This window comes from Actinomadura luteofluorescens, from assembly GCF_013409365.1.
In the GTDB taxonomy this organism is placed as follows: domain Bacteria; phylum Actinomycetota; class Actinomycetes; order Streptosporangiales; family Streptosporangiaceae; genus Spirillospora; species Spirillospora luteofluorescens.
Genome location: NZ_JACCBA010000001.1, coordinates 3,404,035 through 3,458,263 on the forward strand (window position 1 = coordinate 3,404,035; position 54,229 = coordinate 3,458,263).

Sequence of the window (54,229 nt, forward strand, 5' to 3'; positions counted from 1 at the left end):
ATACGGCGGTAGCGGATGTGGGTGGCAAGCGGGGAGTGAAGCACCTCGACGGGCTCGAAGTCGAAGTCGACTCCGTCGAAGATCCGCTCGCCCGAACCGAGCAGAACGGGCGCGATGTCGAGAGTGAGCTCGTCGATCACCCCGGCTGCCAGCGCCTGCCGGACGGTCGAGGCGCCGCCGGCGATGTCCACGCCCTTGTCGCCTGCGGCCTGGCACGCCGCGGAGTAAGCCGCGTCGAAGCCGTCGGTGACGAAGTAGAACGTCGTTCCCCCGGCCATCGGGATCGGATCATGGCGGTGGTGGGTCAGTACGAACACCGGCGCGTGGTAAGGCGGTTCGGAGCCCCACCAGCCCGACCAGTCCTCATCCCAGTCCCCGCGGATGGGGCCGAACATGTTGCGGCCCATGACGTATGCGCCCCTCGGGCGCATCAGCCACCCGTTCGCGATCCTGTCCGCATCGTTGGCCCGAGGGTCGCCGATGTGCCAGCCGTGCAGCTCTCGTCCCCGGTTTCCCAGGGGGCTTTCTCGGCTCTGGTCAGGTCCGGCGACGAAGCCGTCCAGTGAGATCGACATATGGCAGGTGGTATCCGACATCATGAACTCCATCTAGTGATTGCGATTGTGAAACCGATCGTGTGGACGCCGGTCAGGTTCGACCGCCGCTTCACCCGGTCATCGTTGGCTACCAGCCGGGCTCGCCCCAGGCTGAGGTCCCACGCGTCGACCCCGAAGCAGGATCGTTCTCACTGCTGACTTTCCTCGCCCTCAAGCACCTTCCCGACCGTCAGCCCTCCGTTCCCTTCCGAAGAATCTCGGTGACGTAGCCGGCCAGGTTGCTCAGGGTCTGCTGGCCGCCCTCGACCGCGTGGTACTTCTCGGCCGCCTCGTCGCGCAGTTCCTTGGTCGGGAACACCGTGCGCATCTCGATCCGGGTCGCGGGGCCGTCGGGCTCGAACGTCAGGACCGACTCGAAGGCGTTCGGGTCGTTGCGGGACTCACCGTGCAGCAGCGCGATCCGCTCCGGCGGGGCGATCTCGGTCCAGGAGATCCACTCCTGGTAGTCCGTCCCGTCCGGTCCGTGCATCACGAACTCCCACTCACCGCCGACTCGGAATTCGAACGCTCGCGTGGTGGTGGTGAACCCTTCCGGTCCCCACCATTGCGACAGGTGCCGCACCTCGGTGAACGCCTCGAACACCAACTCCGGTCGGGCGTCGATGACGTGGGTGATGACGATTTCGCGGTCGGCCGTCGCGGACCGCGCCGACGCTCCCCGTCCCGTCGCGCTCATCGGCTACTCCTCTTCCTGCTTTGTCTGCTTCAGGTCCTGCACGTAAGCGTCCAGCCGGCCGAAGCTCTCGTTCCAGAACCGCTCGAACCCGCCGGCCCACTCATGGATCGGCCGCAGCCCCCGGGCGTCCAGGCCGTAGAGACGCTGCTTTCCCGCCTTGCGGTCACGCACCAGCCCGACCTCCCGCAGCACGCGCAGGTGCTTGGACGCCCCCGGCTGGGTCATCCCCAACTCCCGGGCCAACTCGGTCACCGACCGCTCCCCCTCCCGCAACAGCACCAGGATCTCCCGGCGCTGCGGCTCGGCGATCGCGTTGAACACGTCCGACGTCGTCGCTGCCCGTGCCATGACCTCATCATATGCCGATATCGGCATGCAACAACCCCGAAGATTCAGACGTGCCTCCTCAGATGACGATCGCCACCCTCGCCACCGACACCCCCAAGCCGGCCACCAAACCACCGGAAGCTCACGATCAAGTCGTCGACGACGCCCCCGGCAAGCGCTTCAAGGCCGACCGAGAGGTCGAACACCGCCACCCAAAGGACCGAGGCGGCTTCCACGGCACGCGGCGCCGTTTCGATCATCCAGGCAGGCAAGGCGATCGGCACGCCACCGAAGGCCAGCCCCAGCGCCGCCAGGACCCGCGGCCCCGGGTCGTAGCGCGCACCCGGAGTCGCGGGCACCACCCGCACGCAGCGCGCTTGGAGGTTCCGACGACCATCACCTCGACCGGGCGGCCAGCCCGCACGCCGCGGCCGTCAAGGACCCGCGGGGGCAGATCCGCAGCGAGGCCCGCAAGGACCCGGCCGCCTACGTCAGGATCCGCGAAGTCGAGCCCGCGCCGGCCGTGAACCAAGTCGATGTCGCCGCCACCGTGCACGCCGCGGGCGGTCGGCTCTTCGTGAAAGCGGCTCGGAAGGTCTCGCCGGACACCGACGCGCGTGGCTCGGTCGCTGCGCGATGAGGCCCGGATCGTCCCGCACGTTCCCGAGTTCGCTCCCCGGCTCCGCTGGTCACTCGGCGGTGAGCTGAATTTCGGCGAGGTGGAGGATGAGATCCTTAGGCCGGTATCCGCTCCGCGGTGGCCGACGGCTCAAACGCCAGTAATTCGACTGATACCGACGTAGCGGACCGGCCTCTAGCCTCATCAACATGGGAAAGGCCCTCAACCACGATCGAATCGCCACCGACGGCTCTTCGACGCGCCCACGTCAGGGGAGTGGCTGGAGCTTGGCGCCGCCGGCGGCCCCGCACAGGCGGTTCCGGCCGGCGCGCCAACGACGGCATCTCACTGTCCATGGCGTGGTGCTTACTCGCGAAGGCACCGATCGCATGACATCGACGAAGCACCTGGAGGTGCAGCGATGAACACATCCGCGTATCTGAAGGCAGTCGTCGAACAGACGAACACGCTCGCCGGCTGGGTGGACGGCCGGGACGCGATCGCCCCGGTGCCGACCTGTCCGAAATGGACACTGGCCGATCTCGTCGACCATGTCGGCTCGGTACAGCGCATGGTGACCATGCTGGTGGGCGAGCGGATGACCGAGCCGAGCAGGGCGTACGCCGGCTACGTACCGGGGCCGACCGATCCGACTCAGTGGCGCGCCTGGCTGACCGACGGCGCGGCCGAGGCGGAGCAGGCGTTCGCCTCGGTCTCCGATGACACGCCGGTGTGGGATCCGTCCGGCGCCGGCGCGGGTGTCCCGTTCTGGTCGCGTCGGCTGTTCGGCGAGGCCTGCGTACATCGCGCGGACGCGGCCGCCGCTCTCGGCACGCGGTACGAACTCGAACCGGAGCCCGCCGTCGCGGCCGTCGAGGACTGGCTGGACACGATGACTTCTCGCGGCTACTGGGAGAACAGGCCGGACTTCGCCGATGCGATGCGCGGCAGCGGCCAGACCCTGCACTTCCACGCCACCGACGCGTCCGGCGAGTGGCTGGCCCGCCGGGAGGCCGACAGGGTCGTCCTGGAGCACACCCACACCGAGGCGGACGTCGTAGTAAGCGGCCCGGCCAGCGAGCTACTGCTCGTGCTCAGCAGGCGTCGCCCACTCAGGAAGGCCCCGACGCTGAACGTCCAAGGAGATCGAGCACTGCTCGACCTTTGGATCGAGCACATGGACTGGGTCACCGACGGCTGATCCACGACCGCATCGGGCACGACGCTTACGGCGGGGCTGGCCCCGACGCCGCCGACCGTCACCTTCCGCGACACGGGCGCGCGTGCGACGACCGGACATGGGGCGGGCGTCCCCGTTCAGGAACCCGTCCGGATGTCGTGGGTCGGGCTGTCGCGCGGTTCGCGCCAAGACCGGCGGGACGGTACGAGACAGACCCGAAATCGTTGCCCAATCGCCGCTGGATGACCGGCCGAGCACGCCTCGACGTGGGCTGATCTGCGACACCCACGCAGATCAGGGAGTACCGCCGGGGGCCAGCCGTGAGCGCGGCGCCTCCCACCGAGGCGGACCCGACAAAGGCGCTCGCCGGGGCGCGGATGAGGCGACGAAGGTGACGGCGGTGAGCCGAGCGCCCTGCGCACCGCCGGCGGTGCGCAGGGATGCCACTCGGTCGGATGGCGACCGTGGGAAGGCTCAGCCTCAGGTCGAGCCGCCCTGGGGCATGCTCGGTGCGGCGGCCTCGGGGGAAATACCGGCGACCTGGAACTTGCGACGATCGCGACCGCCTACGACCCCGGCAAGGCCTTTACACCCCTCTCATGGCGGCCGCTTGACGACTTAACCAAACGTCAACAATCCACCACACGCGAAGAACGCCCCGCTCCCGCACCGCCGAAGCGGCCGGGAGAGCGGGGCGCTCGTGCCCTCCGCGAGGACGGGTCGCCGCTGGCCGCCGGGCTGGGTGAGTCGGGAGTGGATCTGGGTGCACCGGGGTGCGGGTGTGCCGGTGATCCGGCTGCACGAGGCGCGGCACACGGCGGCGACGCTCGCGCTGGAAGCCGGCCTGGCGGTGTAGGTCGTCAGCGACAAACTCGGGCACTCCAAACCAGGATCACCGAGGACCTCCATACCCATGCCCGCCTGGCGTCCAGACGGGGCTGCAGAACAGCTCCTGACGGTGCCGCCCGAGTCGGCCGCGAAGAGGGCAGGGAAAGCAAGATCGTGACGAGGCGGACAGGTTTTGGACAGGTAGGCGCCGAAACGAAACTCGAAAGGCCCCCATTCCAAGATCGGAACAGGGGCCTGACCTGCACGAGCCGGCGAGGGGACTGAACCCCTAACCTTCTGTTTACAAGGGAGATCGGCGACGTCCACGCGCATCCAGATCTGTCCGCTGACCTGCTAGGTAATCCTCTTCTGGACTCCTCGGTTCCACCCATGTCCAATGTCATCCAGGGCCGTTGTTAGCACCCGCGTTAGCAAGCCGCACGCGGCGACCGGCGTGTGTCCGCTTCGCCAAGCCCGCAACGACTCCCTCGAAAGTTCTGACGGAGCATCCGGTCACCCCACGCCTGTCTCGCCGGAGGCTAGCCGCCCACCCCGCAGCGGCGTGAGCCTCAACGATGATCACCATTCCAGGCCAGTTGACCACTGGAACCCAGCCCACAGAGTCAGTGCGGAGAGACTCACCAGCGCGACCTCCTCGTCCCGAACTATCGGCTGCGCCGGTCTGCCTATGCAGGCCGCGCCGGGTGGTAATCCGGTTGTCCGGTCGGCCGGTAGACGTGCACGCCGACGCCTTTTGCGTCGGTGTGGGAGCTGATGACCTCGAGTGCGGCGTCGGGTCCATCGTCTGGAAACAGCCGCATGCCCTGTCCGAGAAGGATGGGAACCACCAGCAGCGTCAGTTCGTCGACAAGGCCGGCGGCCAGTAGCGAGCGGATCAGGGTCGCGCTCCCGTGCACCTGGATCTCGCCCGATGACGATTTCTTCAGTTCCCTGATCGCCGCGGTCGCGTCCCCGGACAGCAGCGTGACGGGTCCCCACGACGCCTGCTGGAGACTGTTCGATGCGACGTACTTGTCCGCCCCGTTGAGTGCGACCCCGATGGGGTGCGCCTGCATCTCCGGCCGGGTGCCCCAGGTCTCGGCGAACATCTCGTAGGTGCGCCGCCCAAACAGGAACGCGTCCGCCCGCTGATAGGTCTTGGTGATCATCTCGCCGGTGTCATCGGCGAATGCCCCGAGCGCCCAGCCGTCCCGTGTGAACCCGCTCGCCAACTCCTCTGGGGTCGCGTGACCGTTGCCCTGCATCACACCGTCCACGGTGATCTGTGTCATCGTCGTCAGCTTCATGGCGCCCATCGTGGGCGCACCGGCCGTGCTGTGGCAACCATGCGTGCCGAATGGGCACAGCGCGCGCCACTGGCCGACAGGTCTTCTCCGGACGGCATGGAGAGAGTTAGGTTCGGGCTGAGCAAGCCGTGGAAGCCAGTGCAGTGTCGTTCCTCCTGGCTGCGGAAGCTCATGACCGGGCGGCCTCCCTCTTCGAGAGCCAAGCCGCACGTGGTCAGGGCGATGTCGTTCTACACCGGACCCAAGCAGAGCGGCATCGCTATGCAGCCGAGGACGATCGACGAGCTGGAGCGGCTGCCAGCCGGTCAGTCGACCCTTGACCGATGGTGGCTTGCTCTCGTCCCTTGGGTGCCTGCGAGATTGCTGGGGGCGGCCGTGACCGGGCTGCGAGACGGGACCGGACGGCACAGGCCGCATGCCCGGCTCGCAGAGCCGGGCACGGCCGCCCCGGCGCCCGCTTGCGGGCGCCCTTGAAGACGTAGAGAAAGTCCTCATCCGGCGGGCGGGACCTCTGTGTCCTTCCTCGGTTGATGCTTGACACTCCGGCATCGGTTGATGCTTGACGCCCTGTCGGCTGGCTTGGCTTTCGCGTGATCGTTGGATCGGTCGCGGGGAGGTCGGGTTGGCGCTGGTGGAGCTGAGCGTCGTGGAGCAGCGGTATCGCGCTGTGCTGGAAGTAGAGGCAGGATGCCCGGTGACCGAGGTCGCCGAGCGGTACGGAGTGTCGCGGCAGAGTGTGCACGCCTGGTTGGGCCGGTATCGGTCCGGTGGGCTGGCGGCGTTGGCGGACCGGTCGCACCGGCCGGCGAGTTGCCCGCATCGCACGGCGGCCGAGGTGGAGGCGCTGGTGTGTGAACTGCGCAGGGCCCATCCGCGGTGGGGGCCGGCCCGGCTGGCGCATGAGCTGGCCCGCCGGGGCGTGGATCCGGTGCCCTCAACGGCGACGTTGTCGCGGATCCTCGCCCGCAACGGCCTGGTCGTCCCCCGTGGGCGGCGCCGTCCTCGCTCGTCGTATCAGCGGTGGGAACGCGACGCACCCATGCAGCTGTGGCAGATCGACATCATGGGCGGGGTCATGCTCACCGACGGCCGCGAGGTCAAGCTGGTCAGCGGCATCGACGACCACTCCCGGTTCATCGTCATCGCCCGCCTGGTGTCGCGGGCCTCGGCCCGCGCGGTCTGCGCCGCGTTCGCCGCCGCCCTGGCCGAGCACGGGGCGCCCGAGGAGGTGCTGACCGACAACGGCAAGCAGTTCACCGGCCGGTTCACCCGCCCCCGCCCGGTCGAGGTGCTGTTCGAACGGATCTGCCGCGACAACGGCATCACCGCCCGACACACCAAGATCCGCTCACCCACCACCACCGGCAAGGTCGAACGCTGGCACCGCACCGTCCGCGAGGAGTTCCTGGCCGTCCACGCCCCGTTCCCCAGCCTGCACCACGCCCAGCACGCCCTGGACGCATGGGTCGCCGACTACAACACTGCCCGCCCCCACCAGGCCCTGGACATGGCCACCCCCGCCGCCCGCTTCACCACCCGGCCCGGCACCGGGCAGAACATGTCGGCGTCGTTGCCGTTGCGGCTGCCCGCCGACCTGGCGCCGGTGCCCACCACCCCCGGCCCGCCCACCGCAGGTCCGCCCACGGCCCCCGCCCTGTCGGCAGCGGTCCCGGCAGCGGTGGAGTTCGACCGCACCGTCCCGGCCAGCGGGAACATGACCGCCGCCGGACGACAGATCTGGCTCGGCCCCACCCTGGCCGGTCGGCAGGTGACGGTCTGGGTCAGCACCACCACCCTGCACGTCTTCCACCACGGCAAGCTCATCAAAACCCACCCGGTCACCCTCACCAGCGACGACCTCCGCCGACTCCACGCCCGCGGCGCACGCCCCGGCCGCCCGTCGCCGGCCACCGCGCTGCCCGCCGGTGACCTGCCCGCCGATGCCGTGGTCGAGGCCGACCGCACCGTCAACACCGCCGGACTGGTCTCCCTGGCCGGAAAACAGATCAGCGTCGGCCTCCCCCTCGCAGGCCGACGCCTCACCCTGCGCATCGGCCCCCACCTGATCCACGTCCTGGACGACGGCGCACTGGCCTGCACCCGGCCCAGCCCCCTGACCGGCGACCAACGCGCCCGCCTGCAAGGCGCCCGCGCCGCCGACCCCGCCCCCCTCGCCGAAACCGGCCCCGCCGCAGTTCAGCGGGTCGTCTCCAGCCAGGGCACGCTGATGGTCGCCGGCTGCAAACTCCACCTCGGACAAACCCACCGCGGCAAAGTCGTCACCGTGATCTGCGAAGACACCCAGTTCCGCATCCTGCACGCAGGCCAGGAACTGGCCATCCACCCCCGCACCCTGATCAAGGAGGTCAACCGCCGCCGAGCAAGCGGCCACATCACCTACGAAACCTAGGACCGGCGTCAACCATCACCCGAACACAAAACGTCAACCATCAACCGAGCTTGCACACGGGGGCGGGACCTCTGGTGATCTTGGTTTCCGGACATGCTTCGGCCCCCGGGTTGCCTGGTCAGGGGCCTTGCGGCGGCAACACAGGGGCCGTGTGCGGATCTAGATCAGGTTGGTATGGCCGACGTCGAAGCCTGTGGCGGTGAGGGCCTGGTGGACCTCTGCGAGGCTGCGGCGGCCGATGTTGCGGACTTCGGTCAGTTGGTCGGTTCGGATCATGTGGAGTAGGGCGCCGATGGTCCGCGGTGGGGTGTCGGCGTACTTGAGGGCGTTGATGACTCTGACGGACAGGTGAAGGCAGGACAGGGGGGCAGCTCCCCGTGTGCCGGGCGCGGCCAGCGTGGGTGGCGTCTGGGGAAGCCGTGCGAGCGGCTGTGATGAGGAGGGTGACCAGGTCGCCGACTGTGTGGACGCCGAGACAGGTTGTCGGGCATCGCGTGGCGATGCCTGGGTGGTGCGGGGAGTGGTCGGGGGTGTTCACCTCTGACGCCATGGCCACGCCTTCGTAAGGGTGATCTGCTCGCGCAGCTGGTGGACGTCGGGGGCCGACAGTAGGCGGTCCCCGGTCGGTAGCGAGATCATCGCCCACCACTCCCCTGTCGCTTCGCCGTACCAGGCTTGGACTCCGGGGAACATCTCCGCGAGGACTCGGGCTGCCCGCCTGGTCTCAGCGTTGCCGCTCATGGTGACGGGCCTTCCGGGGGCTCGACTGGTGAAGCCGGCCCCACAGGATGCGCTCGACCTCGGTGACCGCCTGGTCCAGGTCGGCGCAGGGGATGGGTTGGGGGTTGCTGCGGGTGAGGTAGACCCATCGGCCGAAGTGGGTGGCGCTGAGTTCCTCCGTGGCTGGCGCGTGCTTGGTGGGGCCGACGCGCAGGGTTGCCGGGGAGACGTGGAAGCGTCGTCTTGTGCGCCATCCCTGGGCGGCGAGTGCTTCGGCGAGGCGGTCTAGGTGCCACATGGCCTTGCGGTCCTGGCGGTCTCTGGTGCCGAACCAGCGGACGAAGCGGCGGGCTCGGCGTCCCCATAGCCGCAGGGTCATGGCGGACTCGTCGATCATGCGTCGCTCTCCTTGGTGAGGGCGAGGACGCGTCCGATGCGGTCGGCGGCCAGTTCGGTCTCCCACAGCGGGCACAGAGGTTCAAGCTCCGGCTCGGATCCGCGGGTCGGACCGGACCAGACCCAGTGCCACCACAGCTCGCGGTCGGGGTTGTGGGGGTGGCACCTGACCTCTTGGCGCAGGCCGGGGCTCAGCGCCTGGCCCAGGGCGTTGTCGGGTGCCGGCTCCCCTGCGAGGTTCACGGCCATCACCGCGGCGTGTCCCCATGGCTTGGCTGTTAAGCCGCGCTGATCCAGGGCGGCTATCAAGGCGAGTGCTGCGTCTCGCCATTCGCGTGGGTTGCCGCCCGGTGGACGTGGATGGGTGTCTGTCGCGTCCGGCGTCGGGGCGTCTGGGGGAACGGGCATAAGGGTTCCTTCGGACGGTCTTCTGCGAGGTTGATCGGCCAGCTCATCGCGGTGATCTTGCTGGTCAGAGCCCACCAACTTGGATTGGTATTCAAAGTACGGGTACAGTACTTCAAGTACAAGCCACTTCGCGTACTTGCGCCGCACAATAAGTACTGATCTCGTAGAGGCGACGAAGGAGGGTGCCGATGTTCGGCTTGATGGTCCGGTTCACCTGCAAGGACGAAGAGAGCGCCGGTAAGTTCGACCAGCTGGTCTCCGAGACGATCGGCAAGATCGAAACGGAAGAGCCGGGCACGCTGATCTACGCGGTGCACAAGGTCGACGGGCAGCCGCTGCAGAGGATCTTCTATGAGCTGTACCGGGACCGGGCGGCCTTCGACGCGCACGAGGAGCAGGACCACGTCCGGCGCTTTCTCGGTGCCCGTGATGACCTGCTCGCCTCGGTGGAGGTCGACTGGTTGGGCCTCCAGGTAGGCAAGGGAACGACAGGGTGAGCACTGAGTATCAACGGGCGCTCGGACGGCGGATCGCACAGGAGCGGAAGCGGCGCGGGCTTTCTCAGCCTGAACTGGCGCGGCTGATCGATCGGTCCGTTGCCTGGGTCTCCCAGGTGGAGCGCGGCGTGCGCAAGGTCGACCGCATGTCGGTCTTGGAGAAGGTCGCCGAGGTGCTGGAGCTTCCGCTCTCGGAGTTGGCGGCCGAGGCTCCGGTTGTCGCCGCGTCGAGCGAGGAGATGCCGGGGTCGGCCGAGCTACGGCTGGTGCTGTCGGGCGCTCACTCGCTTCGGGCGATGCTGCACTCGGCTCCAGTCCCGCCGACGGCGGAGATCAAGCCGCGGGTGGACCGGGCTTGGGAACTGGCGCATGAGAGCCACTATGTAGAGCTGGCTGACTTGCTCCGGGGCTTGGTGCCAGCGCTGGAAACCGCGGTGCGATCGGCGCCGGAGGAGCGGCGGGCAGAACTGTTCAACCTGCTGGCGGCGACCTATCAAGCCTGCTCGGCGGCCCTGTCCAAGCTCAACGAACCGGAAGCCTCGTGGATTGCCGCTGACCGCGCCATCGTCGCGGCCGAGCGTGCGGGTGATCCGCTGATGATGGCCGCCGGCGCCTTCCGGCTCGGGTTCGTCTTCCTGGGAGCGCGGCACTTCGACCAGGCCGAGGAGAACGCCCGGACGGCTACTGACGCGCTGTGGTTCCTTGTCGACCAGGGCAAGCCGGAAGCCATGTCCCTGTGGGGTGGGCTGACGTTGCAGCGGGCTATGGCTGCGGCTCGGCTCAATCAGGCGGACGTAGCGTATGAGCATTTGGCGCGGGCTCGTGAGGTCGCTGAACGGCTCGGGAGCGGTCGCAACGACTACAACACCGAGTTCGGCCCGGCGAACGTCGTCCTGCATGAGGTCACCGTGGCGGTAGAGCTGGGCGACGCCGGCCACGCTCTTCGGGCCGGGAGCGAAGTCGATACCTCGACGCTGTCCCGTGAGCGTGGGGCAAGGCTGCAAGTCGACCTCGCGCGTGCGCACGCCCAGCGGCGGCAGGTCGATGGTGCTGTTGCGGCCCTGCTGGAGGCGGAGTCGATCACGCCGGAGCAGGTACGGAACCATCGGGCCGTGCGTCAGGTCGTGTCCGATCTGCTGACTATGCAGGATCCGCCCTCGTCCGACCTGCGAGAACTCGCGGAGAGGGTGGGCGCGTAGAAAAAGTACGTCTTCTAGTACTCCAAGTACTAGAAGAACCTCTGAGTACCGGGTAGCGTTCGTGTTGACGCTGAAGCACTCCTGATGGAGGTGAAGGCCCAACACGAACGCTCTTCGTGTTTCAGGGGCGGGAAGGCCGCTCTTGGACGGCGAAACAGGCCACTAATGAAAGTGGCCTGAGCGGGAGACCCGCCCAGGCCGGATGCGGTTAGCACCCTAGTTGGCGCTTCGATGCTACCTCGTTCGTCCTGACGGCGTGTGCTCCCTTCGGTCCGTAACGCCTGCTCAGCAGGCGGACGAGAGGTGTACTCAGCATGCGCAACATTCCTGTCGACGTCTCCGCCCTCATCTTCGTGTGCGTCTCCGCGCCGCGTCCCAAGGTGCTCAACCAGGAGACGGGCGAGGTCAAGGTCGACCGCGACGGACACACGGTGATCACGGTCGGCCTGTCGGCCGCCGACGCGATGGGGCGGGTGGATCTGCTCCAGGTGGCGGTAACTGGAGCCTCGATCCACATCAAGGGGTCGGTGGGGTTCGTCGCCGGCGAGCGCATCGAGGGGACGACCAAGAGCGGCCGGTCCCGGGTCGTGAGCCTCGACCCCGGCACGGTCGACGTCCTCAAGGCCCATCGGAAGCGCCAGCTCGCCGACAAGCTCAAGGCCGGTGAGTTCTGGAAGGGCGCAGAGGACGGCCACGTGTTCGCCACGGGATGGGGTGAGCCGGTGCACCCGGACACGGTCTCGTCCCTTATGGCCACGCTGATCAAAGAGCACAACGCAGCGGACGGCGTAACGCCTCTCCCCCACGCGAGGCTTCACGACCTCCGCCACGTCCACGCGACGACTCTGCTCCTGGCGGGCGTTCCCGTTCACGTCGTCGCGGCCCGGCTCGGGCACGCTGACCCCGCCATCACGCTTCGGGTCTACGCGCACGTCGTCAACGAGCAGCTCGCCGAAGCGGCCACGATCTTCGCCGAGAGGATCGACGGCGCGGCGTAGTCGGCTGTTAGCAAACCCGTTAGCAAAAGCCCCCTTCCAACAGCCGGAAGGGGGCTTTGAGCTGGGAGCCGGCGAGGGGACTTGAACCCCTAACCTTCTGTTTACAAGACAGATGCTCTGCCAATTGAGCTACGCCGGCGGGCTCGTCCCGCATCGTAGTCGACTTGGGGGCTCGGGGGGATACGGGGAGTTCTTCTGGGGTGGGTGTCGATCTGGTGGGGGCCCGTTCGTCTGGGGGTGGGGTGCGCACGGGTGGGCATCGCGGGGAAGGAGAGGGGCAGGGGTTCGTGGAGGAGGAGAGATGAAGTCCTACGTGCTCAACATCATCCAGCCGGTGGGGGAGGTGCCGCCGCCGGAGGTGTTGGAGCCGATCATGGCGCGGCTCGCCGAGGTCCGGCGGGATCTGGAGCGGCAGGAGTGCTGGGTGTTCGGGCGGGGGCTGGAGCAGCCGGAGGCGAGCACCGTGGTGTCCATGCGGGGGGACGAGGTGATCGCGACGGACGGGCCGTGGACGGAGGGCAAGGAGCACATCGGCGGCCTCGCCGTCATCAGGGTGGCGGACCTGGACGCGGCGCTCAAGGTGGCGGCCAGGTTCACGCAGGTGACCGGGTTGCCGATCGAGGTGCGGCCGTTCCAGGGCGAGGGGTGATCGAGCGGGTCTTCCGGGAGGAGCACGGGCGCGCGGTGGCCGTGCTGGTCCGGGTGTTCGGCGATGTGGACGTCGCCGAGGAGGCGGTGCAGGAGGCGTTCGCGGAGGCGGTGCGCCGGTGGCCGGACGAGGGGACGCCGGCCAGTCCGGCGGGCTGGATCATCACGACGGCGCGGAACAAGGCGATCGACCGGCTGCGGCGGGAGGCCGCGCGGGCCGGGAAGTACGCGCAGGCCGTGCTGGTCAACGCGGCGGAGCCGGTCGAGGCGTCCGTCGTGGAGGACGATCGGCTGCGGCTCATCTTCACGTGCTGCCATCCGGCGCTGCGGATGGAGGCGCGGGTCGCCCTGACGCTGCGGCTGCTCGGAGGGCTGTCGACCGCGGAGATCGCGCGGGCCTTCCTGGTGCCGGAGAAGACGATGGCGCAGCGGCTGGTGCGGGCGAAGGCGAAGATCCGGGACGCCGGGATTCCGTACCGGGTGCCCGAGAAGGAGGAGCTGCCCGGACGCCTCGCCGGTGTGCTGGCGGTCGTCTACCTGGTGTTCAACCAGGGGTACGGGGGGCGCGAGGAGTCGGGGGCCGAGGCGATCCGGCTGGGGCGGGTGCTGCGGGAGCTGATGCCGGACGAGCCCGAGGTGCTGGGGTTGCTGGCGCTGATGCTGCTCGTCGAGTCCCGCAAGGACGCCCGGCGGCGGGACGGGGAGCTGGTACTGCTGGCCGAGCAGGATCGCGGGCTCTGGGATCGGGAGCTCGTGGAGGAGGGGCAGGCGCTCGTCCGGCGGTGCCTCCGGATCGGACGGCCGGGGCCGTACCAGATCCAGGCGGCCGTCAACGCGGTGCACGGTGATGCGGCGAACGCCGAGGACACTCGGTGGGATCAGGTTCTCCAGCTGTACGACCAGTTGATGGTCGTGGCGCCGAGTCCTGTGGTGGCGCTCAATCGGGCTGTGGCGGTCGGTGAGGTTCAGGGGGCCGGGGCCGCACTGGAGCTGGTCGAGCGGCTCAAGCTGGGCCGGTACTACCTGTTCCACGCGGTGCGTGCTGATCTGCTGCGGCGGCTGGGGCGGGACGCGGAGGCGGCCGGGGCCTACGGCGAGGCGATGAGGCGTACGGAGGACGAGGCCGAGCTCGCGTTCCTCAGGAGGCGGCGGGCTTCGGTCTCCGGTTGAGGGTCTGGCCGGCGACGAGGGCGCCCAGGGCGATGGTGAAGCCGGCGACCTGCCACGGGGTGAGGGTCTGGCCGAGGATCGCGAGGCCCGCGAGGGTGGCGACCATCGGGTTGGTGAGGCCGAGGAGCGAGACGGACGTCGGGGGCAGGCGGTCGATGCCGCGGAACCACAGGGCGTAGGCGATCGCGGTGCCGACGATGCCGAGGTAGGTGAAGCCCAGGAGGTTCTCGCCGGTCAGGGAGGACGGGGCGCCTTCGAGCACCAGGGTGAGCGGCAGGAGGACGATGCCGCCGACGGTGAGCTGCCAGCCGGTCATGACCAGGGGCGATTCGGGGCGTCCCCACTTCTTCGCCAGGACGATCGCGGTGGCCATGAGGGACGTCGCGGTGAGCATGGCGGCGATGCCGAGGGGGTCGAGCCGGGCGTCGGCGCCGAGGGTCAGCAGCGCGACGCCGCCGGTGCCGGCGAGGGCCGAGTACAGGACGGCGCGGGCCGGGCGGATCCGCAGGACGCCGATCGACAGCAGCGCCACGACCAGGGGCTGGACGGAGCCGATCGTCGCGGCGACGCCGCCGGGGAGGCGGTAGGCGGCGAAGAAGATCAGCGGGAAGAAGGCGCCGAAGTTCAGCAGGCCGAGGACGATCGACTTCCACCACCAGTCGCCGCGCGGGAGGCGGCGGGTGGCGGCGAGCAGCACCAGCCCGGCGGGCAGGGCCCGCATCGTGGCGGCGAGCAGGGGGCGGCCGTCGGGCAGGAGGGTGGTGGTGACCACGTAGGTGGTGCCCCAGCTCGCGGGGGCGAGGGCGGCGAGGACGAGGTCGGAGGCGTAGCGGGTGCGCAGGGCCGGTGCCGGGAGGGCTGTCGTCTGGTTCACCTCAACGTCAATTATCTGAACGTTGAGATTATTTCCGATCTCAGGCGCGCAGGCGGCTGATCTCGTACAGGGCGATGCCCGCGGCGACTCCGGCGTTCAGCGACTCGGCCCTGCCCGGCATCGGGATCGTGACGAGCATGTCGCAGGTGTCGGCGACGAGACGTCCGAGACCCTTGCCCTCCGAGCCCACGACCAGCACGAACGGCCCCGAAGCAAGTTCCAGGTCGGCGACGGTCACGCCGCCGGCGGCGTCCAGGCCGGCGACGAAGCAGCCGGCCTTCTGGTAGGCCTTGAGCTGGCGGGAGAGGTTCGTGGCCTGCGCGACCGGGATGTTCGCGAGGGTGCCGGCGGACGACTTCCAGGCGCCGGCCGTGACCCCCGCCGCGCGACGCTCCGGGACGACCACGCCGGTCGCGCCGAACGCGGAGGCGGACCGCACGATCGCGCCGAGGTTGCGCGGGTCGGTGATGCCGTCCACCGCGACGACCAGGGGGGCCTTGCCCTTGAGCAGGTCGTCCGGGTGCGCGTACCGGTAGGGCTTGACCTGGAGCGCGATGCCCTGGTGGACGGAGCCGTCGGTCAGCCGGTCCAGCTCGTTCTTGCCGGTCTCCAGCAGCGGGATGCGGCGGTCGGCGGCGATCTGGATCGCCTCGCGCACCCGCTCGTCGTTGCCGGACATGACGTACAGGGCCGTGCCGGGGACGCCCGCGCGCAGCGCCTCGACGACCGGGTTGCGGCCCGTGACCAGCTCGGGGACCTCGCCGGTCGCGCGGCGCGCGCCCGCGGGACGCCCGGCCGGACGGTTCTCGGCCTGGCTCTGGGCGCGCGCGCCCGGCCCCAGCGTGGGGGTGCCGGTGCGCTTGGAGCTCTTGACGGCGCGGGCCTTCTGGCGCTTGCCGTGCCAGTGCCGGTCCTCGGCCTTGGGGGTGGGACCCTTGCCCTTGTTCTTGGCCATTGTCGGTTACGCCCCTCGCGACGATTGCGTGCTCGCCCCTGCCGGGCGGCTCAAGATCTCAGCGGACGGCGACGAACCCCCGCGAACGCTCGATTTTATCCGCCGCGCGGGGTGCGCCATGCACGGTCAGCCGCGCTTCAGCTCCCAGCGGGGGCCCTGCGGGGTGTCCTCGACGAGGACGCCGGCCTCCGACAGGCCGTCGCGGATCGCGTCGGCCGCCGGGTAGTCCTTGCGGGCGCGAGCCGCCTGCCGCTGCTCCAGCGCCACCTTGACCAGGGCGTCCACGACGGGGCGCAGGTCGTCCTCGCCCGAGGTCCGCCACTGCGGCGAGAGCGGGTCGATGCCGAGGGCGTCCGCCATCGCTCGGACGGCCGCCAGGCGCTCCCGCACCGCGTCGCGGTCGCCGGACGCCAGGGCGCTGTTGCCCTCCCGGACGTTCTCGTGGAGCGTCGCGAGCGCCTGAGGGACGCCCAGGTCGTCGTTCATCGCGGAAGCGAACGCCGCCGGGACGGAGGCCGGCGACCCGGCCCCCACCAGCTCCGATGCCCGCGTCACGAAGCCCTCGATGCGCTGGTAGGCGGAGACCGCCTCGGCGAGGGCGTCGTCGGTGTAGTCCATCAGCGACCGGTAGTGCGCCGAGGCGAGGTAGTAGCGCACCTCGACCGGACGGGCCTTGCCCAGCAGGTCGGGCAGCAGGACGACGTTGCCCACCGACTTGCTCATCTTCTCGCCGTCCACGGTGAGCAGGCCGTTGTGCAGCCAGTAGCGCGCGAAGCCGTCGCCCGCGGCGCGGGACTGCGCGATCTCGTTCTCGTGGTGCGGGAAGATCAGGTCGACGCCGCCGCCGTGGATGTCGAACACCGGGCCGAGGTAGCGGGTCGCCATCGCCGAGCACTCCAGGTGCCAGCCGGGGCGCCCGTCCCCCCAGGGCGTCTCCCAGGACGGCTCCCCCGGCTTCGCGCCCTTCCAGAGCGCGAAGTCGCGCGGGTCGCGTTTGAGGTCCTCGTTGGGGGTGTCGCCGGCGGAGCGCATGTTCTCCAGCCGCTGGTTCGACAGCGCGCCGTACTCGTCCGCCCAGGACTTGACGTCGAAGTACACGTCGCCGCCCGCGGCGTACGCGTGGCCCTTGTCGATCAGCCGGCGCATCAGGACGATCATCTCCGGGACGTGCCCGGTGGCGCGCGGCTCGATCGTCGGCGGCAGGCAGCCGAGCAGGTCGTAACCCTGGGTGAAGGTGCGCTGGTTGCCCTCGGCGACCGCGAACCACGGCACGCCCCGCTCCGCCGACACCGCGATGATCTTGTCGTCGACGTCGGTGACGTTGCGCGCGAACGTCACCTCGTAGCCGGACGCGCGCAGCCAGCGCAGCAGGACGTCGTAGATGACGCCCGAGCGCAGGTGCCCGATGTGGGGGGCCGCCTGCGGGGTCGCACCGCACACGTACATCCCCACGCGGCCCTCTTCCAGGGGCTCGAACGTGCGGACGCTACGGGTACCGGTGTCGTAAAGGCGCAGGCTCACGGGTTCAGGTTATTGGATCGGCGTCCGGCTACGTGGCGCATCGCACAGGCCGGACTCTGCCATCCGGCCGTCCCGCGGGGTCATTCCACCGGGAACGTCTCCGCCAGCCGGGCGGCGAACTCGGCGGCGTGCGGGCCGAAGCCGCCGTGGTCGCCGGGATAGATCTCGGCGGACGTTCCGAGCCGCTCCGCCAGCTCCAGCGCGGCCCGGTGAGGCGGCTCGCCCACGGAATCCGCCCCCGCCGCCGGGACGATCCGCACGGGCGACCCGCGCAGCGCCTCCACATCGGGCTCGTACCGCCCGAAGCCGGGCACCTCGTACCCGACGAAGAAGTCGGTGTTCTTCTCGAAGCGGGCGAACATCGCCTGCATCTCCGGGCTCGGCGGTTCCTGCTCCGCGGGCCCCTCCTCCTCGCCGCCGCCCATGCGGGACGCGTCGTCCGCGTGCGTCTCTACGCGCTGCCGCTCCGGCGGCCCGTCGATCGGGCTGCGCGAGTTGCCGCGCCGGTCGTACGTCACGACCGTGTACCGGTCGGCGAGCGGCCCGGAGAGACCGGCGAAGCCCGCCGCGTCGTCGATGCCGCCGCAGATCAGCAGCAGGACGGCCCGGAGCCGCGCACCTCGTAGTAGAGGGTCGCGCCGGGGACCTCAAGCTTTCCCATCGCTGTCTCCTTCGTTGAGCCGGGCGGCGCGGGACTCGAGGTAGCGCCGCTCGGGCAGGCTCGTGGTGCCGCGGGCGGCGTCCCGGTACGCCTCCCGCGCGGCCGGCGCGTCGCCGGCGGCCTCCAGCAGATGGGCCCGGACGGCCGCCAGCCGGTGATGTCCCTCCATCCGGGTGTCGCCGTCCAGCGCGCGCAGCAGGTCGAGGCCGGCGGACGGCCCGTCCACCATGGCCAGCGCGACGGCCTCGTTCAGCGTGACCATCGGGTTCGGCGCCAGGTGGGCCAGCACCCGGTACAGCGCGAGGATCTGCGGCCAGTCGGTGTCCTGCGGCCGGGCGGCCTCGGCGTGCACGGCGGCGATCGCTGCCTGCACCTGGTACGGGCCGGGCGGCGACCAGGTGAGCGCGTCGGTGATCAGCTCGGCGCCCTCCCGGATCTGCTCGGGGTCCCAGAGCGTCCGGTCCTGCTCGGTGAGCGGGACCAGGAGCCCGCCGCCCGCCGTGCGGGCCGCGCGGCGGGCGTCGGTGAGCAGCATCAGCGCGAGCAGCCCGGTCGCCTCCCCGTCGCCGGGCAGCAGCCGGTGCAGCGCCCGGGCGAGCCTGATCGCCTCGGCGGTGAGGTCCGCGCGCCGCAGGTCGGGCCCGCTGGACGCGGTGTACCCCTCGTTGAAGATCAGGTACAGCGTGTGCAGGACGGCCCGCAGCCGCTCGTCCCGCTCGTCCGGCGGCGGGGCCGCGAACCGCGCCCCCGCCGCCTTGATCTTCTGCTTCGCGCGGCTGATCCGCTGCGCCATCGTCGCCTCCGGGACGAGGAACGCGCGGGCGACCTGCGCCGTCGTCAGGCCGCCGACGGCCCGCAGCGTCAGCGCGACCTGCGAGGACGGCGACAGCGCCGGATGGCAGCACAGGAACAGCAGCGTCAGCGTGTCGTCGCGGTCGGCCGCACGGTGTTCATCCGGGCCGGGCTCGGCGGGCTCGTCCGCGGCCACGGCCGCCTCGCGGTCGCGGCGGGCCCGCTCGCTGCGCCACTGGTCGGTGAGCCGCCGGGTCGCGACGGTCAGCAGCCAGCCGCGCGGGTTCTCCGGAACGCCTTCCCCCGGCCACTGGACGGCGGCGGCGAGCAGCGCCTCCTGGACGGCGTCCTCGCACGCGTCGAAGGCGCCGTGCCGCCGCACGAGCGTGCCGAGCACCTGCGGCGCGAGGTCGCGCAGCAGGTCCTCGACGGCCGGGGGCGTCCTCACATCTCCGTCCCGGAGTCCTGCATGATCGCCCGGACCTCCAGGTAGCCGCCGTACTTGACGTCCGGCCAGCGGGCGGCGATCTCCAGGGCCCGCTCCTCGGTCTCGCAGTCCACGCTGACGTAGCCGGCGAAGTGCTCCTTGGCCTCCAGGAACGGGCCGTCCGTCACGGCCGGCCGCCCGTCCCTGACCGCCACGGTCCTGGTCAGGGACGGGTCGGCCAGCGCCGCCCCGCCGACCAGCTCGCCCGACTCCGACAGCTCGGTCATGATCGCCTCGACCTCGCCGAACAGCGCGGTCCGCTCCTGCTCGCTCAGCTCCTCCAGGAAGCCGGGACGGTTGTAGATCAGCAGCATGTACTTCACGGTGGTCTCCTCGTCGTCGTGCGGCCCGTCTCCGGGCCCGTTCGCAGGACGATCGGAGCGGCCGGCCGGTTCTCGACATCCCCGCCGAAAAAATCTTCAGAAATCTTCGACCAGGTCTCTGACCTGGTGACACAGGACGTTGAACGCTAGCGCGTCCGGCATCCGGGAGGCGACCGTCGCCAGATCCGCCCGGCCCGGGCGGGCGCGCACGGTCACCATCCCGCTCCCGATCACCACGTCCCGGACGGCGCTCCACGGCAGCCGCTCGCCGTCCTTCTCGACGCCGTCCAGGTCGACGGCGAAGGGGCCGATCCGGACGGACTCCCCCGCCTCCACCGACGTCAGGAGGCGCGGGACGATCCGGGCGGTCACCTCCTGGGCGACGGCCACGCCGAGCGTCCGGACGTCGGGGATGTCGTCGCCGAGCCGCAGCACGCTCCCGTCGTCGGCGACGACCGTGAAGCACCACCGGACGCGCCCGCCGGGCCCGCCCGGAACGCCGGCGACCGTCACCGAGACGAACTCGTCCCACGTGCGGGCCCCGCCGCCCTGCCCGGTGACCGCCAGGCCCCCGGTGTGGAGGGCGGCGACGCGGCCCCGGAAGCGCGGACGGTCGCGTCCCGCGATCCATCCGGCGGCGGCCGCGTAGCCCATCGACAGGAGCAGCGCCGGGACGCCCACCCACCACACGCGGGCGTGCAGGTACACGACGGCCGCCGGGACGAGCGCCGCGGCGGCCAGGCACAGCAGGGCCAGCCACGCCCAGGTCCGGCGGGCGGCGGCCCGCCCGTCGAAGATCCGGACCGGTTCGCCGAGCCGGTCCCGAGGGGACGCCACGACGCCGCTACCCGGCCGCGCGGGCCCGCGTGACACGCACGAACCTGCCGCACGCCATCACTGCCTCCCTTGCCCTGTCATCACCAATACCGTACGTCTCCCCACTTATAGTGCGCAGCGTCACAGTGATCACGAAGAACTTGCGGTTCGGCGGCGTCCCGGCTCGTTAATCTCGGCGGAGGACCCCTCCCATCCGGAACGAGAGACATGCCGACTGATCCGACCCGGCCCTCCTACACGCCCGTGCAGCGGCGGCTGCTCACCGCCGTCGCCGGTCTCGTCGTCGCCGCGCTCGCGGGCGGCGCGTTCGCGCTGACCTACGACGTGCTGCGCGAGCTCGCCGTCGCCGGCGGGGTGAGCCGCCGGTGGGCGCCGCTGTACCCGGCGATGGCCGACACCCTCACCGCCGTGACGATCCTGTCGCTCGTCGTCACCCGCAACGCCCGCTGGTGGACGCGGCTGCCGCGCTGGACGCTGCTGGTCCTGCTGCTCGCCGGGGGCGCCGCGGTCTCCGTCCAGCACTCGGTCCGCGGGTTCGGCCCGCTGCCGGACGACGCGGTCCGCACGGGCGTGGCGGTGGCGCCGCACGCCATGCTCGTGATCGCCGTCTGGCTGTGGCTGACGATGGTCAAGCAGATCCGGGTGGCGCGGCCCGCCGCCGGGGACGAGGCGCCGGTCGAGGCGCAGCGCGGCCACGTCAAGGTCCTCGGGCCCGCGGCGCCGCCGCTCGCGCTGGAGGCGCCCGCCGAGCCGGAACCAGAGCCGGAACCAGAGCCGGAACCGGAGCCGGTGAGCGAGCCCGAGCCCGAAATGCGGCGCGGGCCGATCCTGCCGTTCAAGGACGAGCCCGAGTGGCCCGCCGCCGAGAAGCCCGCGCCCGCGCCGGAGGAGTTCGCCCCCTTCGCCGCCGACGAGAGCCTGTCGTCGGAGCCGGCGCCGCCGCTGGACCCGCTGCCGCAGCCGCGCCCCCCGCTGGACGCGGTACCGGACCTGCTGCCGACGGACGTCGAACTCGTCCGGGGCCGCGACCGCGCCGCCGAGGAGCCCCCTGCCACCGCGACCACCCGCCCCGACCTCGTGATGCCCCCGCCCCAGGACGCCGGCGAGGACGCCGACGAGGACGATCACGACGGCCCGCCCGCCGACCGCGCCGAAGACCCCGACGCCGGAGACTCCGGCGCGGACGACCGTGCGGCCAGGGATGACTGGAACCCGCCGCCGTCGGGCAACTTCCGCAGCGGCCCCGTCCCACCCGCCGACTAGGGCTGTGTTTCAAAAGTCCCGGCCCACTTCGCTCGCCTGGCGGCTCGCTACGTGACCGGGCCTGGGCGAACGCGGCATCGCTTCGCGATCTGCCCGGCTCCGCTCGCCTCCGGCTTCGCTCCACCGGCCAGGTCACGCGTTCGCGTGCGTGGCCGAGGCCACCGCCCGCCTCCGGCCTCGCTCCACCGGCCAGGTCACGCGTTCGCGTGCGTGGCCGAGGCCACCGCCCGCCTCCGGCTCCGCTCCACCGGCCAGGTCACGCGTTCGCGTGCGTGGCCGAGGCCACCGCCCGCCTCCGGCTTCGCTCCACTGGGCAGGTCACGCGTTCGCGTGCAACCGAGGCCACGCCGAGACCGCCCCTCTAGGGAGCCCGGCACGGCCTCCGGGGCCTTTGCACTGATCTGGAAGTCTCCTTTTCCTTCCGCCGGGGCTGATCAGGCCGCACCGGGTGAAAGGGAGGCGGCGGGGGAAGGTATGGGTTCATGACGACCGTTTCGTGGGTCGAGAGCGGCCAGGGCGGCGGCTTCGGCATCGAGAACCTGCCGTACGGGGTCTTCTCGCGCCCGGGGGAACTGCCGCGCGTCGGCGTGGCCATCGGCGACCGCGTCCTCGACCTGGCGGAGATGTCGGCCGCGGGGCTGGTGGAGGACCGGCGGTACTTCGCCTCCGGGTCGCTGAACGCCTTCATGGTCGCGGGACGTGCCGCCTGGCAGGCGAACCGGGAGCGGGTGACGGAGCTCCTCACCGACGAGGCGTACCGCGGCCGGGTCGAGCCGCACCTGATCCCGGTCGCGGACGTGGAGATGCAGAGGCCGTTCGAGGTGGCCGACTACGTCGACTTCTACTCCTCGGAGCACCACGCGACGAACGCGGGACGGATCCTGCGGCCCAAGGGCGAGCCGCTGCCGCCGAACTGGAAGCACATGCCGGTCGCCTACCACGGCCGCTCCGGGACCGTGTACCCGACGGGAACGCCGATCATCCGGCCGTCCGGGCAGCGGCGGGCCGCAGACGCCCCGGAGCCGGCCTACGGCCCGTCGCGGCGCCTGGACTTCGAGGCGGAGGTCGGCTTCGTCGTCGGCGTCCCCTCCCCCGCCGGGCGCGGCGTCCCGGCCTCCGCGTTCCGCGACCACGTGTTCGGGTTCGTGCTGGTGAACGACTGGAGCGCGCGCGACCTGCAGATGTGGGAGTCGCAGCCGCTCGGCCCGTTCCTAGGCAAGTCGTTCGCGACGTCGGTCTCGTCGTGGGTCGTGCCGGTCGCGGCGCTGGAGCCCGCGCGCGTCCCGCCGCCCGTCCAGGACCCGGCGCCGCTGCCCTACCTGCGCTGCGACGAGCCGTGGGGCCTCGACCTGCACCTGGAGGTCCTGATCAACGGCCGGACGGCGGCGCGGCCGAAGTTCGCGTCGATGTACTGGACGCCGCCGCAGCAGCTCGCGCACGCCACGGTGAACGGCGCCCCGCTCCGCACGGGCGACCTGTTCGCGTCGGGCACGGTCTCGGGCCCCGAGCGCGGGGAGCGCGGCTGCATGCTGGAGCTCAGCTGGAACGGCCAGGAGCCCCTGCTGCTGGACGACGGTACGGAGCGCACGTTCCTGGAGGACGGCGACACCGTGACGCTCCGAGCGCAGGCTCCGGGCGCCTCCGGTTCCCGCATCGCCCTGGGCGAGGTGACGGGCACCGTCCTCCCGGCCCTGGCGTAGGCGCCCGTTACGGGGGAGGGAGAACGAGAGCGTTGGCGATGGCGGCGAGGCCCTCGCCCCGCCCCGTCAGGCCCAGGCCGTCGGTGGTGGTGGCGGAGACGGTCACCGGGGCGCCGGACAGGGCCTCGGTGAGGGTCTTCTCCGCCTCGGCGCGCCGTTTGCCGATCTTGGGACGGTTGCCGATGACCTGGACGGAGACGTTGCCGATGGTGAAGCCCGCCTCGTCGGCGAGGCGGGCGACCTCGCGCAGGAGGACGACGCCGGAGGCGCCGGACCAGCGCGGGTCGGAGGTGCCGAAGACGGCGCCGAGGTCACCGAGACCGCAGGCCGACAGGAGCGCGTCACAGGCGGCGTGCGCGGCGACGTCGCCGTCGGAGTGCCCGGCGAGACCGTGGCCCTCACCGGGCCATTCGAGCCCGGCGACCCACAGGGGCCGGGGCTCGGACGAGAACGGGTGGACGTCGGTACCGACGCCCACCCGAGGGAGCCGTTGGTTCAACGCGGTCGGCCGCTCAGCTGGCCAGGACCTCGTCGAGCAGGGCCTCTGCCTTGTCCTCGTTGGTCTTCTCGGCGAGCGCGAGCTCGCTGACCAGGATCTGGCGCGCCTTGGCGAGCATCCGCTTCTCACCCGCGGACAGCCCGCGCTCCTTGTCGCGCCGCCAGAGGTCGCGAACGACCTCCGCGACCTTGTTGACATCGCCGGAGGCGAGCTTCTCAAGATTCGCCTTGTACCGGCGGGACCAGTTGGTGGGCTCCTCGGTGTAGGGTGCGCGAAGCACCTCGAACACCTTCTCCAGCCCGTCCTGGCCGACGACGTCCCGGACGCCCACGTCCTCGACGTTCTCGACCGGGACCCGTACCGTCAGGTCACCCTTGTCAACCTTCAGGACCAGGTAGGTCCTGTCCTCACCCTTGATGGTGCGAGTCTCGATGGCCTCGATCCGAGCAGCCCCATGGTGGGGGTAGACGACGGTGTCGCCGACCTGGAAAGTCATGTGACAAGTACCCCTTCCGCTAGAACCAGGGTAGCACGGAAACGAGCGTGCCCGAACCCGCCTTCCCGACAAATGCGCAGGTCAAGCCACATATTGAGGTATTGACAAACCCCTTTAATGGTGCATCGCCGACCAGTTCTCCCCACCCAGCGTAGCCGGAAGAACACCGCGATCTCGCCCCCGCGCCTTTACCGGTAAGCGCCCCCTGGTTACAAGCCTCGTTCCGCCGGCGGTGCGGACGGGTTCCATACTGGGATGTGAGCACCCTGGGCCGCGCGGGTACGAAGCGCCCGGAAGGGTCTTAATAGGACACGGCATGGGGACGCGCGTCCCGCGGGAACACCGGATCGGCGAGGGAGGTGCCGCGTGAGGCCGGACGGCGGCGACCCGGAGCCCGACGACTACGGGCTCCCACGCGTTGACGTCGTCGTGCCCGATGACGCCCGCGAGCTGGAGCGGGACGTCGCCGCCTACCACCGGGAGAGGCGCCGGCGGCGCCGCAGGGCCCGGGCGCGGCGGCTGTACCGCCCGCTGACCCGGTTCGGGGTCGCCGTCCCGATCATCGCGGGCGCGCTGCTGGTCGCGCTGCTGAGCGGCGTCCTGATGACGGCGTTCGGTCCCCGTCCCGCGCCCCGGCCGACGACCGCCCAGCTGGCCCCGCGCCCCACCGCGAGCCCCGGAAGGGTCGGCGGGCTGCTGCCCGACCGCCGGGTCGACCTCGTGACCGCCGGCCGCGCCTCCAAGCCCCTGCGGGACCTGCGCCCCGGCGTGATCGCCGTCGTCCCGCCCGGGTACCGGTGCGAGGGCCTGGTGGCGGAGCTGGCCGGACGGACGCAGGAGTACACCCTCACCTTCTGGCTCGTCGCCGACCCGCGCCCGGCGGGCGACAGGAAGCCCATGCCGCTCAAGGAACTCAAGGCGTGCGCGGGCACCGCCCACAACGGGACGCCGCAGATCCTGGAGGACCGCGCGGGCGTCCTGGCCGGCGCCTACTCGCCCGCCCCCGGCACGCCCGGCCCGACGGGCACCGGCATCACCGCCGTCTTCGTGCAGCCGGACGGCCTGGTCACCGAGGTCGTCCGCGCGCCCCGGCCCGGCCCCGAGCTCACCGTGAAGATCAAGAGTCTCGGCTCCGGTTAGGCATCCAGCGCCAGGCGTGTCGGCCACCCCGGGGAGGGGTCACCGGCAGGACCTCGCTACGCTTCCCCTGGCGTATCTCACGCCAGCCTCACAACTTCCTGAAGCCACCTCTTCATCTGATATTTCGCGAGGAGACCGCCGCCGTGATCCGAAACAGCCGTCGAATGGTCGTGCTCGCCGTCGCGGGCGCCGTCGCCATCGCGCCGGTGGTCTCCGGCTGCGGCGCCGGCGAGAAGCCCCAGTCCGCCGCCCCCACCCAGCTCACCGAGGGCGTCAACGTGTCGGTGCCGAAGGACAAGCCGGGCGCGGCGCAGATCGACCTGCGCCACATGTTCCTGCTGGCTCCCGAGGCGGGACGCCCCGTCCCCGCGGGCACGTCCCTGGCCCTCTACGGTGTGGTCATCAACCAGGTGAAGGGCCGGCAGGACCGCCTGGTCTCGGTCAGCAGCCCGGCGTTCGGCGCCGAGGCGAAGATCCAGGGCGGCGCGCTCACCCTGCCGCCCGCCGCCCCGGACGGGACGGGCAGCTTCACCAAGCTGCTGGGCAAGCCTTCCGCGACCCCCACCCCGCAACAGCAGCAGCAGGGCGGCAAGAAGAAGACGCAGCAGCCGGGCGCCACCCCGACCGGCGGCACGCCCTCCGGCCCGGCCGCGCCTTCCGGCCCGGCCGCGCCTTCCGGCGGCGCTACCCCCGAGCCGACCGGTCAGGGCGCGACGCCGAACGTGTCCGAGACCCCCACCTCGCAGAACACGACGGGCCCGCAGGGCGGCGGTCCGTCGGCCACGCCGGGCACCGGCGGGGAGCAGCCGCTGATCGTGCTGCCCCAGCTCGGCAAGGAGCTGCTCGCCGGGGCCACGGTCCCGCTGACGATGCGGTTCGAGCGCGCCGGATCCGTCGAGTTCCAGGTGCCCGTCGTCGCGCGGCAGGACGAGTTCAGCGGCTACCCGCTGCCCATGACCCCCGCCACGCCGCAGTCCCCCGGCGGCCAGCAGTCCCCCGGCGGTCAGACGCCCGGTCAGACGCCCGGCCAGACCCCCGGCGGTGAGGCGAGCGCGTCGCCGTCCCCGGGCGCCGAGCAGGGCGGCCCGGAGTCGTCGCCGACCCCGGCCACCACGGAGACCCCGGCCGCCGGCTGACCCGCCGCCCCGGCACACATACAAGAGAACGGCCCGTCCCACCCGGGACGGGCCGTTCCTCATTTCTGCCGCCGATCGAACTTCGACATCGGGACGTGGCCGGAGTCATGGATGCGCGATCCCCTCGCCTTGGGACGGTAGATGCCGGATCGAGTCGCGCGTACCTGCGCGCGCCACAAACCGGGAGTCTTCCAATGACGAAATTCATGATCGTCCGCAGCGCCGCCTTCATCCGCAGCGCTGTCATCGGCGCCGTCCTCGTCATCGCGGGCGCCGTCATCACCGGCATCTGCGCCGCCGTCATGAGCAACGGCGACCAGAACGGCATCCTCGGCTTCAAGGGCCTCGTCGCCCTTGCCATCTGCGCCGCCGCGGGCGCCGGCATCCTCGTCGCCGTCAGCGGCATCATCAATCTGGCCGACGGCGTCGGCTTCACCTGGCCCACTGCGCTCGCCGCTGTGGAGGTCCTCGTCACGATGGGCCTCAACCTCGTCGTCGGGGGCGTCGTCGGGGCCGTCTGCGGGTCTGCGTTCTTCGACCGCATCCTCGTCGGCGATCTCTTCTTCAACACCTACGTCGGCGGTCTGTTCGGCTTCGGCTGTGCCTGCACCATGGCCATGGGCGGCCTCGCGGCCTGGTCCCGGATCAACCGCTAGACCCACCTGCGAGGACCCGGCGGCACGCCGCCGGGTCCTCGCCCTCGTCTCTAGGGCTCGAACTTGTAGCCGAGGCCTCGGACGGTGACGATGAAGCGGGGGGTGGACGGCACTTCCTCGACCTTGGCGCGGAGCCGCTTGATGTGGACGTCCAGCGTCTTGGTGTCGCCCACGTAGTCGGCGCCCCACACGCGGTCGATCAGCTGCATCCGGGTGAGGACGCGGCCGGCGTTGCGCAGCAGCACCTCCAGCAGCTCGAACTCCTTGAGCGGGAGCTGGACGGCCTCGCCGCCCACGCTGACCACGTGGCGTTCCACGTCCATCCGGACCGGGCCGGCCTCCAGCGTCGCCGGGGTCGGCTCCTCGACCTCGCCCTGGCGGCGCAGCACGGCCCTCATCCGGGCGATCAGCTCCCGGGTGGAGAACGGCTTGGTGACGTAGTCGTCGGCGCCGAGCTCCAGGCCGACGACCTTGTCGACCTCGCTGTCCTTGGCGGTCAGCATGATGACCGGGACGCTGGAACGGGCGCGCAGCTCGCGGCACACCTCGGTGCCGGGCAGCCCGGGCAGCATCAGGTCGAGCAGCACGAGGTCGGCACCGTTGCGCTCGAAGATGTCCAGCGCGTCGGGGCCCGTGGCGGCGACGGCCACCTCGAAGCCCTCCTTGCGCAGGTTGTACGACAGTGCGTCGCTGAAGGACTCCTCGTCTTCCACGACGAGCACGCGGGTCACGGTGTTGCCTCCCGGGCGGTGTTCTCTGGGGCTTGATAGGCGGTCGCGCCGGCCGTCCGGCGGCGGGGCGTGTCGATCAGGGGGAGCCGGATCGTGAACGTCGACCCGTGCCCCTCCTTGCTCCACACCGTGACGTCGCCGCCGTGCTTGCTGGTGACGTGCTTGACGATGGCGAGGCCGAGGCCGGTGCCGCCGGTCTGGCGGGAGCGGGCGGGGTCGACCCGGTAGAACCTCTCGAAGATCCGCTCGATCTCGGCCTCCGGGATGCCGATGCCCTGGTCGGTCACGTTGATCTCGACGTGCGTCTCGTCGCACCGGCGGGTCGACACGACCACCCGGGTGTGCTCGGGGCTGTAGGCGACGGCGTTGTCGACGAGGTTGCGCAGCGCGGTGACCAGCAGCTCCTGGTCGGCGCGGACCCGCAGCCCGTCCTCGCCGCCGGACGCGAGCTGGATGTCCTTGGCGACCGCCTTGATCTGGCAGCGGTCGAGCGCCTCGGCCATCACCTCGTCGAGGGTGATGGGGGTCAGTTCGGGCAGCGGCTCGTCGCCCTGGACGCGCGACAGCGTCATCAGGTCCTGGACGAGGTTGTTCAGCCGCACCGACTCGTACTGCATCCGGCCGGCGAACCGGCGGACGGCCTCGGGGTCGTCGGCGGCTCCCTCGACGGTCTCGGCCAGCAGGGACAGGGCGCCCACCGGGGTCTTCAGCTCGTGGCTGACGTTCGCCACGAAGTCGCGGCGGATCGCCTCGGTGCGGCGCATGTCGGTGAGGTCCTCGGCGAGCACGAGGACGAGCCCGTGCGACCCGAGGGGCGCGACGCGGACCGCGAACCAGCGCCCTTCGGCCCGGCGGCGGCCGCCGCTCGGGCCGACCTGTATCTCGATCTCGCGGATCTCCCCGTCGCGGCGGACGAGCCGGGTCATCGCGATCACCTCGTCCACCACCAGGTGGTCGCCGCTGACCAGGCCGTACGCCCGCGCCGCCGAACTGGCCCGCAGCACCCGGTCCTCGCCGTCCACCACGACGGCAGAGGACCGCAGGACGCTCAGCACCGAGGCGACGCCCGGCGGCAGGCTGCCCACCGGGTTCGTCGCAACCGCCGTCCGCTGGGCACGCTCGCTCACCCGCACCGCCAATCCAGTCGCGAGCCCGATCGCGAGCCCGGCGAGCCCGGTGAGGCTCGCGACAATCTCGACCTCCACACCTCGGATCGTAAGCGGCGTTCGGAGCGACGCTTCCCGCCTGGCCTGGTCAGCGCCTTCTCGTTACCCGAAAGTTCACCTTTCCCTCCGGATGCGTTCACGCCCGTGGGGCAAAGTGTGGCGTGGGCGAGTCCGCCCTGCCCGCCCGTTCACATCGAAGGATTCTCAAGTGCGCGACGCCTACCACGAGGAACTCGACTCCCTCACCGACAGCCTGGTGGAGATGACCCGCCTCGTCCGGTCCGCGATGGCCCGCGCGGTGACCGCCCTCCTGGACGCCGACCTGCGGCTGTCGGAGGAGGTCATCAGCGGGGACGAGCACGTCAACAAGATCGACGCCGCCATCGAGGCGACGGTGTTCGACCTGATGGCCCGCCAGCAGCCGGTCGCCGGCGACCTGCGGACCCTGATCACGGCGCTGCGGATGAGCGGCGACCTGGAGCGCATGGGCGACCTCGCCGTGCACATCGCCAAGACGGCCCGGCGCCGCCACCCCGAGTCGGCCGTCCCGCCCGAGCTGCAGGCGATCGTCCTGGAGATGGGGCAGATCGCCGAGCGGATGATCGCCAAGACGGGCAGCGTGATCGCGTCCCAGGACGTCGAGATGGGCCTGGAGCTGGACGCCGACGACGACCAGATGGACCGCCTGCACCGCCGCCTGTTCGACATGCTGCTGTCCCCGAAGTGGCGGCACGGCGTCGAGCCGGCCGTCGACATCACGCTCGCCGGGCGCTACTTCGAGCGCTTCGCCGACCACGCCGTGCACGTCGCGGAGAACGTCGTCTACCTGGTGACCGGCCAGCGGCCCGAGGAGATCATCGACTCGGCCTGAACCGGCCGGCGCGGCCCGGGCCCCGCGGGTCTGGACGGCTTGATCAACGTTCGTTAGCTTGCGCGTCATGGGACCGATGCGGGCGCTGGGCCGGGCGATCACGGTGGCCGGGGTGTGCGGGGCGGTGATGGCGGCCGCCCTCGGGGTGCCGGGCGCCGCGTCGGAGCGGCAGTCGCCGGGGGCCCGCGGGCCCGCCTGGCGGCTCACGCCGACCGGGAGCGAGGCGCGGTTCCGCGGCCTCGCGGCGGTCGGCCGCGAGACCGCGTGGCTGGCGGGCAGCGGCGGGACCGTGCTGCGGACGACGGACGGCGGCCGCACGTGGCGCGACGTCGCCCCGGCGGGCGCGCGGGGCCTGGAGTTCCGCGACGTCGAGGCGTTCGACGCGCGGCGGGCGGTCGTGCTGGCCATCGGCGAGGGCGACGCGTCCCGCGTCTACCGGACCTCGGACGGCGGCGCCACCTGGACGCTCGGCTTCGAGAACGACGATCCGAGGGCGTTCTACGACTGCGTCACGTTCTTCGACTCCAGGCACGGGCTTGCCGTCAGCGACCCCGTGGACGGCCGGTTCCGGATCATCTCCACCGGCGACGCGGGCCGCAGCTGGCGGGTCCTGCCGTCCGAGGGCATGCCCCCGGCGCTGGAGGGCGAGGCCGGGTTCGCCGCCAGCGGGCAGTGCCTGGTGAGCCACGGGTCGCGGGACGTGTGGCTGGCGACGGGCGGGGCGTCGCGGTCGCGCGTGTTCCACTCCGGTGACCGCGGCCTCACCTGGACCGTCGCCGACACGCCGCTGCCGTCCAGCGCGTCCCAGGGCGTGTTCGCGGTGGCGTTCCGCGACTCCCGGCACGGCGTCGCCGTCGGCGGCGACTACCGGCCGGGGCAGCCGTCCCCGGCGGCCGCGGCGACGACCAGCGACGGGGGCCGCACGTGGCGTCCGGCGCACCGCCCGCCGGCCGAGTACCGGTCGGGCGCGGTGTGGCCGGCGTATGCGGGCCCGGCCGCGCTGGCGGTGGGCCCCACGGGCAGCGACGGCACCCTCGACGGAGGCCGCACCTGGACCCGGTTCGACACCGGGAGCTTCGACACCGTCGACTGCGCGCCCGACGGTGGCTGCTGGGCGGCGGGCGAGAAGGGCCGCGCCGCCCGCCTCACCTTCACCCGCTAGCCGCGTCGCCGGCTAGGCGGACTCTCCCAGGAGCGACCGGAGGAGGTCGCGCAGGGACTCCTGCTGGGCCGGGGCGAGCGCGGTCAGCGGCGAGTCGGCGTCGAGCCGTTCGAGGACGTCGGCGCGGCAGCGTTCGCCGTCCGGCGTGAGGACGATCTGCTTGGCGCGGCGGTCGGTGGGGTGGGGGCGGCGCTCGACGAGGCCCTGCCCTTCGAGGCGGTCGACCAGGAAGGTCGCGTTCGACGCCTCGCACGCCATGCGGTGGGCGAGCTCGCGCGCCGTGATCGGCTCGGACAGCTCGCGGAGCGCGACGACCTGGGCCGCGGTCATGCCCACCTCGTCGGCGACCCGCCGGGCGTGGACGTCGAGCCGCTGCGCGAACCGGTGGACCAGCTTGCACACGTCCCGTTCCATCTGCTCGCGCATGCCCCGAGTGTAGCGCCTGTACTTCGAATCATGATATTGCTAATTCGCATCATCCGAGTTCGAAGTAAATGGAGTCGCGCGTGCCCCCTTCCCTCCTGTCCCTCATGCTGGTCGTCTTCGGCCTGACCACCGGCGAGTTCGTCATCGCGGGCATCCTGCCGGACGTGGCGGCGGACCTCGGCGTCTCGGTGCCCGCCGCCGGACGCCTGGTGAGCGCCTACGCGCTCGGCATGATCGTCGGCGGTCCGGTCGTCACCGTGCTGACCGCGCGGGTGCCGCGCAAACCGCTCGTCATCGGCCTCATCGCCGTGTCGGTCCTCGGGAACCTCGGCTCCGCCCTGGCGCCGAACTACCCGGTGCTGCTCGCGGCGCGGTTCGCCGCGGGACTGGTCGTGGCCACGTTCTTCGCCGTCGCCATCGCCACCGCCGCCTCCATGGCCCCCGCGGGCCGGGAGTCCTCCACCATCGCGAAGGTGGCGCTCGGGCTGAACCTCGGCATCGTCCTCGGCGCCCCGCTGGGCACCGTGATCGGCCAGACCCTCGGCTGGCGGGCGACCTTCGGCTCGGTCGCCGCGCTGACCACCGTGGGCCTGCTCATGGTGCTGCGCTTCGTGCCCGCCCTGCCCGCCGCCGCGACCGGTCCGCTCTGGGGCGAGCTGCGCGTGTTCGCGGGACGGGACGTCCGCCTGGCCATCGCGCTCACCGCGCTGGGCAACGTGGGCGTGGTGACCGTCTTCACCTACATCGCCCCGCTGCTCACCGAGGTCGGCGGGTTCCCCGAGGGCGCCGTCCCGGTGCTGCTCCTGGTGTACGGCGCCGGCGCGGTCGCCGGCAACTTCCTCGGCGGCAGGCTCTCGGACCGGGCCCTGATGCCGTCACTGGCCTGGCTCCTCGGCGCGCTGGCCGCCGCGCTGGCGCTGTTCTGGGCGGTCGGCGGGGCCCGGCCGCCCGCCGCCGTGATGACGTTCGCGCTCGGCCTGCTGGCCTTCGCGATCCTCCCGGGCATGCAGACCCGCGTCCTGACCTCGGCGGGCGCGGCCCCGACGCTGGCGGTGGCCGTGAACGCCTCCGCGTTCCAGGTCGCCGCCGCGTTCGCCGGCTGGCTCGGCGGGACGCTGATCGACGGGCCGGGCCCGCGCTCTCTCCTGCCCGTCGCGGCCGCGCTCACCGTCGCCGGGCTCGCCGTGGCCGTGCACATTCACCGCGGCGACCGCGCGGCCGTTCCCGCGAGCGCCGGCTCCGGGTGACCTCGCCGGTCCGCGTCCGGCATGCGAGGGGCCGCCGGGGGCGGCCCCTCCGCGGCTACTTGCGCTTGCCGCGCCTGGACTTGCGCTCGTCCTTCGGCTCGGGGGCCTTCGCGGCGGGCTTGGCGGCGCTCCCGCCCTTGGCGGCGCCCTGGTTCTTGACGGCCTCGATGGCGGCCTTGGCGGCGGCCGGGTCGAGGTACTCGCCGCCGCGCTTGAGCGGGGAGAAGTCGTCGTCCAGCTCGTAGACGAGCGGGATGCCGGTGGGGATGTTCAGGCCGACGATCTTCTCGTCGGAGATGTCGTCCAGGTGCTTGACCAGGGCGCGCAGCGAGTTGCCGTGCGCGGCGACCATGACGGTCTTCCCGGCGGCCAGGTCGGGGACGACCGAGTCGTACCAGTACGGCAGCATGCGGTCGACGACGTCGGCGAGGCACTCCGAGCGCGGGATGAGCTCGGACGGCAGCTCGGCGTAGCGCAGGTCGTTGACCTGGGACAGGGGGTCGTCGTCCTTGATGGGCGGCGGCGGGGTGTCGTAGGAGCGGCGCCAGGTCATGAACTGCTCTTCGCCGAACTCCTCGCGCGTCTGCGCCTTGTTCTTGCCCTGGAGGGCGCCGTAGTGGCGCTCGTTGAGGCGCCAGGAGCGCTTCACCGGGATCCAGAGCAGGTCCGCCACGTCGAGAGCGATGTTGGCGGTGCGGATGGCCCGCTTCAGCAGGGAGGTGTGGAGCACGTCGGGGGTGATGTCGGCGTCGAGCAGCAGGTCGCCGCCCTTGGTCGCCTCGCTCTCGCCCTTCGCGGAGAGGTCGACGTCCACCCAGCCGGTGAACAGCCCTTCCGCGTTCCAGACGCTTTCGCCATGCCGGAGCAATACCAGGGTCGCCATGGCACCAGAGCCTAGCGGCCCCGCGCGGGTCACTCGCGGTTGGCCGGGTCCGCGAAGGAGGCGAAGGCCTGGAGGTTGGCGAGGCTCTCGCCGCGCTTGACGCGCCAGTCCCACTCGCGCTGGATGGACGACTTGAACCCGCGCTCCAGCGCCTTGTCGAAGTTCTCGTCGGAGTAGGTGAGGACGCAGCCGAGGAGGCGGTCGATCTCCTCCGGGGACACCGACTCGAGCGGGACCTTCCCGACGAGGTGGACGTCGCCGACGTCGTCCAGCGCGAAGGCGACCCCGTACATGCGGCCGTTCTTCTCCAGGAGGAACCGGTAGAACTCGGCGTGGTTCTCGTCGGGGCGGCGGCAGAAGAACGCCTCGACGTGCAGCGAGTGGTCGCCGGCGATGAGCCACGTCATGGTGGCGAGCTTGTGCTGCCCGGGGAGCTTGACGAAGAACGCGTCCTCGCGCGGCTCCTCGAACTCCAGCTCGTTGGACCTCAGCGTCTCGCGGATGGTCTCGGCGATGGTCATGTGCGCTCCCCCCTCTGGGGGGCGGCTCCCCCGCGCCCCCGGTCGGCTCGGCTCATACGGTGGCCCGCACGGCCGCGGCCGGCGCCGGCATGGCACCGGTATACACCTCGAGCAGCCGGTCGACGGTGGCGTCCCAGCCGAAGTCGCGCGCGTGGCGGACGGCGCCGCGGGCGAGGCGGGCGTGCAGGCCGGGCTCGGCGTGCAGGCGCCGCAGGACGGCGGCGTAGTCGGCGGGGTCGTGGCCGGGGATCAGCACGCCGGACTCGCCGTCGGCGACCGCCGTGCACAGGCCGCCGACGCGGGACGCCACGACGGGGGTCCCGCAGGCCTGGGACTCGACGGCGACGAGCCCGAACGACTCGCTGTGGGACGGGACGACGGTGACGTCCGCGGCGCGGTACCAGTCGGCCAGCTCGTGCTGCGGCGACGGCGGCTCGAAGCGCATGACGTCGGAGATGCCGAGTTCGGCGGCGAGCAGTTGCAGGCCCGCGGGGCGGCACAGCCCGGAGCCGCTCGGGCCGCCGACGACGGCGACGACGAGCCGCGAGCGCAGCGCCGGGTCGTCGGCGAGCATGCGGGCGACGGCGCGCAGCAGCACGTCGGGGGCCTTCAGCGGCTGGATGCGGCCGACGAACAGCAGCACGTAGGCGTCGCGGGGCAGGCCGAGGCGGCGGCGGGCGGGGCCGGTCCGGTGCGGCAGGAGGCCGGCGCCGCGGGCGATGAGGGGCGATTCGGGGCGGAACAGCGAGAGGTCGACGCCGGGGCTGACGGTCGCGACGCGGGCGGGGTCGGCGCCGTAGAGGCCGACGAGCTCCCCGGCCTCCTTGGCGGTGTTGGCGACGAGGTGGTCGGCCGACGCCACGACCTGCTCCTCGCCGAGGACCCGCTCGGCCGGCTCGGGCTTGTCGTCGTCCGCGAGGGCCGCGTTCTTGACCTTGGCCATCGTGTGCATGGAGTGGACGAGCGGGACGCCCCACCGCTCCTTGGCCGCCCAGCCGGCCTGGCCGGAGAGCCAGTAGTGCGTGTGGAGGAGGTCGTAGTGGCCGGGTTCGTGGGCCGCCTCGGCGCGCAGCACCCCGGAGGTGAAGCCGCACAGGTGGCGGGGGAGCTCGGCCTTGTCGAGCTCCTCGAACGGCCCGGCGACCACGTTGCGGACGAGGACGCCCGGCGCGAGCTCCACGGCGGGCGGGAGGGCCCGCGAGGTCGCGCGGGTGAAGATGTCCACCTCGACGCCCCTGGCGGCGAGCCGCTTGGCGACCTCGACGACGTAGACGTTCAGGCCGCCCGCGTCGCCGGTGCCCGGTTGGTCCAGAGGGGACGTATGCACACTCACTGTCGCAACCCGGCTGATACGACGCGACACCCGACACCACCTCCGACAGTGCAACCTATCGACCGGGTTCCGTGTTCCCTCAGCAAGGGCGGCAAGCGCGGCCGCCCGCCACAGTGACGCACCTCACCCGTGCCCGGCGCGCGGATAGGCTGCCGTTCTGGCTTACTCTGCCGATCCACGCTCACCCACCCGGAAGACTGGACGCATGCGCAAGACGGCGATTGTGACCGGAGCAAGCAGCGGTATCGGGGCGGCCACGGCGAGGCGCCTGGCGGCCGAGGGGTTCAACGTCGTGCTCGCCGCGCGGCGCCGCGACCGGCTCGACGCCCTCGCCGGCGAGATCGCCGAGAGCGTGCCGGGCGCGGGGCGGATCGCGGCGTTCACCCTGGACGTGACCTCGCAGGAGTCGGTGGACGCCCTCGCGGCGGCCGTCGGCGCCTGCCACGTCCTGGTCAACAACGCCGGCGGCGCGCTCGGCCTGGACAGCGTCGCGACCGCCGACCTGGACGACTGGCGGTCGATGTACGAGAGCAACGTCATCGGCCTCGCCCGCGTCACCAAGGCGGTCCTGCCGAAGCTGGTGGAGAGCGGCGCGGGCCACATCGTCAACATCACCTCGCTGGCCGGGCACGCCCCCTACGAGGGCGGCGGCGGGTACAACGCCGCCAAGTACGCCGCCTACGCGGTCAACGAGGTGCTGCGCCTGGAACTGGTCGCCGAACCGGTCCGGGTCACCGAGATCGCGCCGGGCCTGGTGAAGACCGAGGAGTTCTCGCTGGTCCGCTTCCGCGGGGACGAGGAGAAGGCCGCCAAGCCCTACGAGGGCGTCCCCGAGCCGCTGGTCGCCGACGACGTCGCGGACTGCGTCGCCTGGGCCGTCACCCGCCCGCCGCACGTCAACATCGACCGCATCGACGTCCAGCCGCGCGTCCAGGCCGCGCCGCACAAGCTTCACCGCGAGTAGGGCGCGACGGCGCTCCAGGGAAGCGTGACCTCGCCGAGGCGCCACCGGTTCCGGCCGCCGTACGGGGGCCGCGCCAGGACGGGATGGGTCCGCGCCAGCAACGACACGGCCTCGACCCAGCGCGCGCGGGGACCGAACACCGAGTGGGGCGCCGCGGTGTCCCAGCAGCGGTCGAACGCGGTCAGGAACCCGTGGACGGGCTCGCCCGGCACGTTCCGGTGGATGAGCGTCTTGGGCAGCCGTTCGGCCAGCGCGGACGGCCGTTCGAGCGAGCGCACGTGGGCCGCGAACGTGATGGTCCGCGGGCCGTCCTTGGTGAGCGTCACCCAGACGGCGCGGCGCCCGATCTCGTCGCAGGTCCCTTCGACCAGGACGCCGGTGGGGGCGAGGCGCGCGCGCAGGTCGTCCCAGGCGCGCCAGGCCGCCGCCTCGTCGTACTGCCGCAGGACGTTGAGCGCCCGGACCAGCACCGGCGGGCGCGGCACCGGCAGTTCGAAACCGCCGCGCCGGAACGACAGCCCTTCGTGGGGGCCGGTCGCGGCGGCGAAGGCGACCCCGGCGGCGACCCGGGCCGGCTCGATCTCGATGCCGACGACCTCCAGGCGCGGCGACACCGGGCGGAGCCGCGAGTACAGCTCGAAGGTGGTGACCGGGGAGGCGCCGTAGCCGAGGTCGACGGCCAGCGGCCGCGCGTCCGAGCGCAGCGCGGCGGTCTGGGTGGCGGCGATCCAGCGGTCGATCCGGCGCAGCCGGTTGGGGGCCGTGGTGCCGCGGGTCACCTCCCCCCGCGGCCTCGAAACAGGGGGCACCGGGTAATTGTCGGGGGTCCCGCCCTATGCCTCGTACGTCAGTTCACTTCGTGAGATCCCACCCACTGAACCAGATTCGGTAAGTCATCGGTTACGGTGCTGCCGACGCCCCGTCCCCCGGAGGAGTGCCGATGCTCGACCTGGCGACCCTGCACGAGGCCATCGCCGCCGCGATCCCCGACCGCGAGTGCCTGGTGTGGCGCGAGCGCCGGATGACCTGGCGCGAGGTCACCGACCGGACGCGGCGGCTGGCGAACGTCCTGCACGACCGCGGTCTCGGCGTGCACGGCGGCGGCGCGGCCCGCGAGCCGTGGGAGTCGCCCCACGACCATCTCGCGCTCTACCTGCACAACGGGCCCGAGTACCTGGAGGGGCTGGTCGGCGCGCACAAGGCACGGGTCGCGCCGTTCAACGTCAACTACCGGTACGTGGACGGCGAGCTGGCCCAGCTGTTCGCCGACGCCCGGCCGGCCGCCGTCCTCTACCACGCGCGGTTCGCCGGCGTGATCGGCCGGGTGGCCGGCAGGCTCGGCACCGGCCCGCTCCTGCTCCAGGTGGCGGACGACTCGGGCGCGGATCTCCTGCCCGGCGCGCTCGACTACGAGGACGCGCTCGCCAAGGCGTCCCCCGAGCCGCTTCCCGTCCCTCCGGACCCGGACGACCTGCACATCCTTTACACCGGCGGCACGACCGGGCTGCCGAAGGGCGTGCTGTGGCGGATCGGCGACCTGATGGCCGGGCCGCTCGGCATGCGGCGCCGCGACGGCGCGCCCGTCACCGACCTCGGCGAGGCGGTCGAACGGGCCGTCCGCGGCGACGTCCGCGTGCTGGTCGGTCCGCCGCTCATGCACGGCGGGGGCACGTGGTCGGCGCTCGGCGGCTGGTGCGGCGGCGGCTGCGTGGTGTTCCCCGACCGGGTGGACGGCCTGGACGCCGCCGACCTGATGGCCACCGCCGAGCGCGAGCGCGCCACCCGGATGCCGCTGGTCGGGGACGCGTTCGCCCGCCCGATCGTCGCGGCCCTGGAGGCGCGCCCGCACGACCTGGGCTCGCTGCGGACGCTGATCAACTCCGCCGCCGGCATCAGCCCCGGCGTGAAGGCGCGGCTCCTCGAACTCCTCCCGCACGCCCGGCTCGTGGACGTCCTCGGCTCCTCGGAGAGCGGATTCCAGGTCACCCGGCACGGCCCGGAGGCGCGGACGTTCCGCGCGGCGGCGGGCACGGCCGTGCTCAGCGCGGACCGGTCCCGGCGGCTCGCGCCCGGCGAGGACGAGCTCGGCTGGCTGGCCAAGGGCGGCGACGCGATCCCGCTCGGCTACCTCGGCGACCCGGCGAAGACGGCGGCCACGTTCCTCACCGTGGACGGCGAGCGGCTCGTCGTCGCGGGCGACCGGGCCCGGCTCCTCGCCGACGGCACCGTCGAGGTGCACGGGCGCGAGGCCACCACGATCAACACCGGCGGCGAGAAGGTGTTCGCGGAGGAGGTCGAGACCGTCCTGCGCGGCCTGCCCGGCGTCGCCGACGCGCTGGTGGTCGGCCGCCCGAGCGAGCGCTGGGGCACCGAGATCGTCGCGGTGGTCGGCCCGTCCGGCGCCCCGTCCGACGAGGAGCTGCGCGCCGGGTGCGCCGCCCGTCTCGCCCGCTACAAGATCCCGAAGGCGTTCGTCCGCACCGACCGCGGGCTGCGGCTGCCGAACGGCAAGGCCGACTACGCAGCCGCCCGCGCGCTCCTCGGCTGAACGGGTTCCCGCGCGGCCCTGTACCCCGGGCCCCGCGACGCGGGATCATGGCGGGATGCCGGACCTGACGCTCCTGCTCGCCGACCTCGCCGCCGAGGGCGACTCCGTCGACGCCCTGGTCGCACCGCTGGCCGCCGGCCGCTGGGCGGACCCGACCCCGGCCGAGGGCTGGACGATCGCGCACCAGATCGCGCACCTGGCCTGGACGGACGCGCAGGCGGTCGTGGCGGCCACCGACGCCGCCGCGTTCGCGGGGATCGTCGAGCAGGCCATGGCCGACCCCGGCGGCTTCGTCGAGACCGGCGCCCGGGAAGGCGCCGTGGAGGAGCCCGCCCGCCTGCTCGCCCGCTGGCGGGAGGGCCGGCGCCGGATGGTCGAGGCCCTCGCCGCCGTCCCGCCGGGCACGCGCCTGCCCTGGTTCGGCCCGCCGATGAGCGCCGCGTCCATGGCGACCGCGCGGCTCATGGAGACCTGGGCGCACGGCGAGGACGTCGCCGACGCGCTCGGCGAGCGCCGGGCGCCCACGTCCCGCCTCCGGCACGTCGCGCACATCGGCGTCCGCACCCGCGACTTCGCGTTCCGCAACCGGGGCCTGGAGCCACCCGTTGAGGAGTTCCGCGTCGCCCTGCGCGGACCGGACGGCGACGAGTGGACGTGGGGCCCGCCGGACGCCCGCCAGTCGGTCACCGGCCCCGCCCTCGACTTCTGCCAGGCGGTGACCCAGCGCCGCCACCGCGCCGACCTGGCCCTCGCCGCGACCGGCCCCGACGCCGACCGCTGGCTGGACGTCGCGCAGGCCTTCGCGGGCCCGCCCGGGACCGGCCGCGCCCCGTCCCGCGCCTGAGAGATTCGCCACTGACCTCCGCGTTCGCGTTCGCGGCGCGCGGGGGTGGAGAAGTTGATCGTATGACAGTTCTCATCGCATACGACGGTTCTGACGACGCGCGGGCGGCGGTCGAGTACGTCGCGCGGCACCTGCGCGCCGGACCGACCGTGATCATGACGGTGTGGGAGCCGCTGCTCACCCAGATCTCCTGGGCGCCCCTGGCCGCCGCGGTGCCGGTGGCGGGCAGGCTCGACGAGGGCGAGCAGTACGAGGAGGAGAAGCAGGCCGAACGGCTCGCCCAGCAGGGCGCCGACATCGCCGCCAAGGCGGGGCTGACCGACGTGGCGGTCCGCGCCGAGCGCGGCGGCGGGCCGGTGTGGGCCGCGATCGTGGACGTCGCGGAGGAGTTGAACGCCTCCCTCGTCGTCACCGGCTCGCGCGGTCTGGCGGGGGCCCGGTCGGTGATCCTGGGCAGCGTGTCCACCCGCGTGCTGCACCACGCCCACCGCCCGGTCCTGGTGGTGCCTCCGCCGAAGGAGGACGACGACGAGGGCTGAGCGCTCCCCCGGACGGCGCTAGAGCGCTCCCACGGCGCGCTCGAAGGCGTCGTAGGCGGCCTCGGTGAAAAGGACGAAGCGGGCGTCCATCACCTGGGTCGGGGTGCCCTGGACGGTGCCGACCGCGATGCGGGCGGCGTCGTCCATGGGCCAGCCGTAGATGCCGGCCGACACGGCGGGGAAGGCGATCGAGTCGACGCCCAGCTCGTCGGCGATGCGAAGGGACTCGCGGTAGCAGGAGGCGAGCTGGTGGGAGCGGTCCTCGGAGGAGGAGTACACGGGGCCGACGGTGTGGATCACCCATCCGGCGGGCAGCAGCCCGGCCGTCGTCGCCACCGCCTGGCCGGTCGGCAGGCCGCCGCCGTAATGCGAGGAGCGGAGCTTGCGGCACTCCTCCAGGATCTCCGGGCCGCCCCTGCGGTGGATCGCGCCGTCCACCCCGCCACCGCCCAGCAGCGACGAGTTCGCCGCGTTCACGACCGCGCCGACCGTCTGCTCGGTGATGTCGCCCTGGACAAGAGTGATCTTCATGTGCCGCCGATCCTTCGCAGTGCCGAATCCCGTCAGAGAACAAGAATTCTCGCCCGCGGCGCACGCGAAACGCGTTCGGGCGCTTCCCGGCGGTACGCTCATGGCGGACGAGCCGCCGGGGGGCGGTGTGGCCCGTCCGACTTCGTCCGGCCGGACGCAGGGGGGTGTCCATGCGGAACGCCGGGCGTGACCAGTGCTGGCAGACCCACATCAGACGATGCACGATGGCGTGACAGTCGCGGAGGTACCCCCTTGAAGATTCTCCTCGCCGGAGCGACCGGAGTAGTCGGCCGCCGGCTGATCCCGCTGCTCGTCCGGGCGGGCCACGAGGTCGCGGGGACGACGCGCCGACCCGAACGCACCGGCATGATCCGCGACCTCGGCGCCGCGCCGGTCCTGCTGGACGTGCTCGACGCCGCCGCGGTGCGCGACGTCATGGCCGCCGAGCGCCCCGACGCGGTGGTCCACCAGCTCACCGATCTCAGCGCCGAGGACTTCGAGGCCAACTCGCGCCTGCGGATCGTGGGCACCCGCAACCTGGTCGACGCGGCGAAGGGCGCGGGCGTGCGGACCATGGTCGCGCAGAGCATCGCCTAGCTGTACGTGCCGGGCGACGCGCCCGCCGTCGAGACCGACCCGCTCGACCCGCACCTGCCGCCCTACGCGGGCATCGCGGCGCTGGAGAGCGCGGTCGCCGAGATGCCGCACGGCGTCGTCCTGCGCTACGGCGCGCTCTACGGCCCCGGGACCTGGTACGCGCCCGACGGCGCGATCGCCAAGCGGGTGCGGGCGGGCGTGCTGCGCGAGGCGCCGTCCTGGACGTCGTTCGTGCACGCCGACGACGCGGCGTCGGCGGCGCTCGCCGCCCTGGACTGGCCCGCGGGGGTCGTCAACATCGTCGACGACGAGCCGGCGACCACGGCCGACTGGCTGCCCGTCTACAGCGCGGCGCTCGGCGCGCCCTCTCCGGGCAGCGCCGGCAAGCACGCGGCCGCGACGGGGCGTCCGGCGTCCAACGCCAGGGCGCTGAGCCTCGGGTGGAAGCCGCGGGTCGCGTCCTGGCGCACCGGTTTCGCGCGGATGGACGTGCCCGTCCGGACCGACTGACCCCCGGTCAGCCGAACTGGAACGAGCGCTTGGCCAGTCCGAGCCAGTAGCCGTCGATGACCGAGCGCCGTCGCGAGGCGGCGTCGGCGTCGGCGCCGAGCGCCACGAACAGCGGCGCGAAGTGCTCCGTGCGCGGGTGCGCGATGCGCGCGGCCGGGGCCTTGGCGCGGAAGTCGAGCAGGGCGTCGACGTCTCCGCCCCGCACGGCCCGGTCCGTCCACTCGTCGAACTCCGCCGACCACGCGGGCGGCGCCGCGTCCGGGTCCGGGCGCATCTCGCGCAGGTTGTGCGTGGTGAAGCCGCTCCCGACGATGAGGACGCCCTTGTCGCGCAGCGGCGCGAGGCTCCGCCCGACCTCGAAGAGGCGCTCGGGCTCCAGGGTGGGCATCGACATCTGCAGGACGGGGACGTCGGCGTCCGGATACATCTCCACGAGCGGGACGTACGCGCCGTGGTCCAGACCGCGCTCCTCGTCCTGGTGGACGCCGGGGATGAGCCCGCGCACGTCGTCGGCGAGGGCGGGCGCGCCGGGGGCGTCGTACCTGACGGTGTAGTAGTGCTCGGGGAAGCCCCAGAAGTCGTAGACGAGCGGCACCGGCCGGGTGGCGCCGATGCTCAGCGGCGCCTCCTCCCAGTGCGCCGACACCATGAGGATCGCCTCCGGCTTCGGCAGCTCCGCCGACCAGCGGGCCAGCTCGGCGGTCCACCGGGCGTCGTCGGCCAGCGGCGGCGCGCCGTGGCTGAGGTAGAGCACCGGCATCCTGGTCATGAGCGTCCTCCCCTTACTTGAGAGTTCAACCATACTCGATTTCGTTGAACATTCAAGTCTTGAGGGTTCAAGTGCCGGGTAGCATGGGGGCATGGCCGAGACGATGACCGGCGACACCACCGGCGAGACGACGACCGTGCCGCGCTGGCTCGACGACGACGAGCAGGAGACCTGGCGCGCCTTCCTGTGGACGTCCCGGCTGCTCGGCGAGGCCCTCGACCGGCAGCTCCAGCGCGACTCGGGCCTGCCGCACACCTACTACATGATCCTGGCGATGCTGTCGGAGGCGCCCGGCCGCGCGCTGACGATGACCGAGCTCGCCGAGATCGTCCACTCGTCCCCGAGCCGCCTGTCGCACGCCGTGAACCGGCTGGAGGAGGCCGGCTGGGTGAGCAGGTGCAAGCCCGCCGCCGACCGGCGCACCACGATCGCCCGGCTGACCGACGAGGGCTTCGCCGTCCTCGCCGAGGCGGCGCCGGGGCACGTCGCCGAGGTCAGGCGGCACCTGTTCGACCCGCTGACCCGCGAGCAGATGCTGGAGTTCCGCGAGATCCTGCACGCGCTGCTGGGCTCGCTCGACCCCGACCGCGAGGCGCCGTGCGCCCGCGAGGGCTAGCCGAACTCCACGCCGTGCGACTTCGCCTTGGGGTGGGCTGAGGCGAGCAGGCGCATGCCCTCCTCCTCCAGCGCGGCGCGCTCCGGCCCCGGGACGGGGGCGAACGGCTCGATCCGCAGCGTCGCCTCGCCACGGCCCTTCTCGATCTTCCACATGCCGTGGACGAAGCCGTCCACGAGGAACGTCGCGCGGATGATGCCGTTGACGGTGAAGACGCGCTTGCGGTGCTCCTCGGAGATGATCCGCGCCCGGTCGGCGTGGGACAGCAGCAGGTTGTCGAAGTCGGGGACGAACCGGACCGGCGCCTCCGCGTCCGGGCCGGGCCGCGGCGCGTCCGGGAGGTCGTACAGGGTCCGGCCGTTCTCGTCGCGGAAGGCGACCAGCTCGGGCCTGAGCCGCTCGACGACCTCGCCGAGCCGCGTGAGGCCGGCCCACTGCTGGACGTCCTGGACGCTCGCGGGCCCGAACGCGCCCAGGTAGCGCCGCACGACGTCGTCCAGGGACGGGTCGGGCACCGCGGGCCCGAGCCAGTTCTCCAGCGTCGTGTGCCGGGCGATCCCCGAGGACCCCCAGATCCCGCGCGGCGGGACCTGCACGAGCGGCAGCCGGCAGCGGACGGCCCAGGCCAGTAGCGCCGGGTCCTCGTCCGGCCACCGTTCGGCCAGCAGCGCGCGCAGGTCCTTGTCGGACCGCGGCTCCTCCTCCAGGAGGGCCCGCGCCCACGCGACGAGGGCCGCGAGGTCGAGGTGCTCCAGCTCGGCCGCCCGCGCCTTCAGGTAGTTGTCGAGGATCACCTGGGTGATCGGCCGCAGCGCGCGGGCGTCGCGGGCGCTGACCAGGTGCAGCGTTCCGCGCATCAGCACCATCCGCAGCGCCCGGCGGTCGGCGATCAGCTCCCCGGCCTCGTCGAGCGCGTAGTCGGCGAGCCTGGTCCACAGCCCGATGTGGGGCGGGTTCGGGGCCTGCGCCTGGAGGCCGACCAGATGCTCGATCGCCTCCAGCGCGGGCATGGCGCGCCGCTCCAGCAGGAGCTGGCGGGCCAGCAGCGCCCGGTTGAGCGCCCGTCGTCCCAGCTCAGTCGTCATAGCGCGTGACCAGCTCCTGCCAGCTCGGCGGCGGACCCGGCAGCTCGTGCCGATCCGCGAGGTTCATGGCGTCCAGGATCAGCGCCAGGTAGCGGTGCCGGAGCCGGTTCATCCGCTCATCGTCGCCGATCCGGATGCCGTGCAGGTACTCCAGGATCACCGAGACGTCGCCGACCTCGATCTCGGGACGCAGCGCGCCCGCCTCCCGGGTGCGCTCCAGCAGCCGCTGCGTCGCGACGTGGATCTCGCGGCCCTTGCGGCTCATCGCCTCGGTGACCTCGAAGCCGCCCGCGAGCCGCATGGTGAGCGAGCCCGCGCCGATGTCCAGGCAGCGGCGCATGAACGCGGTGAAGGCCTCCCACGCGTCGCCGTCGTCGTCCAGGGCCGCCTCCACCTCGGCGAGGTAGCGGTCCATGCCCTCGTCGGCGAGCTTCTGGAGCAGGTCCTCCTTGCTCTTGTAGCGGCGGTACAGCGCGCTGATCCCGACCCCGGCGTGCTCGGCCACCGCCGAGATCGGCGCGCCGGGGTCGGCGGTGAACACCGCCCGCGCCGCCTCCCTGATGAGCTCGTCGTTGCGCGCGGCCTGCGCTTTCCGCCCGCTCATGGGCGCTCGTGCCGTCTCCATGGCTCCCATGATAGGGGAACGAAGAATTCCGTTCTACACCCCGAGCCTTTCCCGTCTTGACGCGGAGACCGCCCGCCCTCCATTATGAACACACGTTCATGAACATGCGTTCACAACAAGGAGAGTCATGACGGAGATCGTCAACACCCACCAGGCGGAGGCGTGGAACGGGTACGAGGGCGAGCACTGGGCCGACAACCACGACCGGTACGACGCCATGAACGGCGGGTTCAACGACGCCCTGCTGGAGGCGGCGGCGATCGGGCCGCGCGACCGCGTCCTCGACATCGGCTGCGGCAACGGGCAGATCACCCGGCTCGCGGCGCGGCGGGCGTCCCTCGGCGCCGCGACCGGCGTCGACCTGTCCCGGCCGATGCTCGCCCGCGCCCGCTCCCTCGCCGCGGAGGAGGGCGTCGCGAACGTGGCCTTCGAGCGGGGCGACGCGCAGGTGCACCCGTTCCCCGAGGGCGGCTTCGACGTCGCCGTCAGCCGGTTCGGGATCATGTTCTTCACCGACCCGGTCGCCGCGTTCGGCAACGTCCGGCGGGCCCTGCGCGACGGCGGCCGGCTGGCGTTCCTGTGCATGACGCCGCTCGCCGAGAGCGAGATGGGAGCGATCATGGCCGCGCTCCCGCCCCTCGATCGGGCCCCGGTCGGGCACGACGGCGGGCCGCTGTCGCTCGCGGACACCGGCCGCGTCCGGGAGATCCTCGGGGCCGCCGGGTTCCACGGCGTGTCCAGCCGCAGGGTCGAGGCCGAGCAGATCTGGGGACGTGACGCCCGCGAGGCCGGCGAGTTCTTCGCCGGATGGGGCCCCATCCACTACAACTACGGCGCGGGCGACGAGGTGCGCGACACGCTGGTCGAGGCGATGCGCCCCTTCGAGCGCGACGGCGCCGTCCGCCTGCGCGGCACCGCGTGGCTGGTCACGGCGCGGCGATGAGGAGGGTCGTGGTCCTCGGCGGCTACGGCGCGGTCGGCCGGGAGGTCGTCGCGGGGCTGCTCGGGCACGTCCCCGAGGTGGTGGCCGCCGGGCGCGACCTCGCCAAGGCCCGCACCGTGGCGGGCGCGCTCCCGCTGCGGTTCGACCTGCGGAGCGACGACCCGGGGCGGCTCGCAGCCGACGCCGTCGTCATGTGCGCGGAGACGGGCAACGCGCGGGTCGCCGAGGCGTGCCTCGCCCGGGGCGTCCACTACGTCGACGTGTCCGCGTCGCATGCGGTGCTCGCCGGGATCGAGAAGCTGGACGGGCTCGCCGCCGGGCGGAACGCCGCCGCGGTGCTGAGCGTGGGGCTCGCTCCCGGCGTCACGAACCTGCTGGCCCGCGAGGCCGGCGGCGGGGACGTCGAGATCGGCGTCCTGATCGGCGCCGGTGACCGGCACGGGCCGTCCGCCGTGGACTGGACGCTCGACTCCCTCGCCGGCCTCGGGGAGTCGTGGCGGATGCGGTTCCCCGCGCCCTACGGCGTCCGGACCGTGCACCGCTTCCCGTTCTCCGACCAGTACACCCTCCCCGGACGCGTCCGCACGGGGCTCTGCCTCGACTCGCGCGCCATGACCGCGCTCCTCCCCCGCCTCGTCCCGTTCCGCGACCTGGCCCCGCTGCGGGCCGCGTTCCGCCGCGTCCACATCGGCGGCGACGGGTTCGCGGTGGCGGTCGCGTCCGGCGGGACGGTGCGCTCGTTCGCGGGACGGCGGCAGAGCCGCGCGACGGGCCTGGCCGCCGCGATGGTCGTCCGGGGCCTGGACGGCACGCCGCCCGGCGTCCACCACATCGAGGACGCCGTCGGGCCGGACTTCCTGCCCGGACTCGCCGCGCACGGGTTCGAGCTCGCTCATTACGATGCGGGGTGATGTCACCTAGAAGAGCGGCGGCGCTGGGCGCCGGCGACCGGACCCTGCGCGACCACCTGATCGCCACGGCCGAGCGAATGATCGCCGAGCGCGGGACGGCGGGCCTGACCGTCCGGGCGATCGCGCGGGAGGCGGGCGTCGCCGACGGCGTCCTCTACAACCACTTCGCCGACAAGGAGGAGCTGCTCGCGCACGCGCTGTGGGCGCACGCCGAGTCGGTCATGCGCCCCCTCGGCCCTCTGCCCGAGCCCGGCGACGGCACGGTCGAGGAGAACCTGCGCGCGTACGTGGCGTACGGCCTGGCCCTGCACCACGGGCTGCTGCCCGCGCTGACCGGGCTGGTCGGGCGCCCGGCCGTCCTCGCCCGGTTCGCCGCGCTGAGCGACGGTGGCGGCACCTGGAACGAGCGGCTCGCCTCCTACCTGCGCGGCGAGCGCGACCTCGGCCGCCTCGCCCCGGACGCCCGGGTCGAGGCGGCCGCCTCGATGATCGTCGGCGCCTGCCACGAGCCGGTGCTGTCGCTGCTGTTCCAGGGCCAGGGCCTCGCGCACCGCGTGCCGCCGGAGGCCGTGGACGACCTCGTCGCGGCCGTCCTCAACGGCCTCGCCCCGCGCTGAGGCGCCCCGCCCTCACGACGCCATCGCCTCCCTGACCTCCGCCAGCGTGCGGTCGGCGACCGCGTTGGCGCGCTCGTCGCCCGCGGCCAGGACGCCGCGCAGGTACGCGCGGTCGGCGGCCAGCTCGGCGCGGCGGGCGCGGATCGGGCGCAGGAACTCGTTCACCGAGTCGGTCACGACCTTCTTCAGCGCCGCCGACCCGCCGTCGCCGATCTCGGCGGCGACGGCGTGCGGGTCGCGGTCCTGGCAGAGCGCGGCGAGCAGCACCAGGCTGGAGACCTCCGGGCGGGTCTCGGGCGCGTAGGTGATGGTCCGGTCGGCGTCGGTCACGGCCCGCCTGATCAGCCGCGCCGTCTCGTCCTCGGTGGCGGACAGGGCGATGGCGTTGCCGCGGCTCTTGCTCATCTTGCGTCCGTCGGTTCCGAGCAGGAGCGGGGCGGACGACAGCAGGGCGTCCGGCACCGGGAAGACGGGCCCGTAGCGCTCGTTGAAGCGGCGCGCGATGGTCCGGGTGACCTCCTGGTGCGGGAGCTGGTCCTTGCCGACGGGCACGAGGTTCGCCTTGCAGAACAGGATGTCGGCGGCCTGGTGGACGGGGTAGGTGAACATCAGCCCGCTGACCGCCGCCTGGCGGGACGTCGCGATCTCGTCCTTGACCGTGGGGTTGCGGCTCAGCTCCGCGATCGACACCAGCGACAGGAACGGCAGCATGAGCTGGTTGAGCGCGGGGACGGAGCTGTGCCGGAAGATCGTCGCCGTGGACGGGTCGATCCCGGCGGCCAGGTAGTCGGCGACCAGGCCCTCGACATAGTCCGAGAGGTGGTCGGCGACGTCCCGGTCGGTGAGCACCTGGTAGTCGGCCACCAGGACGAACAGCTCCACGCCGGCGCGCTGGAGCCGCGCCCGGTTCGCCAGGGTGCCGAAGTAGTGCCCGAGATGCAGCGGGCCGGTGGGGCGGTCGCCGGTCAGGATCCGGAAGGCTCCGGGGTCGACCGCGATGCGTTCCTCCAGCTCGCGGCTGCGGGCTTCGGGGGTGATGTCCATGGGGTCCTCCTCGTCGGGTCCGCGGCCGTCCCGCCGGTCCGGCCCGGTTCACCGAGGAGGAGAAAGGGCCGTCCAGCGGACGGCCCGATCGCATGCGTCACTGTGGCCGTCCTAGGACGGCCACCAGCCGAGGCATGCGGTGCGCTTCACCCCTTCATGCTAGCCCACGCGATGCGAGGGCTGCCAGATAATCTAGAACGAAACCATCTTGGGTAGGCTGGACGCATGACCTCGATGGCCCCCGCACGCACGCAGACCGACCTGTCGTTCCTGCTCGACCACACCAGCCACGTGCTGCGCGGCCGCATGACGGCGGCGCTCGCCGAGATCGGGCTGACCCCGCGCATGCACTGCGTCCTGGTGCACGCCCTCGAAGACGAGCGCACCCAGATCCAGCTCGCCGAGCTCGGCGACATGGACAAGACCACCATGGTCGTGACCGTGGACGCCCTGGAGAAGGCCGGGCTCGCCGAGCGGCGCCCCTCGTCCCGGGACCGGCGGGCGCGGATCGTCGCCGTCACCGAGGAGGGCGCGCGGGTCGCCGCCCGCAGCCAGGAGCTCGTGGACGGCGTCCACGCGGCGGCCCTCGGATCGCTGCCGGACGATCAGCGCGAGGCGCTCGTCCGGGCGCTGAACACCCTGGTCGCCGGGCATCTGGCCACCCCGCCGGAGGCCCCGGCGCAGGCCCGGCGGGCGCGCGAGCGGCGAAAGTGAAACCGTCCTAGATAGTCTGCAACGGAACTATCTGCTACGGTCTCTCTTGTCCTTCCCGACAGGAGATGACCAATGCCCTCCCCCTCGCTCTCCCCGCTCCGCTCCCGATGGGCGGCGCTCGGCGTGCTGTCGGCCACGATGCTGATGACGATCCTCGACGGCAGCATCGTCACGGTCGCGGCCCCCGCCATCCAGGACGACCTCGGCTTCACCCCCGCCGGGCTCAGCTGGATCATGAACGCCTACCTGATCCCCCTCGGCGGACTGCTGCTCCTCGCCGGAAGGCTCGGCGACCTCGTCGGCCGCCGGACGCTGTTCCTCGCCGGCAACGCCGTCTTCACGGCGGCGTCGGTGCTGGCGGGCGCCGCCACCACGTCCGGCCTGCTGATCGCCGCCCGGTTCCTGCAGGGCGTCGGCAGCGCCCTGTCCTCCGCCGTCGTGCTCGGCATCATCGTGACGCTGTTCACCGACCCCCGCGAGCGGACCAGGGCGATCGGGGTGTTCAGCTTCACCGGCGCGGCGGGCGCGTCCATCGGGCAGGTGCTCGGCGGCGTGCTCACCGACGCGCTGAGCTGGCACTGGATCTTCCTGATCAACCTGCCGATCGGCCTCGCCGTGATGCTGCTCGCCCTCCCCGCGCTCCCCCGCGACCGGGGCATCGGGCTGTCGGCCGGCGCCGACATCGCGGGCGCGGTGCTGGTCACCTCCGGGCTGATGCTCGGCATCTACACGGTCGTCAAGGTCGAGCGGTACGGATGGCTGTCGGGGCACACGCTGGGCCTCGGCGCCGTGTCGGTGCTGCTGCTCGCGGGGTTCGCCGTCCGCCAGGCCCGCGCCGCGACGCCGCTGATGCCGCTGCGGATCCTGCGCTCCCGCAACGTCTCCGGCGCCTACCTCGTCCAGTTGCTGACCCTGTCGGCGATGTTCTCCTTCCAGGTGATCGTCGCCCTCTTCATGCAGCAGGTGCTCGGCTACAGCGCGCTCGGCACCGGGCTCGCGATGCTCCCCGCGGCCGTGTCGATCGGCGCCGTGTCGCTGCTGGTGTCCGCGCGGCTCTCCAACCGCTTCGGCGAGCGGTTCGTCCTGGTCGCCGGGCTCGTCCTGCTGATCGGCGCGATGGCCTGGCTCACGACCGTCCCGGTCGACGCGAACTACGTCACCGACCTGCTCCCCGTGTTCGTGCTGATCGCCGGTGGCGGGCTCGTGCTGCCTTCGCTGACCGGGCTCGGCATGTCCAGCGCCCGCCCCGAGGACGCCGGGCTGGCGTCCGGCCTGTTCAACACCGTCCAGCAGGTCGGGATGGCGCTCGGCGTCGCGGTCATGACCACGCTCGCCGCGTCCCGCGTCGAGTCCCTGCGGGCGGACGGGCGGGACACCGCCGCCGCCCTCACCGGCGGCTACCACCTGGCGTTCACCGTCTCGGCCGGGTTGCTGGTCGCCGCGCTCGCGGTGTCGCTGCTCGTCCTGCGCCGCCCGGCGCCCGTGGCGGGCGCCGCGCCCGTCGAGTCCGTCCCCACCGCCGTCTGAATCCGCCCCACCACCTCGAGGGAGACCACGATGACCGAGTACGGCCCCGGACAGGGACCCGGCCCCAAGCCCATCGGCGACGACGACCTGTCCCGCCTCCTCGGCGAGCAGCAGTTCGGCGTCCTCGCCACGAACAGGAAGAGCGGCCACCCGCACGTCTCCACGGTCGTCTACACGTGGGATCCGGACGAGCGCGTGGTCCGGATCTCCACGACGGACGGGCGGGCGAAGGTGAAGCAGCTCCTGCGCGACCCCCGCGCCGCGCTGCACGCGTCCGGCCCCGGGAACCTGTCGTTCGCGGTCGCCGAGGGCTCCGCCGAGCTGTCCCCCGTCAGCGAGGAGCCCGGCGACGCGACCGGGCGCGAGCTGCTCGCGATGACGCCGGGCTTCGAGGACCCGGCGGACGAGCGGGCGTTCCTGGAGCAGATGGTGAAGGACCGGCGGCTGGTGATCCGCCTGCGCGTCGACCGCCTCTACGGCACGGTCCTCGCCGACTAGCGGCACGGCGGCCGCCGCCGGAGGGTCAGGGCGTGCTGCGAAATGGCCTCGGCCACGCGCGAACGCGTGACCTGCCCGGTGGAGCGAAGCCGAAGGCGAGCGAAACCGGGCAGATCGCGAAGCGATGCCGCGTTCGCCCAGGCACGGTCACGTAGCGAGCCGCCAGGCGAGCGAAGTGGGCCGGGACTGCAAAAAAACTAGTGAGGCAGGACCAAGAGCAGCAGCGGGAGGACGGCGATGACCGGGACGGCGACCGACGCGGCGAGGCGGACCCTGCGGGGCAGCGGCTCCGGCTCCAGCAGCCGGTTCACCCGCGCCATCACCGGGATGTCGCTGTGCGAGGCGACGCCGAGCGTGCCGGACGGAGCGGCGGCCGGGCGGGCGGCTGCGAAGCGCAGCAGCGCGGTCGCCAGCTCGCGCGGCGGCCGGCCGTGCCGGGCCCGGTCGTCGGCGGCCATCTCGATCAGCAGCTCCACCGCGTCCAGGCACCGTCCGACCAGCCGGAACTGCGGGAACACCTGGCGCAGCGACGCGAACGGCAGCAGCACCAGGTCGTGGCGCTCGCGGGCGTGGGCGCGCTCGTGGGCGAGCACCGCGGCCAGCTCGCCGCGGTCGAGCAGCTCCAGCGTCCCGGCGCTGACGACGACCTTGGACGAGCGGACGCCCGGCACGCAGTACGCGGCGGCGCCGGGGTGGTCCAGGACGAGGGTGCCGGGCACCGAGGAGTCGCGGCGCGACACCAGCGCGAGCAGGGCCCGGTGCCGCCGCCGGGCCCGCACGACCCGCAGCACCGCGAACATCAGCATGACCAGCAGCACGCCGGTCAGGCTGATCGCGGCGAGCAGGGCCGCGACCTGCCCCGGGTTGAGCCGGGCCGCCTGGTCGTCGTACAGGCCGGGCAGCCCGCCGAGGACGCCCTTGCGGTACGGCAGGAGGGCGAGCCCGAGCAGGGCGCCGATCGTGGCGACGCCCCAGCACAGCCCGAGGGCCTGCCAGAGCGCGATCCCGATCCGGGGCGTGCGCCACGTCCACCGGGCCCGGGACAGCAGGTGCGCCCCGCCGACGGTCCCCAGTGAGATCAATGCGAGCAGGGCGGTGCCGGTCATGCCGGAGGTTCCTTGCCGGTGAGGCCCGCGAGGGCCTCACGGATCACGTCGATCTCGCCCCGCGACACGGAGCGGACGAAGTGCGCGAGCGCCGCGTCGCGGTCACCGGTCTCGTTCAGGGCCCCGAGCATGAGCTCGGTGACGTACATCTCGCGGCTCGCCACCGGGTGGTAGCGCCAGGCGCGCCCGTCGCGCTCGCGTTCCAGGAAGCCCTTCTTCGCGAGCCTGTCGAGGACGGTCATGACCGTGGTGTGCGCGAGGTCCCGGTCGTCGGCGAGGGCACGGCTCACGTCCCGCGCGGTGGCCGCCGGGTGCCCGGCTTCCTCCCGCGCCCACAGGACCTCCATGACCGTGCGTTCAAGCTCTCCCAGACCCTTCACGCACCCCAGATTATCCGACGCCCGCGTGACTGACCACGTCAGGTAGTACTACCGCCCGTAGGGGGCGCGACCAGGCCGAACTCGTAGGCGGTGATGACGAGCTGGACGCGGTCGCGGGCGCCGAGCTTGGCGAGCAGCCGCGCGACGTGCGCCTTCGCGGTGGCCACGCTGATGACCAGTTCCCCGGCGATCTCCTGGTTGGACAGGCCGAGCCCGACGAGGGTCAGCACCTCCCGCTCGCGCTCGGTGACGCCCTCCATCCGCCGGGGCGGCCCCGCGGCCGGTCGCGGGCGCGCCGCGAACTCCTCGATCAGCCGCCGGGTGACGCCCGGCGCGATCAGCGCGTCCCCGCCGGCGACGACGCGGATCGCCGCGAGGATCTCCTCCAGCGCCATGTCCTTGACGAGGAACCCGCTGGCGCCCGCACGGAGCGAGCCGTAGACGTAGTCGTCGTCGTCGAACGTGGTCAGCATCAGCACGCGGGCGGTGCCGGGCCCCGCGGCGCGGATGCGGCGGGTGGCCTCGATGCCGTCCATGTCGGGCATGCGGATGTCCATCACGACCACGTCCGGCGCGGTCTCCGCCACGAGCCCGACCGCCTCGGCCCCGGTCCCGGCCTCGCCCGCGACCTCCATGCCGGGGGTGTCGGCGATCAGGACGCGCAGCCCGGCGCGGATCAGCGGCTGGTCGTCGGCCAGCAGGACGCGGATCGTCATGCCGCCGCCGGCGCCGGGAACCGCGCCGCCACACGGAACCCCCCGCCGGGACGCGGGCCCGCGGCGAACTCGCCGCGCAGCAGGGCGACCCGCTCCCGCATCCCGGCGAGTCCGTATCCGGCGCCGACCACTCCGCCGTGCCCGTCGTCCTCGATCTCGACGGCCAGTTCCCCGTCGCCGTAGCCGATCGTCACCCGGCAGCGATCGGTGCCCGCGTGCCGGACGACGTTCGTGACCGCCTCCTGGACGATCCGGTAGGCGGACAGGTCGACGTCCGGCGGCAGCGGCCTCGGCTCGCCCGCCGTCCGGAGGTCGACCGCGATGCCCGCGTCCCTCGTGGCCTCGGCGAGGCGGCCGAGGTCGCCGAGGCCGGGGGCGGGCCCGAGCGGCGCCGCGCCGGGGTCGTCCCTGCGGAGCGCGGTGAGCATCCTGCGCAGCCCGGACAGCGTGTCGCGGCTGGTGGCC

General features: G+C 72.4%; 61 protein-coding genes and 1 tRNA gene (2 of these 62 running past the window's edge). 28 read left to right on the forward strand and 34 right to left on the reverse strand.

Features of this window, described 5'->3' with window-relative positions; genetic code table 11:
- The 4 genes from BJY14_RS15650 to BJY14_RS15665 form a co-directional block, all read right to left on the reverse strand.
- On the reverse strand, positions 1-608 hold the 5' portion of the coding sequence (locus BJY14_RS15650; RefSeq protein ID WP_246395928.1) for a dihydrofolate reductase family protein. 7 nt of this gene lie to the left of the window's left edge; only the first 608 of its 615 coding nucleotides appear in the window; its start codon is at positions 606-608; its stop codon lies off the left edge, out of view.
- A 178-nt stretch (positions 609-786) separates the two neighbouring features.
- Complete coding sequence (locus BJY14_RS15655; RefSeq protein WP_179844279.1) at positions 787-1,293, reverse strand: SRPBCC family protein; 507 nt, start codon at positions 1,291-1,293, stop codon at positions 787-789.
- Between the two features lie 3 nt (positions 1,294-1,296).
- The gene (locus BJY14_RS15660; protein ID WP_179844280.1) at positions 1,297-1,641 is read right to left on the reverse strand and encodes an ArsR/SmtB family transcription factor; all 345 of its coding nucleotides are present in this window, start codon (positions 1,639-1,641) and stop codon (positions 1,297-1,299) included.
- 44 nt (positions 1,642-1,685) lie between these two features.
- A complete protein-coding gene (locus BJY14_RS15665; protein ID WP_179844281.1) occupies positions 1,686-1,988 on the reverse strand; it encodes a hypothetical protein in 303 nt (100 codons plus the stop codon).
- Between the two features lie 672 nt (positions 1,989-2,660).
- Between BJY14_RS15665 and BJY14_RS15670 the strand changes: the two genes are divergently transcribed.
- Positions 2,661-3,440 carry a maleylpyruvate isomerase family mycothiol-dependent enzyme gene (locus BJY14_RS15670; protein WP_179844282.1) on the forward strand — a complete coding sequence of 260 codons (780 nt, stop codon included), beginning with the start codon at positions 2,661-2,663 and terminating at the stop codon, positions 3,438-3,440.
- Positions 3,441-4,933: 1,493 nt separating this feature from the next.
- Here BJY14_RS15670 and BJY14_RS15675 read toward each other — a convergent pair.
- Entirely contained in the window at positions 4,934-5,554 is a 621-nt protein-coding gene (locus tag BJY14_RS15675; protein ID WP_179844283.1) for a dihydrofolate reductase family protein, read from the reverse strand.
- A gap of 637 nt (positions 5,555-6,191) precedes the next feature.
- On the opposite strand from BJY14_RS15675, the gene BJY14_RS15680 reads away from it, so the two are divergent.
- Complete coding sequence (locus BJY14_RS15680; RefSeq protein ID WP_376770044.1) at positions 6,192-7,964, forward strand: IS481 family transposase; 1,773 nt, start codon at positions 6,192-6,194, stop codon at positions 7,962-7,964.
- A 159-nt stretch (positions 7,965-8,123) separates the two neighbouring features.
- On the opposite strand, the gene BJY14_RS15685 is transcribed toward BJY14_RS15680, so the two are convergent.
- The 3 genes from BJY14_RS15685 to BJY14_RS15695 form a co-directional block, all read right to left on the reverse strand.
- Positions 8,124-8,360 carry a DNA-directed RNA polymerase subunit alpha C-terminal domain-containing protein gene (locus tag BJY14_RS15685; RefSeq protein WP_179849418.1) on the reverse strand — a complete coding sequence of 79 codons (237 nt, stop codon included), beginning with the start codon at positions 8,358-8,360 and terminating at the stop codon, positions 8,124-8,126.
- Between the two features lie 328 nt (positions 8,361-8,688).
- Positions 8,689-9,081: a hypothetical protein gene (locus BJY14_RS15690; RefSeq protein ID WP_179844285.1), complete on the reverse strand. Its 393-nt coding sequence runs from the start codon at positions 9,079-9,081 to the stop codon at positions 8,689-8,691.
- On the reverse strand, positions 9,078-9,323 hold the full coding sequence (locus BJY14_RS15695; protein WP_179844286.1) for a hypothetical protein: 246 nt from the start codon (positions 9,321-9,323) through the stop codon (positions 9,078-9,080). The genes BJY14_RS15690 and BJY14_RS15695 overlap by 4 nt, the downstream gene beginning before the upstream one ends.
- Positions 9,324-9,676: 353 nt before the next feature.
- Between BJY14_RS15695 and BJY14_RS15700 the strand changes: the two genes are divergently transcribed.
- From BJY14_RS15700 to BJY14_RS44435, 3 genes are all read left to right on the forward strand, one after another.
- Entirely contained in the window at positions 9,677-9,985 is a 309-nt protein-coding gene (locus tag BJY14_RS15700; protein ID WP_179844287.1) for a putative quinol monooxygenase, read from the forward strand.
- The gene (locus BJY14_RS15705) at positions 9,982-11,184 is read left to right on the forward strand and encodes a helix-turn-helix domain-containing protein (RefSeq protein WP_179844288.1); all 1,203 of its coding nucleotides are present in this window, start codon (positions 9,982-9,984) and stop codon (positions 11,182-11,184) included. Before BJY14_RS15700 ends, BJY14_RS15705 begins: the two co-directional genes overlap by 4 nt.
- 314 nt (positions 11,185-11,498) lie before the next feature.
- The gene (locus BJY14_RS44435; RefSeq protein WP_246395931.1) at positions 11,499-12,182 is read left to right on the forward strand and encodes a tyrosine-type recombinase/integrase; all 684 of its coding nucleotides are present in this window, start codon (positions 11,499-11,501) and stop codon (positions 12,180-12,182) included.
- A 66-nt stretch (positions 12,183-12,248) separates the two neighbouring features.
- Here BJY14_RS44435 and BJY14_RS15715 read toward each other — a convergent pair.
- A tRNA-Thr gene (locus tag BJY14_RS15715) sits at positions 12,249-12,321 on the reverse strand.
- A 162-nt stretch (positions 12,322-12,483) separates the two neighbouring features.
- On the opposite strand from BJY14_RS15715, the gene BJY14_RS45220 reads away from it, so the two are divergent.
- Both BJY14_RS45220 and BJY14_RS15725 read left to right on the forward strand, forming a co-directional pair.
- Positions 12,484-12,831, forward strand: coding sequence for a YciI family protein (locus tag BJY14_RS45220; protein ID WP_179844289.1), 348 nt, complete (start codon positions 12,484-12,486; stop codon positions 12,829-12,831).
- Positions 12,828-14,000 (forward strand): RNA polymerase sigma factor, encoded by a 1,173-nt coding sequence (locus tag BJY14_RS15725; protein WP_179844290.1) that lies wholly within the window; start codon positions 12,828-12,830, stop codon positions 13,998-14,000. The genes BJY14_RS45220 and BJY14_RS15725 overlap by 4 nt, the downstream gene beginning before the upstream one ends.
- On the opposite strand, the gene BJY14_RS15730 is transcribed toward BJY14_RS15725, so the two are convergent.
- From BJY14_RS15730 to BJY14_RS15760, 7 genes are all read right to left on the reverse strand, one after another.
- Positions 13,969-14,874, reverse strand: a complete 906-nt coding sequence (locus BJY14_RS15730) for an EamA family transporter (RefSeq protein ID WP_312879248.1) — start codon at positions 14,872-14,874, stop codon at positions 13,969-13,971. The two genes, BJY14_RS15725 and BJY14_RS15730, sit on opposite strands and share 32 nt — an antisense overlap.
- A gap of 40 nt (positions 14,875-14,914) precedes the next feature.
- Entirely contained in the window at positions 14,915-15,829 is a 915-nt protein-coding gene (gene rlmB / locus BJY14_RS15735) for a 23S rRNA (guanosine(2251)-2'-O)-methyltransferase RlmB (RefSeq protein WP_179844291.1), read from the reverse strand.
- A gap of 126 nt (positions 15,830-15,955) precedes the next feature.
- Positions 15,956-17,350, reverse strand: a complete 1,395-nt coding sequence (cysS, locus tag BJY14_RS15740) for a cysteine--tRNA ligase (protein WP_179844292.1) — start codon at positions 17,348-17,350, stop codon at positions 15,956-15,958.
- Between the two features lie 80 nt (positions 17,351-17,430).
- Positions 17,431-17,868 carry a hypothetical protein gene (locus BJY14_RS15745; RefSeq protein WP_246395933.1) on the reverse strand — a complete coding sequence of 146 codons (438 nt, stop codon included), beginning with the start codon at positions 17,866-17,868 and terminating at the stop codon, positions 17,431-17,433.
- Positions 17,869-17,997: 129 nt separating this feature from the next.
- Positions 17,998-19,251, reverse strand: coding sequence for an RNA polymerase sigma factor (locus BJY14_RS15750; RefSeq protein WP_179844293.1), 1,254 nt, complete (start codon positions 19,249-19,251; stop codon positions 17,998-18,000).
- Complete coding sequence (locus BJY14_RS15755) at positions 19,248-19,604, reverse strand: YciI family protein (RefSeq protein WP_218906492.1); 357 nt, start codon at positions 19,602-19,604, stop codon at positions 19,248-19,250. The genes BJY14_RS15750 and BJY14_RS15755 overlap by 4 nt, the downstream gene beginning before the upstream one ends.
- Before the next feature lie 105 nt (positions 19,605-19,709).
- Positions 19,710-20,450, reverse strand: a complete 741-nt coding sequence (locus tag BJY14_RS15760; protein WP_218905402.1) for a DUF6585 family protein — start codon at positions 20,448-20,450, stop codon at positions 19,710-19,712.
- A gap of 207 nt (positions 20,451-20,657) precedes the next feature.
- Between BJY14_RS15760 and BJY14_RS15765 the strand changes: the two genes are divergently transcribed.
- Entirely contained in the window at positions 20,658-21,713 is a 1,056-nt protein-coding gene (locus tag BJY14_RS15765; protein ID WP_179844296.1) for a DUF2637 domain-containing protein, read from the forward strand.
- Positions 21,714-22,195: 482 nt separating this feature from the next.
- Positions 22,196-23,413 (forward strand): fumarylacetoacetase, encoded by a 1,218-nt coding sequence (gene fahA, locus BJY14_RS15770; RefSeq protein ID WP_179844297.1) that lies wholly within the window; start codon positions 22,196-22,198, stop codon positions 23,411-23,413.
- 7 nt (positions 23,414-23,420) lie between these two features.
- Here the strand turns inward: fahA and ispF are convergent, their stop codons facing one another.
- The gene (ispF, locus tag BJY14_RS15775; protein ID WP_312879249.1) at positions 23,421-23,891 is read right to left on the reverse strand and encodes a 2-C-methyl-D-erythritol 2,4-cyclodiphosphate synthase; all 471 of its coding nucleotides are present in this window, start codon (positions 23,889-23,891) and stop codon (positions 23,421-23,423) included.
- Between the two features lie 34 nt (positions 23,892-23,925).
- On the reverse strand, positions 23,926-24,408 hold the full coding sequence (locus BJY14_RS15780) for a CarD family transcriptional regulator (RefSeq protein ID WP_021599843.1): 483 nt from the start codon (positions 24,406-24,408) through the stop codon (positions 23,926-23,928).
- A gap of 366 nt (positions 24,409-24,774) precedes the next feature.
- On the opposite strand from BJY14_RS15780, the gene BJY14_RS15785 reads away from it, so the two are divergent.
- The 3 genes from BJY14_RS15785 to BJY14_RS15795 all read left to right on the forward strand — a co-directional run bounded on the left by BJY14_RS15785 (position 24,775) and on the right by BJY14_RS15795 (position 27,340).
- Positions 24,775-25,548, forward strand: a complete 774-nt coding sequence (locus BJY14_RS15785; RefSeq protein ID WP_179844299.1) for a hypothetical protein — start codon at positions 24,775-24,777, stop codon at positions 25,546-25,548.
- 143 nt (positions 25,549-25,691) lie between these two features.
- On the forward strand, positions 25,692-26,684 hold the full coding sequence (locus tag BJY14_RS15790) for a copper chaperone PCu(A)C (protein ID WP_179844300.1): 993 nt from the start codon (positions 25,692-25,694) through the stop codon (positions 26,682-26,684).
- Between the two features lie 194 nt (positions 26,685-26,878).
- Positions 26,879-27,340: a hypothetical protein gene (locus BJY14_RS15795; protein WP_179844301.1), complete on the forward strand. Its 462-nt coding sequence runs from the start codon at positions 26,879-26,881 to the stop codon at positions 27,338-27,340.
- A 50-nt stretch (positions 27,341-27,390) separates the two neighbouring features.
- Here BJY14_RS15795 and BJY14_RS15800 read toward each other — a convergent pair whose 3' ends face one another.
- Positions 27,391-28,062 (reverse strand): response regulator, encoded by a 672-nt coding sequence (locus BJY14_RS15800; protein WP_479683714.1) that lies wholly within the window; start codon positions 28,060-28,062, stop codon positions 27,391-27,393.
- 5 nt (positions 28,063-28,067) lie between these two features.
- Positions 28,068-29,276, reverse strand: a complete 1,209-nt coding sequence (locus BJY14_RS15805) for a sensor histidine kinase (RefSeq protein WP_179844303.1) — start codon at positions 29,274-29,276, stop codon at positions 28,068-28,070.
- A 169-nt stretch (positions 29,277-29,445) separates the two neighbouring features.
- Here BJY14_RS15805 and phoU point away from each other — a divergent pair, with 169 nt between their 5' ends.
- Together phoU and BJY14_RS15815 are read left to right on the forward strand one after the other, a co-directional pair.
- Positions 29,446-30,108: a phosphate signaling complex protein PhoU gene (gene phoU, locus BJY14_RS15810; protein ID WP_179844304.1), complete on the forward strand. Its 663-nt coding sequence runs from the start codon at positions 29,446-29,448 to the stop codon at positions 30,106-30,108.
- A 67-nt stretch (positions 30,109-30,175) separates the two neighbouring features.
- Positions 30,176-31,270 carry a WD40/YVTN/BNR-like repeat-containing protein gene (locus BJY14_RS15815; protein ID WP_218905406.1) on the forward strand — a complete coding sequence of 365 codons (1,095 nt, stop codon included), beginning with the start codon at positions 30,176-30,178 and terminating at the stop codon, positions 31,268-31,270.
- 12 nt (positions 31,271-31,282) lie between these two features.
- On the opposite strand, the gene BJY14_RS15820 is transcribed toward BJY14_RS15815, so the two are convergent.
- Positions 31,283-31,696, reverse strand: coding sequence for a MarR family winged helix-turn-helix transcriptional regulator (locus BJY14_RS15820; protein WP_179844305.1), 414 nt, complete (start codon positions 31,694-31,696; stop codon positions 31,283-31,285).
- Between the two features lie 80 nt (positions 31,697-31,776).
- Between BJY14_RS15820 and BJY14_RS15825 the strand changes: the two genes are divergently transcribed.
- Positions 31,777-32,943 (forward strand): MFS transporter, encoded by a 1,167-nt coding sequence (locus tag BJY14_RS15825; RefSeq protein WP_218905408.1) that lies wholly within the window; start codon positions 31,777-31,779, stop codon positions 32,941-32,943.
- A gap of 55 nt (positions 32,944-32,998) precedes the next feature.
- Here BJY14_RS15825 and BJY14_RS15830 read toward each other — a convergent pair whose 3' ends face one another.
- Genes BJY14_RS15830 through mshA form a run of 3 tightly spaced genes read right to left on the reverse strand, consistent with a single transcriptional unit; the run spans position 32,999 to position 35,710 of the window.
- Positions 32,999-33,826 carry a phosphoglyceromutase gene (locus BJY14_RS15830; RefSeq protein ID WP_179844307.1) on the reverse strand — a complete coding sequence of 276 codons (828 nt, stop codon included), beginning with the start codon at positions 33,824-33,826 and terminating at the stop codon, positions 32,999-33,001.
- 29 nt (positions 33,827-33,855) lie between these two features.
- A complete protein-coding gene (locus tag BJY14_RS15835) occupies positions 33,856-34,347 on the reverse strand; it encodes a type III secretion system chaperone family protein (RefSeq protein ID WP_179844308.1) in 492 nt (163 codons plus the stop codon).
- Between the two features lie 52 nt (positions 34,348-34,399).
- Positions 34,400-35,710, reverse strand: a complete 1,311-nt coding sequence (gene mshA, locus BJY14_RS15840; RefSeq protein WP_179844309.1) for a D-inositol-3-phosphate glycosyltransferase — start codon at positions 35,708-35,710, stop codon at positions 34,400-34,402.
- 175 nt (positions 35,711-35,885) lie between these two features.
- Between mshA and BJY14_RS15845 the strand changes: the two genes are divergently transcribed.
- The gene (locus tag BJY14_RS15845; RefSeq protein ID WP_179844310.1) at positions 35,886-36,644 is read left to right on the forward strand and encodes an SDR family NAD(P)-dependent oxidoreductase; all 759 of its coding nucleotides are present in this window, start codon (positions 35,886-35,888) and stop codon (positions 36,642-36,644) included.
- Here the strand turns inward: BJY14_RS15845 and BJY14_RS15850 are convergent.
- Positions 36,632-37,453 carry a class I SAM-dependent methyltransferase gene (locus BJY14_RS15850; protein WP_312879250.1) on the reverse strand — a complete coding sequence of 274 codons (822 nt, stop codon included), beginning with the start codon at positions 37,451-37,453 and terminating at the stop codon, positions 36,632-36,634. The genes BJY14_RS15845 and BJY14_RS15850 overlap by 13 nt on opposite strands.
- A gap of 131 nt (positions 37,454-37,584) precedes the next feature.
- Between BJY14_RS15850 and BJY14_RS15855 the strand changes: the two genes are divergently transcribed.
- The 3 genes from BJY14_RS15855 (at position 37,585) to BJY14_RS15865 (ending at position 40,575) form a co-directional block, all read left to right on the forward strand.
- The gene (locus BJY14_RS15855; RefSeq protein ID WP_179844311.1) at positions 37,585-39,192 is read left to right on the forward strand and encodes an AMP-binding protein; all 1,608 of its coding nucleotides are present in this window, start codon (positions 37,585-37,587) and stop codon (positions 39,190-39,192) included.
- A 55-nt stretch (positions 39,193-39,247) separates the two neighbouring features.
- Positions 39,248-40,036: a TIGR03084 family metal-binding protein gene (locus BJY14_RS15860; RefSeq protein WP_179844312.1), complete on the forward strand. Its 789-nt coding sequence runs from the start codon at positions 39,248-39,250 to the stop codon at positions 40,034-40,036.
- A gap of 62 nt (positions 40,037-40,098) precedes the next feature.
- On the forward strand, positions 40,099-40,575 hold the full coding sequence (locus BJY14_RS15865; protein ID WP_179844313.1) for a universal stress protein: 477 nt from the start codon (positions 40,099-40,101) through the stop codon (positions 40,573-40,575).
- A gap of 18 nt (positions 40,576-40,593) precedes the next feature.
- Here BJY14_RS15865 and BJY14_RS15870 read toward each other — a convergent pair whose 3' ends face one another.
- Positions 40,594-41,106 (reverse strand): O-acetyl-ADP-ribose deacetylase, encoded by a 513-nt coding sequence (locus BJY14_RS15870; RefSeq protein WP_179844314.1) that lies wholly within the window; start codon positions 41,104-41,106, stop codon positions 40,594-40,596.
- A 252-nt stretch (positions 41,107-41,358) separates the two neighbouring features.
- Between BJY14_RS15870 and BJY14_RS45225 the strand changes: the two genes are divergently transcribed.
- Positions 41,359-41,703: an NAD-dependent epimerase/dehydratase family protein gene (locus BJY14_RS45225; RefSeq protein WP_246395935.1), complete on the forward strand. Its 345-nt coding sequence runs from the start codon at positions 41,359-41,361 to the stop codon at positions 41,701-41,703.
- 6 nt (positions 41,704-41,709) lie between these two features.
- Entirely contained in the window at positions 41,710-42,213 is a 504-nt protein-coding gene (locus tag BJY14_RS45230) for an NAD-dependent epimerase/dehydratase family protein (RefSeq protein WP_246395936.1), read from the forward strand.
- A gap of 7 nt (positions 42,214-42,220) precedes the next feature.
- Here the strand turns inward: BJY14_RS45230 and BJY14_RS15880 are convergent, their stop codons facing one another.
- Positions 42,221-42,982, reverse strand: a complete 762-nt coding sequence (locus tag BJY14_RS15880) for a dioxygenase family protein (RefSeq protein ID WP_179844315.1) — start codon at positions 42,980-42,982, stop codon at positions 42,221-42,223.
- Positions 42,983-43,073: 91 nt separating this feature from the next.
- On the opposite strand from BJY14_RS15880, the gene BJY14_RS15885 reads away from it, so the two are divergent.
- Complete coding sequence (locus BJY14_RS15885; RefSeq protein WP_246395938.1) at positions 43,074-43,598, forward strand: MarR family winged helix-turn-helix transcriptional regulator; 525 nt, start codon at positions 43,074-43,076, stop codon at positions 43,596-43,598.
- Here BJY14_RS15885 and BJY14_RS15890 read toward each other — a convergent pair.
- Positions 43,595-44,683 (reverse strand): winged helix DNA-binding domain-containing protein, encoded by a 1,089-nt coding sequence (locus tag BJY14_RS15890; RefSeq protein ID WP_179844316.1) that lies wholly within the window; start codon positions 44,681-44,683, stop codon positions 43,595-43,597. The two genes, BJY14_RS15885 and BJY14_RS15890, sit on opposite strands and share 4 nt — an antisense overlap.
- Positions 44,673-45,308, reverse strand: coding sequence for a TetR/AcrR family transcriptional regulator (locus tag BJY14_RS15895; protein WP_246395940.1), 636 nt, complete (start codon positions 45,306-45,308; stop codon positions 44,673-44,675). Before BJY14_RS15895 ends, BJY14_RS15890 begins: the two co-directional genes overlap by 11 nt.
- Before the next feature lie 127 nt (positions 45,309-45,435).
- Between BJY14_RS15895 and BJY14_RS15900 the strand changes: the two genes are divergently transcribed.
- The 3 genes from BJY14_RS15900 to BJY14_RS15910 are packed head-to-tail and all read left to right on the forward strand — an operon-like array spanning position 45,436 to position 47,779.
- Entirely contained in the window at positions 45,436-46,251 is an 816-nt protein-coding gene (locus tag BJY14_RS15900; protein WP_179844317.1) for a class I SAM-dependent methyltransferase, read from the forward strand.
- The gene (locus tag BJY14_RS15905; RefSeq protein WP_179844318.1) at positions 46,248-47,162 is read left to right on the forward strand and encodes a saccharopine dehydrogenase NADP-binding domain-containing protein; all 915 of its coding nucleotides are present in this window, start codon (positions 46,248-46,250) and stop codon (positions 47,160-47,162) included. The genes BJY14_RS15900 and BJY14_RS15905 overlap by 4 nt, the downstream gene beginning before the upstream one ends.
- A complete protein-coding gene (locus BJY14_RS15910) occupies positions 47,162-47,779 on the forward strand; it encodes a TetR/AcrR family transcriptional regulator (RefSeq protein WP_179844319.1) in 618 nt (205 codons plus the stop codon). Before BJY14_RS15905 ends, BJY14_RS15910 begins: the two co-directional genes overlap by 1 nt.
- Before the next feature lie 12 nt (positions 47,780-47,791).
- On the opposite strand, the gene trpS is transcribed toward BJY14_RS15910, so the two are convergent.
- Positions 47,792-48,823: a tryptophan--tRNA ligase gene (gene trpS, locus BJY14_RS15915; protein WP_179844320.1), complete on the reverse strand. Its 1,032-nt coding sequence runs from the start codon at positions 48,821-48,823 to the stop codon at positions 47,792-47,794.
- A gap of 225 nt (positions 48,824-49,048) precedes the next feature.
- On the opposite strand from trpS, the gene BJY14_RS15920 reads away from it, so the two are divergent.
- From BJY14_RS15920 to BJY14_RS15930, 3 genes are all read left to right on the forward strand, one after another.
- Positions 49,049-49,537: a MarR family winged helix-turn-helix transcriptional regulator gene (locus tag BJY14_RS15920; RefSeq protein ID WP_179844321.1), complete on the forward strand. Its 489-nt coding sequence runs from the start codon at positions 49,049-49,051 to the stop codon at positions 49,535-49,537.
- A gap of 72 nt (positions 49,538-49,609) precedes the next feature.
- Entirely contained in the window at positions 49,610-51,064 is a 1,455-nt protein-coding gene (locus BJY14_RS15925) for an MFS transporter (protein ID WP_179844322.1), read from the forward strand.
- Positions 51,065-51,094: 30 nt separating this feature from the next.
- A complete protein-coding gene (locus BJY14_RS15930) occupies positions 51,095-51,562 on the forward strand; it encodes a TIGR03618 family F420-dependent PPOX class oxidoreductase (protein WP_179844323.1) in 468 nt (155 codons plus the stop codon).
- Between the two features lie 197 nt (positions 51,563-51,759).
- On the opposite strand, the gene BJY14_RS15935 is transcribed toward BJY14_RS15930, so the two are convergent.
- The 4 genes in view from BJY14_RS15935 to BJY14_RS15950 are tightly spaced (at most 38 nt apart) and all read right to left on the reverse strand, a layout consistent with a single transcriptional unit that may run on beyond the window.
- Entirely contained in the window at positions 51,760-52,668 is a 909-nt protein-coding gene (locus BJY14_RS15935; RefSeq protein WP_179844324.1) for a M56 family metallopeptidase, read from the reverse strand.
- Positions 52,665-53,048: a BlaI/MecI/CopY family transcriptional regulator gene (locus BJY14_RS15940; protein ID WP_179844325.1), complete on the reverse strand. Its 384-nt coding sequence runs from the start codon at positions 53,046-53,048 to the stop codon at positions 52,665-52,667. The genes BJY14_RS15935 and BJY14_RS15940 overlap by 4 nt, the downstream gene beginning before the upstream one ends.
- Before the next feature lie 38 nt (positions 53,049-53,086).
- Positions 53,087-53,764: a response regulator gene (locus tag BJY14_RS15945; protein ID WP_179844326.1), complete on the reverse strand. Its 678-nt coding sequence runs from the start codon at positions 53,762-53,764 to the stop codon at positions 53,087-53,089.
- Positions 53,761-54,229 carry the 3' end of a sensor histidine kinase gene (locus BJY14_RS15950; RefSeq protein ID WP_179844327.1) on the reverse strand. It continues 659 nt past the right edge of the window, so only the last 469 of its 1,128 coding nucleotides appear in the window; its start codon lies off the right edge, out of view; the stop codon is at positions 53,761-53,763. Before BJY14_RS15950 ends, BJY14_RS15945 begins: the two co-directional genes overlap by 4 nt.

Bases quoted from the DNA above. Each gene is read 5' to 3' on its own strand.
- BJY14_RS15660 (WP_179844280.1), bottom strand. From the start codon at position 1,641: ATGGCACGGGCAGCGACGACGTCGGACGTGTTCAACGCGATCGCCGAG.
- BJY14_RS15895 (WP_246395940.1), bottom strand. From the start codon at position 45,308: ATGGAGACGGCACGAGCGCCCATGAGCGGGCGGAAAGCGCAGGCCGCG.
- BJY14_RS15920 (WP_179844321.1), top strand. From the start codon at position 49,049: ATGACCTCGATGGCCCCCGCACGCACGCAGACCGACCTGTCGTTCCTG.
- BJY14_RS15755 (WP_218906492.1), bottom strand. From the start codon at position 19,604: ATGCTGCTGATCTACAACCGTCCCGGCTTCCTGGAGGAGCTGAGCGAG.
- BJY14_RS15795 (WP_179844301.1), top strand. From the start codon at position 26,879: ATGACGAAATTCATGATCGTCCGCAGCGCCGCCTTCATCCGCAGCGCT.
- BJY14_RS15675 (WP_179844283.1), bottom strand. From the start codon at position 5,554: ATGAAGCTGACGACGATGACACAGATCACCGTGGACGGTGTGATGCAG.
- BJY14_RS15935 (WP_179844324.1), bottom strand. From the start codon at position 52,668: ATGACCGGCACCGCCCTGCTCGCATTGATCTCACTGGGGACCGTCGGC.
- BJY14_RS15815 (WP_218905406.1), top strand. From the start codon at position 30,176: ATGGGACCGATGCGGGCGCTGGGCCGGGCGATCACGGTGGCCGGGGTG.
- BJY14_RS15780 (WP_021599843.1), bottom strand. From the start codon at position 24,408: ATGACTTTCCAGGTCGGCGACACCGTCGTCTACCCCCACCATGGGGCT.
- BJY14_RS15700 (WP_179844287.1), top strand. From the start codon at position 9,677: ATGTTCGGCTTGATGGTCCGGTTCACCTGCAAGGACGAAGAGAGCGCC.
- BJY14_RS15830 (WP_179844307.1), bottom strand. From the start codon at position 33,826: ATGGCGACCCTGGTATTGCTCCGGCATGGCGAAAGCGTCTGGAACGCG.
- BJY14_RS15945 (WP_179844326.1), bottom strand. From the start codon at position 53,764: ATGACGATCCGCGTCCTGCTGGCCGACGACCAGCCGCTGATCCGCGCC.
- BJY14_RS15930 (WP_179844323.1), top strand. From the start codon at position 51,095: ATGACCGAGTACGGCCCCGGACAGGGACCCGGCCCCAAGCCCATCGGC.
- BJY14_RS15670 (WP_179844282.1), top strand. From the start codon at position 2,661: ATGAACACATCCGCGTATCTGAAGGCAGTCGTCGAACAGACGAACACG.
- BJY14_RS15870 (WP_179844314.1), bottom strand. From the start codon at position 41,106: ATGAAGATCACTCTTGTCCAGGGCGACATCACCGAGCAGACGGTCGGC.
- BJY14_RS15910 (WP_179844319.1), top strand. From the start codon at position 47,162: ATGTCACCTAGAAGAGCGGCGGCGCTGGGCGCCGGCGACCGGACCCTG.
- BJY14_RS15885 (WP_246395938.1), top strand. From the start codon at position 43,074: ATGGCCGAGACGATGACCGGCGACACCACCGGCGAGACGACGACCGTG.
- BJY14_RS45220 (WP_179844289.1), top strand. From the start codon at position 12,484: ATGAAGTCCTACGTGCTCAACATCATCCAGCCGGTGGGGGAGGTGCCG.
- BJY14_RS44435 (WP_246395931.1), top strand. From the start codon at position 11,499: ATGCGCAACATTCCTGTCGACGTCTCCGCCCTCATCTTCGTGTGCGTC.
- BJY14_RS15820 (WP_179844305.1), bottom strand. From the start codon at position 31,696: ATGCGCGAGCAGATGGAACGGGACGTGTGCAAGCTGGTCCACCGGTTC.
- BJY14_RS15890 (WP_179844316.1), bottom strand. From the start codon at position 44,683: ATGACGACTGAGCTGGGACGACGGGCGCTCAACCGGGCGCTGCTGGCC.
- BJY14_RS15900 (WP_179844317.1), top strand. From the start codon at position 45,436: ATGACGGAGATCGTCAACACCCACCAGGCGGAGGCGTGGAACGGGTAC.
- BJY14_RS15905 (WP_179844318.1), top strand. From the start codon at position 46,248: ATGAGGAGGGTCGTGGTCCTCGGCGGCTACGGCGCGGTCGGCCGGGAG.
- BJY14_RS15860 (WP_179844312.1), top strand. From the start codon at position 39,248: ATGCCGGACCTGACGCTCCTGCTCGCCGACCTCGCCGCCGAGGGCGAC.
- BJY14_RS15690 (WP_179844285.1), bottom strand. From the start codon at position 9,081: ATGATCGACGAGTCCGCCATGACCCTGCGGCTATGGGGACGCCGAGCC.
- BJY14_RS15835 (WP_179844308.1), bottom strand. From the start codon at position 34,347: ATGACCATCGCCGAGACCATCCGCGAGACGCTGAGGTCCAACGAGCTG.
- BJY14_RS15925 (WP_179844322.1), top strand. From the start codon at position 49,610: ATGCCCTCCCCCTCGCTCTCCCCGCTCCGCTCCCGATGGGCGGCGCTC.
- rlmB (WP_179844291.1), bottom strand. From the start codon at position 15,829: ATGGCCAAGAACAAGGGCAAGGGTCCCACCCCCAAGGCCGAGGACCGG.
- BJY14_RS15845 (WP_179844310.1), top strand. From the start codon at position 35,886: ATGCGCAAGACGGCGATTGTGACCGGAGCAAGCAGCGGTATCGGGGCG.
- BJY14_RS15765 (WP_179844296.1), top strand. From the start codon at position 20,658: ATGCCGACTGATCCGACCCGGCCCTCCTACACGCCCGTGCAGCGGCGG.
- trpS (WP_179844320.1), bottom strand. From the start codon at position 48,823: ATGGACATCACCCCCGAAGCCCGCAGCCGCGAGCTGGAGGAACGCATC.
- BJY14_RS15880 (WP_179844315.1), bottom strand. From the start codon at position 42,982: ATGACCAGGATGCCGGTGCTCTACCTCAGCCACGGCGCGCCGCCGCTG.
- fahA (WP_179844297.1), top strand. From the start codon at position 22,196: ATGACGACCGTTTCGTGGGTCGAGAGCGGCCAGGGCGGCGGCTTCGGC.
- BJY14_RS15855 (WP_179844311.1), top strand. From the start codon at position 37,585: ATGCTCGACCTGGCGACCCTGCACGAGGCCATCGCCGCCGCGATCCCC.
- BJY14_RS15865 (WP_179844313.1), top strand. From the start codon at position 40,099: ATGACAGTTCTCATCGCATACGACGGTTCTGACGACGCGCGGGCGGCG.
- BJY14_RS15655 (WP_179844279.1), bottom strand. From the start codon at position 1,293: ATGAGCGCGACGGGACGGGGAGCGTCGGCGCGGTCCGCGACGGCCGAC.